Source organism: Bacillus sp. Root131, from assembly GCF_001429475.1.
Classification (GTDB): Bacteria; Bacillota; Bacilli; order Bacillales; family Bacillaceae_G; genus Bacillus_A; species Bacillus_A thuringiensis_S.
Window position 1 is genome coordinate 60307 of the sequence record NZ_LMJQ01000008.1, and the last position, 47067, is coordinate 107373.

Sequence of the window (47067 nt, forward strand, 5' to 3'; positions counted from 1 at the left end):
TGAGAGTGTAGCTCGTTTCGCAGGATTTGCAAATATTCATCCACTGCAAGATGAAAAGACAGTACAAGGTGCAATGGAATTAATGTACGACTTACAAGAGCATTTAATCGAAATTACAGGTATGGATACTGTTACTTTACAACCAGCAGCTGGTGCACACGGAGAATGGACAGGTTTAATGTTAATTCGTGCATACCATGAAGCAAATGGTGATTTTAACCGTACGAAAGTAATTGTGCCTGACTCTGCTCACGGAACGAATCCAGCATCTGCAACTGTAGCTGGTTTTGAAACAATTACAGTAAAATCAAATGAAAATGGCCTTGTTGATTTAGAAGACTTAAAACGTGTTGTCAATGAAGAAACAGCAGCACTTATGTTAACAAATCCTAATACATTAGGTCTATTTGAAGAAAATATTTTAGAAATGGCAGAAATTGTCCATAATGCAGGCGGTAAATTATACTATGATGGTGCAAACTTAAATGCGGTATTAAGCCAAGCGCGCCCAGGAGATATGGGATTTGACGTTGTGCATTTAAACCTTCATAAAACATTTACAGGTCCTCACGGCGGTGGTGGCCCAGGTTCTGGTCCAGTAGGTGTGAAAGCTGATTTAATTCCGTACTTACCAAAACCGATTTTAGAAAAAACGGAAAATGGTTATCACTTCAACTACGACCGTCCAGAAGCAATTGGTCGTGTGAAGCCATTCTATGGTAACTTCGGAATTAACGTTCGTGCATACACGTATATTCGCTCTATGGGTCCAGATGGCTTGCGTGCAGTAACTGAGTATGCTGTATTAAATGCGAACTATATGATGAGAAGATTAGCGCCATTCTACGATCTTCCATTCGATAGACATTGTAAGCATGAATTTGTATTATCAGGTCGTCGTCAAAAGAAACTTGGCGTACGTACATTAGATATTGCAAAACGTCTGCTTGATTTCGGTTACCATCCACCAACAATTTACTTCCCATTAAATGTGGAAGAATGTATTATGATTGAGCCGACAGAAACAGAATCAAAAGAAACATTAGATGGTTTCATTGATAAGATGATTCAAATCGCTAAAGAAGTAGAAGAAAATCCAGAAGTTGTACAAGAAGCACCGCATACGACAGTCATTAAACGTTTAGACGAAACGATGGCTGCACGTAAACCAGTTTTACGTTATGCAAAGCCAGCTCCTGTACAAGTTTGATTAGAATAACAAAAAAAGAACTCGCTGCGGCGGGTTCTTTTTTTGTATGGAGAATTTGTGCAGAAATAGTGAAGAAAATGTTAAAAAATTATATTTTTTGTTTCCTAATGGTGTAAAGGTGTAGTTTTATAGGTAGTTTTGTTGAAAAAGTCGGTTTGATAAAAGTATTTATTTTTGTTAGAATTTTATTGAAATTAAGAAGATGTGATGAGGCAAAAATTACTCATTTTTATGTATATGTGAAAAAACGAGCAAGACGGGGGTGAAAGTGTGGGATATCGATGTTATAGAATGGTATACCATTTAGAAAATGGAGAAACAATTAAAGATGTAAAAGAATTTTGCTATCGAGACCAAGGGAAAGTGTTAGAAAGAGTAGCAAATCGTGTAATGGATAATAGAGAAGTGACGGCAATTGATAAACAAGGAACAATCATTTCAATAGCATGTGAGGACATTGTAAAGGTGGAACTTGATTACATAACAGAAAGTTAACCTTGAGTCATATCGAATTATTCGATAAAATAAACTGTTGAATGGTGAAGTGAGAAGAGAGGAGTTTATCATGGGTAGTACAAGACACTTTTATATGTTTATCTTAGCGTTTGTTCTTGTTGTGGCATTAACGATTTACTTAATCGTTGACAGCAGCTGGTACAACACAGTTCATCCGGCATTTCTTCTGTTTATGTATATAGGAATTGCAGTAGTAAGTTTCGGAATGAGAGACGAGATGTTAGATCGCTTTGAAAAGTGATACATATACGAAAGACCAACAGGGAAATGTTGGTCTTTTTTTCTTGGGGAAATTTCAAAAGGCACGTTCTTCAATAACGACAATACGAGAGCAGTAGTTTATAAAAAGAAACGCTATTTGGCACATCTTTTGGAGTATGTAATATAAAGCTGAAAACGATGATGAGAATAAGAAATAGGAAAAATAAAAATAGGATTTGTTTATGTATAGAATTTGGCATATTATTCACTCCTTTTTTAGGTAGTCTGTCCAAAAGAAAGGAGTGTATGAAAAATTTTAGGAGGGGAGAATGATGAACAAAAGAAAATGGTTATATAGAATAGGGGTACTTTTCGTTTCAATCGGTCTCATATTAGCAAATTTTTATTCAGACATACCATCACCGTTTCCTAATTTGCATAAAGGGATTGGTATAAGTATTGTCATAGTTGGTCTGTTTTGTCTTATTGCATCTAACTTTTATAGAAAATCTGAATGAATACAAAAAAGGACAGTTACTCTTTTTTAGAAGTACTGTCCTTTTTAAATAACTTATTCCATAGCTTGGCGATACTCCATATAATGACGATTGCAATGGAGGCGATAATGGACCAAACAATCGATATAATTTCAAGTGTCATGTTAGGAAGGAATGTGAGAATGGATAATACTTTATGAAACAATGATTCTATTATATGAAAACTTATTTGTAATAGAATGACAATCCCGAGTGTAATCCATGCTAACAGTTGATTCCCTTTTTCTTTCCACATGACATTCACCTCACGTTAGCTTAATAGTTTTAAGCCAACAGCGCCGCATAAAATGCAGCTTAAGAAAGCAAGACGACGCCAATCCGCTGATTCTCGGAAAATGAGAATGCCTAGAAGTGCACTTCCAGCAGTTCCGATTCCAGTCCAAATCGCGTAAGCAGTTCCCATCGGTAACGTGTTCATCGCAAGAGATAAGAAGAAGAAGCTTACGCCGAAGTTAGCGATTAAAATAACTTTTGGTGCCCAGCCTTTCTTTTCAGTGGCTACTTTCATAAAGAGTACACCAATAATTTCACAAATACCAGCTAGAATTAAAAATACCCAAGCCATTTTATGCAGCCTCCTTCGTTTCTTTTTCTTCTGTTACTCGTTTTAGACCAATTACTCCGAAGAAGATTAAACCGATTAATAAAACTTTTACAATAGAGAAAGGTTCTCCGAAGATGAAAATCTCTGTAAGAACGATTCCGCCAGCTCCGATTCCTGTGAAGACTGCATATACAGTGCCGACAGGTAAATCTTTATAAGCTCTAAATAATAAGACGAAACTAATTGTAATTAATAGAGCAACACCAGCCCACTCAAGTGGTGCCTCCGCTTTTTTTAGTCCAATCACCCAAAAGATTTCAATAATACCAGCGATGATTACATAAATCCATGCCATATGTCATTTCTCCTTCCTACCAGTCGTTAGGTAAAGTGCTTAAAAACGACGCATTGCAAAGGAGCAATCCGTCAGTTTGAAAGTCCGCGCCAAAATACTTTCCAAGAAGCGTCTAAACGTGTCTCAAAACGATTTAAACCTGCGTATAATAGTTCAACCATAAGACCATCGAGTAAGCATAGAAAAGCCTCTAAGGCGTCTTTTACTTCAATGTTATGCAGCTCATCTTGTTCGCTTGCTCTTTTAAATACAGGGAATAAAAGTTTTCCGACGTTTTCAATGTGTACATTTGCTTTATCAATAATTTGTTCGCGAAATGCATCAGGCGGAAAATAAGAAGTTCGTAACCAAAACATTGATTCTTCACTTTCACCAAATCGTTTTGCATAGCCTTTTAATAATTTTAAAAGCAATTCTTCAGTGGACGAATTGGAAAAGCTTTCGATATCGCCTGTGAAGCTCTGCAAATCTTTTTGAAGAGCAGATTCTAAGCATATGAAATATAGCTCTTCTTTTCCTTTAAAGTGTGCGTAAATCGATGGTTTTTTAATCCCAACTTCTTGAGCAATATTTGCCAATGAAGTTCCTTCATAGCCGTAGCGTGCGAAATGAGAAAGTGCTACAGCTTTAATGCGGTTTGCTGTCATTTTCATCCCCTACCTACCGTTCGTTAGGTTAATTATATGAGATGAAAAATATAATGTCAATAGGTGAAGAGCTGAAAAAGAGCGTTATAGGTAACGCTCTTTTTAGACAGTCTCTCGCTTAATTAAATGGAATGAAAGCTCTTTTGGACTGCCGACAATTTGCTCGCTTTGAATCTGCTTATGGAATAAAGAAAAAGCATGTGAGCCCATTGCGAGACCGGGATGTTCAATTGTGGAAATTTCTAATGCCTTTGAAATTTCATGATTATCAAATCCAAGGATAGCAAGGTCTTCAGGTACTCGGATGCCATGTTTTCGAGCCTCTGTTAATAAACCAGCTGCAACTTGATCGTTCGCTGTGAAAATAGCAGTTGGACGATTTTTCATATTTAAAATACGATGGAGTATTTGTGCTCCGTCCTGCATTGTATAGCATTGGTGGAAAATCCATTCAGGATGCAACGTCTTCCCTTCATTACAAAGTGTATCGGCGAACGCCTTTTCACGCTCCATGGAATTTACACTTGTTTTTCTCGCTAAACAAATTCCGATCTTTTCATGGCCTTTACTTAGTAAATAGGTAGTACCGAGACGAAAGCCTTCATAATGATCTACGTAGATGGATGAAATGAGGGGATGGTTCATTTTTTCACATGAAATAATAGGGGCAAATTTTGCGAAAGGTTCGATTTGTTCCCAAGAGCTCGTCCGGGAGCAAATAATCATCCCATCAAATTGTTTCATTTTCATCATTTCAAGAACACGAATTTCTTCAAGGCTATCGTAATTTGTTTGGCATAAATTAATGTGATACCCAGCTAATAATGCTTCGTTACCAATTCCTTCAATAATGGTACTGAAGTAGGGGAGGTTAATGAAAGGGAGCATAACGCCAATTGTATATGTTTTCCCTCTTATTAAATGGACAGCATTTATATTTTTTGCGTAGTTTAATTCTTCAACAGCATCTAGAACACGCTTACGCTTTTCTTCTTTTACGTAAGGGTGATTATTCAGGACACGAGAAACAGTTGATATCGATACACCAGCAGTTTTAGCAATTTGTTTTATATTGGCCATATGTATCACCTCTTTCTCTTATTATAAAGGGAAAATAATAAGAAAGAAAAAATCTTGACCTGAAAAGCTTTTCACAAACTATGGTATTAATAAGACTTCTTTTTATTCGCGTAACCTTTTCACTTGGGCGTAAGAATGATAGGGGTCTTTTTTGTTTGCAAAAAGTGTTGTCAAAATGTGTGAGAATAACGTGGAAAGTTTTCAAAGGTGTAGTTTGGTGACAAAGCGAATATGAAGAGCATATAAAGTGAAACTTTAATCAGTGGGCGCCATCCCCCACTGATTATTAGCCGGCACTAATCGGGCCGTTAGTGCGGGATCAACGCTTCGTTCGTTAAGAGAGCGGTATGAAAGGGCGGAAACAAATTGAAAAAAAGAATCATTTGTTTCGTGTTTTCTAGTTTTGTACTTAGTTCGTGTTCGTTTCAGCAAACGATGCAAGAAGAAAAACACTTTGTGGGAACAACAGGAGGAGCTATGGATCGTGTTACGGATCCTATTCCGCTAAAGGAAATTCCAAAATATTTTCCGGTGAAGTTTAAAGTTCCAACGTTTTTACCGTACGACATTATAAGTGATGTAAAGGGTGAAGTAAGAACGCTTGGGAAAAAGAAGGCTGTCTTAACGATTAAATATAAACAGCAGGAGCAAGGTAGAAATGAGTATATTGAGTTAAATGTCGCGAACTTTCCTTATAGTTTTCCGGATTTCGTGGAAGAGAAGCGATTTCAAGAACAAATGAAACTAAATAATGGAACGTCTGCTTATTTTAAAAATAAAGATGATTATGAACGTGGTGACGAATTTGCTACGCTTCTATGGAAAGAGAAAGGAATTGAATATCAGCTATTGTATCGGAATGTAGAAGAGAGCGATAAAGACACGATTAAGCAAAATTTATTATACATTGCGAATAAGATGAAATGAAAAAACTAGCTGATTTATTCAGCTAGTTTTTTGTATGTTATTATTTCTTTTTAATTTTGCCTGTCCAAGATTTAAATCCACCTTGTAATTGGTAGAAATCTTTGTAGCCTTGTTTTTTTAAGTATTGCGCTGCACGACCTGTACGGAATCCGCTTTGGCAATATAAGTAAACAGGTTGATCTTGACGAAGTTCTTTATGGCGAAGGCGAATTTGTGATAACGGAATGTTACGTGCACCTAAAATGTGCCCTGCGTTATATTCATCTGTTTCACGAATATCGATAAGCTGTGCTTTACGGTAGCCAGCGCGAAATTCTTCTTCTGTAAGAGTTTTAATTAATTTTTTCTGATAGAAGTACATCCATACAGTGTAGCCGATGAATGCTACGATTACGGCTAATAAAATAATCCAAGTTGTTGACACGATTCTATCGCTCCCTTTTTTCTTATCCTACTTTCAATATTATAATGCCCATATGTATTTATGCAACAGATTCATTTGCATATAAGAAGAAATTTCGTATTCTTTCACAAATTTTGTCGAATTTGGTAGACTAGAGAATGTGAAAAATACTTGGTTATATGAGGTGCAGGATGGGAAAAGAAAAATGGTGTTATATTAACTCTGGTCAATGTTCACCGGCATTTAATATGGCGTTAGATGAATGTTTATTAAATTGGCAAAGTGAAAAGAAAATGCCACCAACAATTCGTTTTTATGAATGGGAAGTACCAACATTAACAGTTGGATATTTTCAACGTGTTGAAAAAGATATTAATATGGATGTAGTTAACGAAAAGAAATATGGATTCGTTCGTCGTCAAACAGGCGGCAGGGGTGTACTACATGACAAAGAGTTAACGTATAGTGTTATTGTGTCTGAAGATCATCCGAATATGCCGAAAACAGTTACAGAAGCGTATCGTGTTATTTCGCAAGGCTTATTAGATGGTTTTAAGGCATTAGGGCTAGAAGCATATTATGCAGTTCCAAAAACAGAAGCAGATCGTGAAAATTTAAAAAATCCACGTTCAGGCGTATGTTTTGATGCACCATCTTGGTATGAAATTGTAGTGGAAGGAAGAAAAATTGCTGGTAGTGCTCAAACACGTCAAAAAGGTGTTATTTTACAGCATGGATCGATTCCATTAGAAATTGATTTAGATGAACTATATGATCTATTTTTATTCCCAAATGAACGTGTGAAGGAACGTATGAAAAGTATGTTTTCTTCTAAAGCGGTAGCAATTAATGAATTAACAGACCGTACATTTACGATAGAACAGTTAATTAAAGCGTTTGAAATTGGGTTTGAAAAAGGATTGGATGTAGAACTTGTTCCATATGAATTAACAGAAGAACAGTTACATGAAGTTCAAACGTTAGCGAAAGAGAAGTATGAAAGTAATGAGTGGAATTATAAAAAATAAGAGATGGCAATTGCCACCTCTTATTTTTTTATAGTAAATTAAGTACTTTTTCTACTTTGATTCCTTTATCTTGTAAAGAACGAAGGCGACTTACAACGTCCATAATTTCTTTGTCAAATGTAACGCTAATACCTTGGCTTTGTAGTTCTTCTTTTAAGCTTTCAATAGAATCATCTATGTCGATGCCAAGCTCGTAATCTTGACAAACTTCAATTGTCTTTTTCACGAGTTTAACATAATTTTCTTGTAGTTTTGAATTTGTTTCAGTCAAAGCAGGCTGCTTCGGTTTTGCAGGAGCAACCGGTGCTGTTTCTTGCTTTGTAACTGGAGTAGGGACTACTTTTTTCACAGGTGCTGGAGTAGTTAGTTCTACAGCCGCTTCTACACTTACTGGCTTCGGTGTCGGTACCGGAGTAGGCTTAGGTGCCATAGCAGGTGTTTCCACACGCGTAACAGGCTTAGGAGCGGGTGGAATTGCTTTTGGAGCTTCTACAACTACTTCTTTTTTCGGCGCTGCTTCTACCTGTGTTTCTTCTTGCTCGGCAGCGTCTTTATTTTCTTTACTCCACATAACGCGTTCAATTTCTAGAGAAACATTGTTTTTGTTCATCGCTGTTAATGTAACTTTACCAACTTCAGCGTTTCCAGTGAAATCAACAATTTTATAAATAACACTCTTGTTCCAATCCACGTTTCCGCTCAAAAATAATTCTTCGTTACATTTCGGCGTTAAGCCCTCGATTTTAATTTCTGCGTTTACACCGTTTTCACTATATACCATAATTAGCGAAGCATTTACATCTTCGTCTGCTAACATTAGTTCACGTACCATTTTGCCGGTGCGTACTTGCGTTTTCTTCTTAACTGACATCTAATTTCTCCTCTCAAAAATTCAGTAATAATAAAAAAATCGTATAACGAAAAATAATTGCTCACGAAGATTTATGATACCGATAATAAAAGCATCACGTCAACAATTAACTTTAATTATTTTGCATTTTTCTTATTTTCTTTATGAAATTTTTCAATTTGTAAAATTAGACAGAAGAAAAACAGCCTTTTGAAGGGCTGTTAAAAATTTGATTTTTTGTATAGTAATTTATATAAAATAAAAAATAAGATAGCAATTAAGGCACTTTGCCAAAAGTTTAGATGGTAAATGAGATAAGGTTGCTTTTGGAAATAAATATTTAAGAATACAGCGGAACAAAATGGAGTAGCAAATGCGAATCCAAATAGAATTCTTCTTTTCCAATTCATTTTCTGATCAAAGGAGTAACGCTTTAATAAATATAAAATAAATAGTATACCTAGTATAATTATTGAAACAGACAAAGTAGTTCCAAGGATGCTAAAAGGCGGACTTGATAATGTATTGTTTTTTTCAAAGAGAAACATAAAAAATGAAATAATTGCATTTATGCCAAACTGTATAGCAAGAAGTAAGCTAATAGAAAATCCAATTAAAGAAGTTTTTTCTAACTTTGTTTGAGTTGGTAAAGCTGATATAAGTTCATCGCAATAAGATTGTAAATTATCTCCAAAGATGTCATAAGCGTTTTTATTTTCTGCTTGTGCTTCGATGAGGTGATCTAATATTTCTAGTAACAGTTCCTCCATTTGTTGCTCGGGTACGTTTGATATTCGAAGATATACTAACATATCACCATAAGCAGCCTCGTTTTCGGAAGTTAGAAGCTCACGTTTTTTATTATTCAATTCAATCATGTCTTGTGCATTCATCCCTATCACTCCCCCTGTAATAAGTTATTTACCGTAGTAGAAACCATTCCCCAGCTTTGTTTAAATTCTTCAAGTTGTTCTAACCCTTTATCGGTTACGTGATAATATTTTCGCTTTGGACCGAGTGAGGAAGCTTTTAATGTTCCTTCAATCAATTTTTGTTTTTGCATACGTAACAATAACGGATATATGCTTCCTTCGCTTACGAATGTAAAGCCGTGCTTATTTAATTTTGTACTCAGTTCATATCCGTACACTTCTTCTTGTGAAATAATGTATAGGATGCAACCTTCGAGCACACCTTTTAACATTTGGCTGTGCATGATTTCACCACCTTTTATTTAGGTAACTTGCGTTGCAAGGTAGCTGTTATCCAAATTATAACATTCAGTAACTTGCAAAGCAAGTTACTGAAGTGGAAAACTTTAATGCGTGTTAATTTTTCAATGCTTCCCATACTAACGAGAGGAGGGAAGCATATGAAACCATTTATGCCAAAACTCGTTTACTTTGAACCAAAGGCACTTGAATATCCACTTGGAAAAGAGCTTTATGAGAAGTTTACGAAGATGGGATTAGAAATTCGTGAAACGACATCACATAATCAAATTAGAAATTTGCCAGGAGAAAATGATTTGCAAAAGTATCGTAATGCAAAGGCTACACTTGTCGTTGGAGTGAGGAAGACGCTAAAGTTTGATACGTCAAAACCGTCAGCTGAATATGCAATTCCGCTCGCAACAGGGTGTATGGGACATTGTCATTATTGCTATTTGCAAACGACACTTGGGAGTAAGCCTTACGTTCGTGTGTATGTCAATCTTGATGAAATATTTGAGAAGGCAAAGCAATATATGGATGAAAGGGCACCTGAAATAACAAGATTTGAAGCAGCGTGTACATCAGACATTGTTGGAATTGATCATTTAACACATGCATTAAAGCGGGCGATTGAATTCATTGGAGAAAGTGAATATGGGCGCTTACGTTTCGTCACGAAATATTCGCACGTTGATCATTTATTAGATGCAAAGCATAATGGGAAAACTCGTTTTCGATTTAGTATAAATTCACGATCTGTAATTAAAAATTTTGAACCAGGGACATCGCCGTTTGAGGAGCGAATAGAGGCTGCACGTAAAGTAGCAGGTGCGGGTTATCCACTTGGATTTATAGTTGCGCCGCTTTATATGCATGAAGGGTGGGAAGAAGGATACCGTGAACTATTTGAGCGACTGTACAATGCACTAAAAGATTTGTCGATACCAAATTTAACATTTGAATTAATTCAACATCGCTTTACAAAACCGGCAAAAAAGGTCATTCAAGAGCGTTATCCGAAGACGAAACTTGAAATGGATGAGGAGAAGCGTAAATATAAATGGGGACGATACGGCATCGGAAAATACGTATATAAAAAAGATGAAGCAGCAGTATTGGAAGAAACGATAAGAGGTTATATAAATGAGTTTTTTCCTAATGCAGAAATACAATACTTTACTTAAGGGGAGTCTGTATGCAAATACAGATTCTTTTTTGTTTTATATATTTAGGCTCGTTTCCACCTTGTCACGTTATTCTTTCTGGTGTATCATTTTATTGATTGCTTCGTACGGAATAAGCAAAATGAACTTGGATGGAGGAAACCGATGCCTACCCCTAGTATGGAAGATTATATTGAACAAATTTATTTGTTGATTGATGAAAAGGGTTATGCCCGCGTATCTGATATTGCTGAAGCGCTTAGTGTACATCCATCCTCTGTAACAAAAATGGTGCAAAAATTAGACAAAGATGAATATCTAATTTATGAAAAATATAGAGGGCTTGTATTAACAACAAAAGGTAAAAAAATCGGAGAACGTCTCGTATATCGTCATGACTTGCTAGAGCAATTTATGCGTATTATCGGTGTGGATGAAGGTAAAATTTACAATGATGTAGAAGGAATTGAGCATCATTTAAGTTGGGAAGCGATTGATCGCATTGGTGATTTAGTGGAATACTTTGAACAAGATGCAGTCCGAGTGGAAACACTTCGCGGTGTTCAAAGAGCAAATGAAGAGAAAAGTAATTAAGGGGAACGTATGGCGTTTCCTTTTTTATTTCAATTCGAAAAGGATGGGAGAATTATGAAAGCAATTATTTTTGATTTTGATGGATTAATTGTGGACACAGAAACGATATGGTTTCACTCTTTCAGAGATGCTGTTCGTGAATACGGCGAAGAACTACCTTTAGAGGAATTTGCGAAATGCATTGGAACAACAGATGAGGTACTTTATGCATATTTAAATGATCAATTAAAAGAGAAGTTTAACAAAAGTGCATTAAAAGAAAAAGTGGCAACTTTACATAAAGAGAAAATGAAAATACCAAAAGCTCGTGACGGGGTAAAAGAATATTTAGAAGAAGCGAAAGAAATGGGATTAAAAATCGCACTAGCTTCTAGTTCGTCTAGAGAATGGGTTATTCATTTTTTAGAAGAGCTACAGATTCGAGATTATTTTGAAGTTATTAAAACGAGAGAAGATGTTGAGAAGGTAAAACCAGATCCAGCTCTTTATCGAATTGCAATAGAAGAATTAGGAATTAAGCCGTCTGAAGCTGTTGTGTTTGAAGATTCATTAAATGGATTGAGAGCAGCAATTGCAGCGGGATTAACGTGCGTTGTGGTACCTAATGATGTGACACGGAATTTACCATTTGAAAATCATCATCTTCGAATTGAAAGTATGAGAGAGAAAAGTTTAAAAGAAGTGCTTCAAAGTATAAAAAAAGACCGTATTTCCTAAAAGGAAGCACGGTCTTTCTTTTTGCTTTTTTTGCCTTCAATGACAGTTAAATGAGACTGTTTTCTTTTTCGTTTCAAAGTGGAAGAATTCCCTTTTTTACTTTTGTCATTAGAAGTATTTGACTTAAAGAAAGAATTGCCTAGGGGTGCTACATTTTGTTTCCCATGTTTGCGGTTCGATTGTTTTGCCGCACGCTTATATGAGCTTTGCGAATTTGCAGAACCACTGGAATTTGTAAACATCTTGTATAGCAAGTAAAAGATACCGACAACAAGTAACATGTACCCGATATTTCTTAATACACCCATGGGATTTGTAATAACAGATGAAACAAGGCCGAATATTGCCAATCCGATAATAAGCACAAATATAGCGAAAGTAAACGAACGACCGTTCATAAGGGACACCTCCTAAAAACGTATATTAAAATTAGTATATTAACGATGAGGAAAGGAGTTGAACACCATTTTTAAATAATTATTGTTTGTTCTCTAAACGTAATAATTCTTCAAACGATGCAATTGCTACTTCCACTTGATCATCTGTTGGTTCTTTCGTTGTTAATAGTTGTAGCCATAATCCAGGATATCCAAGTACGCGTAATACGGGAATATCTCGTAATCGATTTGTAAATTGCAATACTTCAAAAGAAATACCAAGTACAACTGGAATTAATAAAATTCTGTTTATAACTCGTGCCCAAAGAGGATCTGTAGGGACTAGGAAATAAACGAACATTCCAATAATGACTGTAAATATAATAAAGCTACTGCCGCATCTATAATGGAGACGAGTTTGCTTTTGAACGTTTTCTACAGTCAGAGGAAGGTCATTCTCATAAGCATTGATTACCTTATGCTCTGCACCGTGATACTGAAATACCCGCTTAATAAGTGGGGTTAAAGAAATAAAGTATATATAGCTCAATAATAGCATGAGCTTAATGACACTTTCGACAATGATTTGCCCAGTATGAGATGGGAAAATCGGTCTTGTTAATTCAGCTAATAGTGCAGGAACTGCTGTGAAAATGACTTTACCGAATATGAAAGATAAAACGCCAACAGCTGCAACTCCTAATACCATCGTTAATTTTGATTGTTCTTCTTTTTTATTAGCAATTTGTTCATCATCTTCTGGGTGGACGTCAAATCGTTCAGAAGCGAAGTTTAAATGCTTTGCTCCATTCGCACTTGCATCCACAATAGCGGCAATCCCTCGTAAAAATGGAATTTTTTTTAGGATAGATAATACTTTATTACGAACGCGTGGTAATCGATAAAATTCAATCGATTTATCTTTACGACGAACCGCTGTAACAGTATATTCTCTACCGCCAAACATAACTCCTTCTATGACCGCTTGCCCGCCATATATTTGTTTTGACTCTTCTGCCATGTTAACACCAACCTGTATTTGTTTCTCTCTTATGTAGAAAAAGAGGCAATTGTCATACTGGGTTCTGTCGTTTTGAAATAAGACAATCACCGAGTTTCCTTTATTTTATCGGCAAATACAAGTAGATGACAAGGGAAAATATTATGAGAGTCGGACATTTCTTATTCTTTTTATAGACAAATTTCGCAGGATTTAAACATGCTTCAAAATAGTTTCGGGCATACTATTGAGCGGAGGTGTCGATGTGAGTCAAGAACAATTAGGAACAAGGAATTTTGTGCAGATCGGTTTGTTTGGTGGAATCTTTTGGGGCGGGATATGGTATTTCCTTCATATATTTTCATTCACGGAGGCGGGACCGAATTATTTCCTTTTACCATTTGCGTTTGGAAGTTGGAAAGAGGGGGTATGGGGCAATGTGTCCGGAATAGTGTGTATGGGACTTCTTTCAATTTTGATTGCCTTTTTATATAAAGCATTTTTTGCAAAGTTTGAAGGGATTATTGCGGGAATTATTTATGGGCTATTTTGGTGGGCATTACTGTTTTTTGGGATGGGTTTAATGGCTCCTGTTATTAAAAGTGCGCTCCATTTGCCAAAAGAGACAATTGTAACGACAATATGTATTTTTATATTATATGGTGTGTTTATAGCATATTCTGTTTCTTATGCAGTAAATAGCAATAAAGTAGAACAAGAAGGGCAAGAGAAGACGAACTATTCAAATAAGTAACTCCTATGTTAAAATATTGTATAGATATTAATATTAAGGAGTTTTAAGAATATGAAAAAGTTACTCCTCGTAAACGGTCCTAACCTAAATCGCCTCGGTGTTCGTGAGGTAAATGTATATGGAAAGGGCACGCTAGCGACACTTGAAGCAGATATGAAGCAAGAAGCAGAAACAATGGGAGTGGAGTTAGAATGTTTCCAATCGAATCATGAAGGTGCCATTATCGACATTATTCATGAAGCGGAAGATATATATGAAGGGATCATTTTAAATCCGGGAGCATTTACGCATTATAGCTATGCGATTCGTGATGCCATTGCGAGCATTTCGATTCCTGTTATTGAAGTACATATTTCTAACATTCATCAGCGTGAATCATTCCGTCATGAATCTGTGACGGCAGCTGTTTGTGCAGGTCAAATTGTAGGATTTGGTTTTTATGGCTATAAGTTAGCGTTATTTGCATTAATGGAGAAATTGAGGGGGGCATAGAGTAATGGAGAAAATTGAAGGATTACGAAGTGCATTTGATGAGGCTGGCATTGACGGTATTTTGTTAACAAATGAACATAGTCGTAGATATATGGCTAACTTCACAGGAACAGCAGGCGTTGTTCTTATTTCAAAAGATCGTGCTCAATTTATTACAGATTTCCGTTACGTCGAGCAGGCAAGTAAACAAGCGGTTGGATATGAGGTTGTACAGCACGCAGGATTGATCATTGATGAAGTGGCAAAGCAAGTGAAAGAGCTTGGAATTCAAAAACTTGGTTTTGAGCAAGATACTCTTACATATAGTTCTTATTCAGTGCATAAGGAAGCGATTGATGCTGAATTTATCCCGACTTCTGGACTTGTAGAAAAGTTACGCTTGATAAAGACTGATTCAGAGATTAAGATATTAAAGGAAGCTGCACAGATTGCAGATGCTGCCTTTGAGCATATTCTATCATTCATTCGCCCGGGAGTATCTGAAATTGAAGTGTCAAATGAACTTGAATTTTTCATGAGAAAACAAGGAGCAACATCTTCTTCGTTTGATATTATCGTTGCTTCAGGTCTTCGTTCGGCATTACCGCACGGCGTGGCATCTGAAAAAGTGATAGAAACAGGAGATTTCGTTACATTAGACTTCGGCGCTTATTACAAAGGATATTGCTCTGATATTACTCGTACGATTGCAGTCGGTGAACCATCTGATAAATTAAAAGAAATTTATAATATCGTTTTAGAAGCACAACTACGTGGTGTGAACGGTATTAAAGCTGGTTTAACAGGTCGCGAGGCTGATGCGCTAACGCGTGACTACATAACGGAAAAAGGATATGGTGAATACTTTGGACACACTACTGGTCATGGAATAGGTCTTGAACTCCATGAAGCACCAGGTTTAGCGTTCCGTTCTGATACAGTACTTGAACCAGGTATGGCTGTAACAGTAGAGCCAGGTATTTATATTCCAGGTATTGGCGGCGTACGTATTGAAGATGATATCATTGTGACAAGTGAAGGTAATGAAGTAATTACGAAATCACCAAAAGAACTTATTATTTTGTAATACACAGGAGGATTTTTTTACATGATTTCAGTAAACGATTTTCGTACAGGTTTAACAATTTCAGTGGACAATGCCCTTTGGCAAGTACTTGATTTCCAACACGTAAAGCCAGGTAAAGGTGCTGCATTCGTTCGTTCTAAACTACGTAACATTCGCACAGGTTCTGTTCAAGAGAAAACATTCCGTGCAGGTGAGAAAGTAGAAAAAGCACACATCGAAAACCGTCGTATGCAATACTTATACGCAAGCGGTGAGGCTCACGTATTTATGGATAACGGAACTTATGAGCAAATCGAACTTGGTGAAAAACAAATCGAGCGCGAGCTTAAATTCCTAAAAGAAAACATGGAAGTAGCAATTATGACTTACCAAGGCGAAGTACTTGGTGTTGAACTTCCAAACACAGTTGAATTACAAGTTACAGAAACAGAGCCTGGTATTAAAGGTGATACTGCTTCTAACGTAACAAAACCAGCTACATTAGAAACTGGTCTTGTTGTACAAGTACCAATCTTCATTAACGAAGGCGAAATGCTTATCATCAACACTGGTGAAGGTAAATACGTTTCTCGTGCATAGTAAAAAAGCACTCGTGATAATTCACGAGTGCTTTTTTTATAGGAAATAGGGTAGATAGTAAATAACTGTTATTATAAAACTGACTAAAACAAGTGAAAGAGTACCCATAATAGATGGAGTCAAAACAATTTGAAATGGCTTTATTTCGCCAGTCTCAACGCCAGTTAATGTTTTACTTATTGCGTGATCTGTAATGTTATTTCTATGGTTACTCATAATAATTAACCACATAATTGCAAATATTGCTAAACTACCAAGGAAAAAGGTCTCTATAAATGACCAACCGACCAATAATGAAAAAAGATAAATAAGAGCTAATTCTACTACAACGGTTAAACTAACTTTCAATACCTTCATATTTTGCCTCCTCATTCTGTAATTTCAACCAGTTTAAAAAATTTTCACGTGACACGACATGCAGAGAGCAAGGTGACTTTACTTCTTTCTCTAGTGCAGCGTGTTCGTCTGGAAACTTGTTTTCCACATGCAATGAAATATAAGGTAGTTTTTCTTGTGCTTTTAAAGAGCGGATATTATTCGTTTTAGCACCAGCAAATACGTAGGAAAGTTGTAAGTCTAAAAAGGCGATTTTAAAGATTTCTTTTTTAGCAGCCTCGTTATAGCCTTTTCCCCAGTACGGATAGCCGAGCCAACTACCAATGTGAGATTGCTTTTTCTCATTATTAATATGTTTAAGTGTGGTGAGGCCAATTATTTCATTTTCTTCATTCACAATCATTCTCGATAAGGATTTCTTTTGACGCTCTTCTTCTATTGCGAAAAGAAGAAATGTTTTCGTGTCTTCGATGTTTTCTACCGTTATCCCCAATGCATTTTTTATATGTGGATCACTTGATAGCTCGAAAATCACATTTGTATAGCATAAATCTAGTGGTAATAAAGTGACGTGCTGCATGGTTTAAACCCCTTTTAAACTAAATATACCATAATATACCATGAAATAATATGAATATTCAGATTGTAATTCAGACTTTAGAGAAAAATTATGTTTTTACTTCTGAAATAGACAACCTCTGCATATGGTTGTACAAATATATTCTTTTTTAGAATACGAAGTTAGTAACTGTTACGGGAGAAGGTGGAAGAATGAAACAGTGGCTAGCGGCAATGGAAACATCCGTGCTTGTTATGGGGGCACTTCGATTATTTTCAGGTAGTGCGGAGATATTTGCTGCTTTGCTTATGCTTTATGTGAATGATGCGAAGAAAGCGTTGTTTATAAATGGTATGTTGGCGTTTGTTGGACCTACCGTATTAATTTTAACAATGACAATTGGGATAGCGAGTGTAGCAAGTGAAATTTCTTTCTTGAAGCTCTTTTTTCTAGCGCTTGGAATTTGCTGTATTTTTATCGCATTACTGAAATAGTAAGTCGAGTATAGTGGGGAGAAGCCGATGAAAGAGGTATTAGAAGTTTTACCAAAAACGATGAAGTACTTAATTGAAGAATGTGAGCAATACGATGCTTTAGAGGAAATTCGTGTTCGAATTGGAAGACCGCTAGAGTGTATTGCACACGGAAAGGTGTTTTTTTATGACTATATCACTACTGCAGAGGATGCTATTTACTTATTGAATAAGTTAAGTCAATTCTCAATTTATACGATGGAAGAGGAATTAAAACGTGGGTATGTGACGCTTCGCGGGGGGCATAGAATCGGGTTAGCGGGAAAAGTCATTACAGAAAAAAGCGCAGTGAAAATGATTCGTGATGTCTCTTCCTTTAATATTCGTATTGCTCGTCAAAAAATAGGGATTGCTGAACCGCTTTTGCCATATTTGTATGAAAAAAGATGGTTAAACACGATGGTAATTGGCCCTCCGCAAACGGGAAAAACGACGCTTTTAAGAGATGTAGCACGTTGCATGAGTCAAGGGGTAAGTGCTTCGGAAATTCCTTCCTGTAAAGTGGGGATCGTTGATGAACGGTCAGAAATTGCCGGCTGTGTGAAAGGGATCCCGCAATATGATTTTGGTACCCGAGTCGATGTGTTAGACGCATGTCCAAAGGCAGAAGGAATGATGATGATGATTCGTTCTATGAGTCCTGATATTTTGATCGTAGATGAAATTGGTCGTAAAGAAGATAGTGAAGCAATTATGGAGGCAGTGCATGCAGGTGTTCAGCTTTTTATAAGCGCACACGGATTTTCCTATGAGGATGTTGTGAGACGTCCATCGCTCAAGGCAGTGCTAGAGCTTCGTATATTTGATAGGTTTGTGGAGTTGTCAAAAGCGAGGGGTCCAGGAACGGTTATGCAGGTGAAAGATAAATATGGAAAACCAGTGTTATCAAATAGAAAGGCTGAGGGCGTATGGTGAAAATATTTGGTGCAGTGTTAATCGTTGCGGTCAGCACCTTTTTCGGGTTTTCATACGCTAAAAGATACAGTGAAAGGCCGAGGCAACTTAGATTATTAAAATCAGCACTTCAATCATTAGAGGCAGAAATTATGTATGGACACACACCTTTATCAGAGGCTGCCGAGCGATTAGTTAAACAAATGCCGAAGCCATTAAATTGGATATTTCAAAGTTTCGCTAAAAAACTAGAAAGTGGAGAACAAACAGTAAGGGAAGCTTGGATAGATAGTTTGAAAGAGAATTGGAAGTTGACGGCGTTTCAACAAACCGAGTTTGAAATACTGCAGCAATTTGGTGAAACGCTCGGGCAACATGATCGTGAATCACAACAAAAACATATTCGCTTATGTATTACACATTTGGAGAGAGAAGAAGAGGAAGCAAAAGCTTTACAACTGCAATACGAGAAAATGATCAAGAGCTTAGGGGTACTAGCAGGGCTACTTATTGTAATTTTACTGCTATAGGGGGGAGAAAGGCGATGTCCATTGATGTTGGATTAATATTTCAAATCGCCGGAATCGGCATTGTTTTAGCTTTCATTCATACTGTACTAAAAGAATTGAAGCGTGAGGATATTGCAAATTGGGTTATCCTTGTCGGTTTTGTCGTCATTTTATTTCATGTCGCATTTTTAATTAATACGCTATTCGACAAGATTAAAAGTGTCTTTCTCTTCCAGTAAAGGAGGCGGTTCGAATCGAAATTATACAAATTGTCGGATTAGGCCTCGTTGCTACGTTTTTAGCTGCTGTTTTGAACCAGCATAAATCTAGCATTACATCTTTATTTATTGTGTTCGTAGGTAGCGTGATGTTTCTTATTTTAATTGATCAAATTCATGCTATTTTACAAATGATTGAGAGAGTAGCGAGTGAAGCGAAAGTTAGTAACGTCTATGTGGAAACGTTACTAAAGATTATTGGAATTGCTTATATTGCTGAGTTTGGAGCCCAAATTACAAAAGATGCTGGTCAAGGTGCCATCGCTTCGAAAATTGAACTTGCTGGGAAAATCCTCATTCTCGTTATGGCAATTCCTATTTTGACGGTTGTAATTGAAACTATTCTCGGATTTTTACCGACGGGATAAGGGGGAGTGAATGTTGAGGAGGTTTGGAGCTAAGCTGCTATTTGCTTGCTTCCTTTTCTTTTCTTTACCGGTTGTTGTACAAGCTTCTCCTGTAGAAACAAACGTCGTTGATCAACAATTGGATAAGCTCGGAATTGAAGATGTGAAGCAATTTTGGGACGGGCTTGTTACAAAATATGGAGGCTATTTGCCAGAGAGTCAAAAAGGGAGTTTTATGGAGTTTGTAAAGGGAGAAAAAGAATTCTCTCTAAAAGAGTGGATGATAGGGTTATTAAAATATTTATTTCATGAGCTTGCAGCTAATGGAAAACTGCTTGGCACACTTATTATGCTCACAATCTTTAGTGCATTGTTGCAATCACTGCAATCCGCTTTTTCAAAAAGTAGCGTAAGTAAAATTGCTGATGCTGTTGTATATATGGTACTTATTATTTTTGCTTTAAATAGTTTTTATGTCGTTATGACATATGCAAGAGAAACGATACAAACAATGGTAGATTTTATATTAGCATTATTGCCAATTTTGCTGGCGCTTATAGCAACTGGCGGGGGGGTTGTATCTGTATCGTTTTTTCATCCGGTTATCATTTTCTTAATGAATACGAGTGGGCTTCTTATGAATTATATCGTTCTACCACTTTTATTACTGGCAACGATATTAAGTATTGTAAGTACAATGAGTGATCAATATAAAGTGACGAAATTGTCCAAGCTTCTGCAAAATGTTAGCGTTGGGATTATCGGTATTTTTTTAACGATTTTTTTAGGAGTATTATCTGTACAAGGAACAGCAACAGCTGTTGCTGATGGAATAGCTGTGAAAACTGCTAAATTTGTAACAGGAAACTTCATTCCAGTAGTTGGAAGGATGTTTACAGAAGCGGCAGATACTGTTATTAGCGCATCAGGATTATTGAAAAACACAGTCGGAATTATTGGGCTCGTCATTTTATGCTTAATTGTTGCCTTTCCAGCGATTCAAATTTTCTGTATCGCATTTATTTATAAATTCGCAGCAGCAGTATTGCAACCGGTTGGCAGCGGAGCAATTATTCAATGCTTAGACATTATTGGACGAAGCATCATTTACGTATTTGCTTGCTTAGCTATCGTATCATTTATGTTCTTTTTAAGTATTACAATTATTATTGCTGCGGGGAATATTACACTTATGATGCGGTAGGAGGTGAAGAGTATGCAATTTGTTACAGAGTGGATTAGAAATATTATCGTTTTTTTGCTCTTAGCGACAATGCTTCATCTTATTCTTCCAAATTCGAATTTGCAAAAATACGTTAAATTTGTTGTAAGTCTTTTGTTAGTTGTATTAATTTTAACGCCTCTTTTTAAATTATTGCAGACAGATGTAAATGAAGTAATTGCAAATTTTAATGAAGAAAAGTACGTAGCAGAAGGATCTGTAAAAAATTCAATAGATTCGAAGAAAAAAGAAATACAAGCTCTAACACGTGCATATAGTTTAGAAGAGATGGCTACCAAAATGAAAAAAGAAGTAGGAAAAGAGTTTGAGAAAAAGTATGGTATGACTGTCTCTGAAATACAAATAGTCGCAGCAGAAAATACAGAAGAAGTAAAGTCGGCGAAAGATATTCAATCTGTTGTTGTGACGTTGAAAGAAAAAGAACGCAGTAAAAATGATGCAATCGAAACAGTAAAGCCAATTGAAATTAATACGAAAGAGCCTCCAAAAAAAGTGGAAGAAACGAATGTGGAAATGAAAGATTTCTTTTCAAGCAGGTGGCAACTAGAGGGTAAACAAATCCAAGTTCAAATGGAAGGGAGGACAGGTAGAGTAAATGGACAATAAAGATAAAAATTCGAAGTTCTCATTTTTTCGAAACTTATTGAATGGGGATCAAAAAGAAAGCAACGAGAAGGGTAAAAAGGTAACACCTAAGTTTTTACTTGTCCTACTCATACTTGGAATTTTGCTTATGTTTTCTAGTAGTCTATTTTCAAGTAAAAAAGAAGAAGTACCTGTATTTAAAGAACAAAAAACTCAAAACCAAGAAAAAGACTTACCAACTTTCGGACAAAAAAATAATGATAGTATGTCAAATGTAGAAAAATATGAAAAAGCGTATGAACAAGAATTAAAAGCTGCTTTAGAAGAAATAGCAGGAGTAAAAGACGTAACGATTAAAGTGAATTTAGATTCATCTGAAGAAAAAATTTTAGAAAAAAATACAGTGAAACGCTCACAAACAACAGGTGAAACAGATAAAACAGGCGGTAAGAGAGAAGTAGAGGACGAGTCTCTTGATGAAAAGACTGTCATTATACGTGAAGGGGATAAAGAAACTCCTGTTGTTTTACGAACAGAGAAGCCGAAAGTACGTGGTGTTCTTGTCGTAGCAAAGGGAGTGGATAATATACAAGTTAAAGCAATGGTAAAAGAAGCTGTGATAAGGCTGCTAGATGTACCAGCCCATCGCGTTTCAGTTTCACCGAAAAATTGATAGGGAGGAAATAAAGTGTTAAAAAAACAAACAGTTTGGCTATTAACGATGTTAAGTTTAGTTGTTGTACTATCTGTGTATTACGTGACAACTCCTGACAAAATGAATACAGCATCGCCGGCAACAGGTGAAAAGATTGGACAAGAAAAACAAGGTACTGATAAAGCAGTAACAAACGAAGCACCTAAAGAAACCCCGAAAAAAGAAAATACAAGCAAGGAAACAACAAATAAAGAAACAGACAAAAAAGAAAATACTAAAAAAGAAACAAGTAAAAAAGAGGGTAATGTATCAGTTCAATCAAGTGATGAGAATTTCACAGCCTTACGTATGCAAATGGAAGATCAACGTAGTGAAGCGAAAGCAAAATTACAAGAAGTGATGAATTCTTCGAAATCTTCAGCAACAGAAAAGAGTAAAGCGAAAGATAACTTTGATGCAATCACTACAATGGAAACGAAGCAAGAATTACTTGAGACAGTAATTAAATCTCAAGGAGGATATCCAGATGCTCTTGTAAGAGCTGATGGTACAGATATTAGAGTAACGGTTAAAGCGGCAAAACATTCACAGAAAGAAGCAAATAAAATTATTCAACTTGTAAGAAGTGAAGGCGGATCAAAAGATGTAGGTGTGAAATTTGATCCACCAGCGAAATAAGTGAAACTTTAATCCGTAGGGGGTTTCCCTGCGGATTATTACCTTTTACTAAGCAAAGGGTATGCAAATAGTGGAATAGAGTATGTAAGTACGTGTGAATAGAAAAAAGCTATCATTTTCGATAGCTTTTTTCTATTTTGTCTTTGTAGTTATTTTTACTATGTTCAACTCGGAATGGAGAAACACGTTGTGAGTAAAAGATTAATGGTTCATGGTACTGATGATTACTTTTTCCGGATTTGACGTGGATGCAAAGAACACATGCCCAAACGATTACGGCAGGTAAAAAGAGGATGAGCCATATCATATTTCCACACCTCAGCACAATATATTTTCTACACTTTGAACATACTATTCTTATATGAAGGAATGATGAACGGCGTGTAAACAAAAATTAATATTTGGTAAAAATATGTTATTGACTATAGATGTGGTGAAGAGTGGAGAGGGAATGGCGTGTTTGCTATGTAACGTTTTGCAAAAGTAGTCAATGTTTTTTTTTGAAGTGGTCTTGCCAATTTCGTGTGAAACTTGGTATTATTACTAGGTAATAATTTTTTATTGGAATAATATTTTTTACAGGAGTTTCGATTTATTATAAAGAAATATAAATTGGAATGTTTAAAAAATTTATCGTAAGATGGAAATAGTAAATATTTCTATTAGTTAATGAAATATATTTTCTAATAGAATACATCGTATTTTTACAGTCAATCTAGTTTTGTGACGAGAATCTGTAAAAACGGGACAAACAAGAGTATGGGAGTGGATTTTACATGTTTAAAATTCAAGAAGTTCGTGAATTAATTAAATTAATTGATAGCTCTAATATTGATGAATTTGAATACAAAAAAGACGGTACAACAATCAAAATGAAAAAGCGTGGTAATGAAGTTGTTGCTGTGCAAGCACCTGCAGCAAAACAAGCTATGCAACCAGTAGCGCCTGTTGAAGTTGAAACGACAGTAGCAGCAGCGCAAGCAGAAGCACCGAAGCAAGAAGAGAAGAAAACTGTTCAAGATGAAAACCTACATAAGATTACCTCACCAATGGTAGGTACATTCTATTCTTCATCTTCACCTGATACACCTCCATATGTAAGTATTGGGGATAGAGTATCGAAAGATTCTATCGTATGTATTGTCGAGGCTATGAAGTTATTTAACGAAATTGATGCTGATGTAGAGGGCGAAATTGTTGAAATTCTTGTTAATAACGGACAGCTTGTTGAGTATGGACAACCGCTATTTCTTGTAAAAGCGTAATAAGGGAGTCTTTGTGATGATAAAAAAAGTATTAATAGCCAATCGTGGGGAAATTGCTGTACGAATTATTCGTGCTTGTAAAGAAATGGACATTGAAACAGTTGCAATTTATTCAGAAGCAGATAAAGAGTCACTTCACGTACAGATTGCAGATGAGGCGTATTGTGTAGGACCAACGATTTCGAAAGAAAGCTATTTAAATTTGACGAATATTATTAGCGTTGCGAAGTTAACAGGCTGCGATGCTATTCATCCGGGATACGGATTTTTAGCAGAGAATGCAGATTTCGCAGAGTTATGCCGTGAATGTAACTTGATTTTTATCGGTCCAAGTCCAGAAGCTATTTCAAAGATGGGCACAAAAGACGTTGCTCGTGATACAATGAAAGAAGCAGGGGTTCCGATTGTACCAGGTTCACAAGGGATTATTAAAAATACCGAAGAAGCGATCGAGCTTGCTAATCAAATTGGATATCCAGTCATTATTAAAGCGACTGCAGGTGGCGGCGGAAAAGGTATTCGTGTTGCACGCCATGAAGAAGAGCTTATAAAAGGAATTCAAATTACACAGCAAGAAGCTAGTACCGCTTTTGGGAACCCTGGTGTATACTTAGAAAAGTACGTTGAAGATTTCCGCCATGTTGAGATTCAAATAATGGCAGATACACACGGAAATGCCATTCATTTAGGAGAGCGTGATTGTACAATTCAGCGCCGTTTGCAAAAACTATTAGAAGAAAGTCCATCACCTGCACTTGATGAAGATATTCGCAAGCAGATGGGTGAAGCGGCAGTTAAAGCGGCGGTAGCGGTTGATTATACAGGTGCTGGTACGGTTGAGTTTATTTATGAATATAAAACGAAAACCTTTTATTTCATGGAGATGAATACGAGAATTCAGGTTGAGCATCCAGTTACTGAAATGGTAACGGGAATGGACTTAATTAAAGAACAAATTCTTGTTGCTTCAGGAGAAAAGTTATCGTTACAGCAAGAAGAAGTACAATTTAATGGTTGGGCAATTGAATGTCGAATTAATGCGGAAAACCCTGCCAAAAAATTCATGCCATCTCCAGGTAAAGTAGAAATGTACTTACCACCAGGAGGATTTGGTATTCGCGTCGATTCAGCTGTATATCCGGGATATTCAATCCCACCTTTCTATGATTCGATGGTTGCTAAATTAATTGTTCACGGAAAAACACGTGAAGAGGCAATTGCAAAAATGAAGCGCGCACTTAGTGAATTTGTCATTGAAGGCGTACATACAACAATCCCGTTCCATTTGCAATTGCTAGATCATCCTGATTTTGTAAAAGGTGAGTTTAATACGAAATTTTTGGAAGAGCATGAACTTGTGACGCAGTGATACATTAAAGGAGGTTTTTTTCATGGCTGAACATATGTTAGATATGGGTCAAGATACAACTCTTGGTAAAGTAGAAATTGCACCAGAAGTAATTGAAGTAATTGCAGGTATTGCAGCTGCTGAAGTAGAAGGTGTAGCGGCAATGCGCGGTAATTTTGCTACAGATGTTGTTGAGAAGTTAGGTAAGAAAAATCATGGTAAAGGTGTAAAGGTTGAATTAGCAAACGAAGATATTATCGTTGACCTTTATGTTGTAATGTATTTTGGTGTAGCAATTCCAGTTGTTGCTCAAAAGATTCAAGACAATATTCGCCAAGCGCTCTTTACAATGACAGGACTTGAGCCAAAAGAAGTGAATGTTCACATCGTTGGCGTAACATTCGAAACACAAAAAACAGAAATCGAACCAGTGTAAGAATGAAAAGGTGCCTAGTAACATAGGCATCTTTTTTATCGTTTCATTTCTTCACAAATTACAATCCTCTAATTATTATACTATTTCAAAAAATAAGAAATAAAAAAGAAAATGTGTCGTTTTTCCAAAAAACGTACATTGTGATAAGATATGGAACTTGAAGTTAATCTTTTTATTATTTTTCAGCCTTGTAACCCGTGTGTGAAACGATAAATTGTGTTATTATCATTGTATTATAAGGTTGGAAAATCAATGAAAACTGTAAGAGTAAGTGAATTGACGGCTTATAAATTATAATAATATAACAAAGTATAAGGAAAGACTTGAAGCATAAAGGAGAGTTACAATGAAACGTAGGACGGCTAGAGAAAGAGCAATGCAAGCATTATACCAAATGGATATTACAGGTGAATTAGAACCGAAAGTAGCAGTGGAAAACACGCTAGATGAAGGCGAAGAAACAAATGAGTTTCTAGAGTCACTTGTAGTGGGTTTTGTAGAAAATAAAGAAGCAATCGATGAAGCGATTCGTCAAAACTTAAAAAAGTGGAAGCTTGAGCGTATTAGTATTGTTGATCGCAGTATTTTACGTGTAGCTGTGTATGAAATGAAATACATGGAAGAAATTCCACACAACGTAACAATTAACGAAGCAATTGAAATTGCTAAAACATTTGGGGATGAGGAATCTCGTCGTTTTATTAACGGCGTTTTATCTAATATAAAAGATACACTGTAAATTCTTTAAGGGGGAATCTTAAAATGGTAGCAGTAATCATCAAAGGAAATGAAGTTGCGGAGAAAAAACGAGCACAATTAACAGAAGAAGTTGTGAAGTTGAAAGAGCAAGGGATTGTACCAGGATTAGCAGTTATTTTAGTTGGAGAAGATCCAGCATCTCGTTCTTATGTAAAAGGAAAAGAAAAAGGCTGTGAACAAGTAGGGATTTACTCAGAGCTAATTGAACTTCCTGAAACAATTACTGAGGAACGCTTGCTTGCTGAAATCGATCGCTTAAATGGCGATGACCGTATTAATGGCATATTAGTGCAATTACCTTTACCGAAACATATTGAAGAAAAAGCTATCATTGAAAGAATTTCACCAGAAAAGGATGTAGATGGATTTCACCCAATTAGCGTGGGACGTATGATGACGGGACAAGATACATTCCTTCCATGTACACCGCACGGTATTGTAGAATTAGTAAAAGAAACGAATCTTGATATTTCTGGAAAACATGTAGTAGTAATTGGAAGAAGTAATATTGTCGGTAAACCAGTGGGACAATTGTTCTTAAATGAAAATGCAACTGTCACATATTGTCATTCTAAGACGCAAAATATGAAAGAGTTATCGAAGTTAGCGGATATTTTAATCGTAGCTGTTGGACGACCTAAAATGATAACAGCGGATTATATTAAAGAAGGAGCGGTTGTAATTGACGTTGGTGTAAACCGTTTAGAAACAGGGAAACTTTGTGGTGATGTTGATTTTGACAACGTGTTAAATGTTGCGGGTTACATTACACCTGTGCCAAAGGGTGTTGGTCCAATGACAATCACAATGCTTCTTCATAATACTGTTGAATCTGCCAAACGTGCAGGTGTCGTTTGTAAATAATTTGAGTCGGCTATGAGGAGAGAGAAATGGAGAAGCAATATTTAACCGTTACAGCGTTAACACGCTATATAAAAACAAAAATAGAATATGATCCGCATTTGCAGTCTGTTTGGTTAAAAGGTGAAATTTCCAACTTTAAAAATCATAGCCGTGGCCACATGTATTTTACATTGAAAGATGAAAATGCAAGAATCGCAGCGGTTATGTTTGCGGGTCATAATCGTAATATTAAATTCAAACCTGAAAATGGGATGAAGGTACTCGTGAAAGGGAAAATCTCTGTTTACGAGGCGAGTGGTTCTTATCAAATTTATATTCAAGACATGCAGCCTGACGGAGTCGGAAATTTACATTTAGCGTACGAACAGTTAAAAGTTCGTTTAGAAGAAGAAGGACTTTTTTCTCAAGTTTATAAAAAAGCAATTCCTCCTTACGCTAAAACAATAGGTGTGATTACGTCGCCAACAGGAGCAGCGATTCGTGATATTATAACAACGATTAAACGTCGTTATCCAATTGGGAATGTTATTGTATTTCCGGTACTTGTACAAGGGGAGTCAGCGGCTCCCTCGATTGTACAAGCGATTCGTACAGCGAATGAAATGGGAGAGATAGATGTACTAATCGTTGGCCGTGGTGGAGGTTCTATTGAGGAATTATGGGCTTTCAATGAGGAAATGGTTGCAAGAGCAATCTTTAAGAGTGAAATTCCTATTATTTCGGCAGTAGGCCATGAAACGGATTTTACAATCGCAGATTTTGTTGCAGATTTACGCGCGCCAACACCGACTGCAGCAGCTGAGCTGGCAGCACCTAACATTATAGAGTTACAAGAAAAGGTATTGCAAAGAACTCTGAGATTGCAAAGAGCGATGAGAGAGTTAGTACATAAAAAAGACGAAAAACTACAAGTGTTGCAAAAATCGTATGCGTTCCGTTATCCAAGACAAGTATATGAGCAAAAGGAAGAGCAATTAGATAGAGCGCTAGAACAGCTTGTTTTAGCGAAAGAGCGCTATATTGATAAAAAGGTGAATCAGTTAAAGCAACTTTCATTTTATTTAGAGAAGCACCACCCATCTCAAAAAATTATGCAAACAAAGGTAGCTGTTGAAACGTTGCAAAAGCAATTACAACGTGAAATGCAAACGTTACTTCAAACGAAAGAATTTGCCTTTGTAAGAGCTGCTCAAAAACTTGAAGCGTTAAGTCCGCTTAAAGTAATGATGAGAGGGTACGGGCTTGTATATGATGAAGAGAAGCAAGTGTTAAAAAGTGTGAAAGATGTAAGCCTTGGAGATGCTGTTTCAGTTCAATTACAAGATGGAATACTAGATTGTAGCGTATCAGGCATAGAGGAGCGTGAATTGAATAATGGAAAATAAATTAAGCTTTGAAGAGGCAATTTCGCAACTTGAGCATCTTGTTTCTAAGCTAGAACAAGGTGACGTACCGTTAGAAGAAGCGATTTCTTATTTTAAAGAGGGCATGGAATTATCTAAGCTTTGTGATGAGAAGTTGAAGAATGTACAAGAACAAATGGCAGTTATTCTTGGGGAAGATGGAGAGCTTGAACCGTTTACTGCTGTAGGAGATGAAGCATAGTGACGATTGCTTTTGATACTTTTTTGAAAGAAAGTAAAACTTTCGTAGAAGAGAAACTTGTAAGCTATGCAAATGAATTACAATGTCCAAATGTACTTCGTGAAGCGATGGCATATTCTTTGGAAGCGGGTGGAAAACGTCTCCGCCCGTTACTTTTGTTTGCAACATTACAAGCGTTTGGGAAAGAAAGAAATCTTGGAGTAGGTGCAGCTTGTGCTCTTGAAATGATTCATACATATTCTTTAGTTCATGATGATTTACCTTGTATGGATGATGATGATTTAAGAAGAGGAAAACCCACAAATCACAAAGTATTTGGTGAAGCGATGGCAGTTTTAGCAGGAGATGGCTTATTGACGTATGCTTTTCAAGTAATTATGGCATATGAGCAAAAAGAAATTTCTGCCGAAAAAAAAGTAAGACTTGTACTTGAACTTGCAAAAGCAGCAGGACCAGAAGGAATGGTTGGCGGACAAGTGGCAGATATGGAAGCTGAAGGGAAACGCCTTACGATTGATGAATTGGAGTACATCCATAAACATAAGACGGGAAAACTGCTTGAATTTGCTGTGCTTGCGGGTGCGATACTTTCTGATGCGACAGAAGAGCAAGAAGAAAAGTTGCTTACGTTTGCCAAATATATCGGTCTAGCTTTCCAAATTCGAGATGATATTTTAGATGTCGAAGGAACCGAAGAAGAGATTGGGAAACCGATTGGTAGTGATCTTTCTAACGAAAAGAGTACATATACGACGTTGTTTACTGTAGATAGAGCAAAGGATATTTTAGAAGAAACAATTGCAGAAGCAAAAGGTGCGATTAGCTCCTTGCAATTACAAGATGAATATTTACTATCTATTTGCGATTTAATTGCAAAACGTAATAACTAATATAACAGCGTTTTCATTTGTTGAGTCATTTATCATTTTATGATATAACTGTAGGAAAAGGTTTTTCTTTTCTTGTTATTGGCAAAAATATATGTAGATTACATTGCCGTTATCACTTCGTGTTAGCGGCTATTTTTTTCATCGCCTAAAGAAATATGGTTTATAATAGGATTAGGGCGCAATAGACTGGTTAATAGCGGGACAAGACGAAAAATAGAAAAGAGAATTTCTTGTTTTGTGTAAATGTTTTTTATAATATTTGACATGTTGACAGATTATGAAATGAAAGTGAGTGATCCGTGTGGATCTAACGCAAATTCAAAACCCTAGTTTTTTGAAAGATATGTCTATCAGTGAACTAGAGGGATTGAGTGAGGATATTCGTAAGTTTTTAATTGAAGAGCTCTCTCAAACAGGTGGACATATTGCGCCTAATTTAGGTGTAGTAGAACTCACAATTGCTCTGCATAAATTATTTGATAGCCCGCAAGATAAATTTTTATGGGATGTAGGACATCAATCCTATGTACATAAAATTTTAACTGGACGCGCGAAAGAGTTTGGTACATTAAGGCAATATCAAGGCCTATGTGGTTTTCCGAAACGTTGTGAGAGTGAGCACGACGTATGGGAAACTGGTCATAGCTCGACATCGTTATCGGCTGCAATGGGAATGGCTCTGGCACGTGATTTAAAGAAAACGAAAGAATATGTTATACCAATTATTGGAGATGGTGCTTTAACAGGCGGAATGGCTTTAGAGGCATTGAACCATATTGGACATGAAAAGACAGATATGATTGTTATTTTGAATGATAATGAAATGTCAATTGCACCAAACGTTGGTGCGCTCCATAATGTACTTGGTCGTTTACGTACCGCAGGAAAATATCACTGGGTAAAAGATGAATTAGAGTATATATTAAAGAAAATCCCAGCAGTTGGCGGGAAAGTGGCTGCGACAGCAGAGAAAATAAAAGATAGTCTTAAATATTTACTAGTATCTGGTGTCTTTTTCGAAGAGTTAGGCTTTACATATTTAGGTCCAGTCGATGGGCATGATTATGAAAAGCTATTCGAAACGTTGCAATATGCAAAGAAAACAAAAGGCCCAGTGCTTGTTCACGTTATTACGAAAAAAGGAAAAGGTTATAAACCGGCCGAGAGTGACGTTATTGGAACTTGGCATGGAACAGGACCTTATAAAATTGAATCAGGTGACTTTGTTAAGCCGAAAGAAGTTGCACCAGCATGGAGTGCTGTTGTTAGTGAAACAGTACTTAAGCTAGCGAGAGCGGATGAGCGTATCGTAGCAATTACACCTGCAATGCCTGTTGGATCAAAACTTGAGAAATTCCAAAAAGAATTCCCAAATCGTATGATTGATGTAGGTATTGCAGAACAGCATGCTACAACGATGGCAGCAGGTATGGCAACGCAAGGAATGAAGCCATTCTTAGCAATTTATTCGACATTTCTACAAAGAGCATATGACCAAGTTGTTCATGATATATGCCGCCAAAATTTAAATGTTTTCATTGGAATAGATCGCTCAGGATTAGTAGGAGCAGATGGTGAAACGCATCAAGGCGTATTTGATATCTCATTCTTACGTCACTTGCCAAATATGGTGCTTATGATGCCGAAAGATGAAAATGAAGGGCAACATTTAGTTTATACGGCGATGCAATATGAAGATGGACCAATCGCATTGCGTTATGCGCGCGGTAATGGACTTGGCGTTCATATGGATGAAGAATTAAAGGCGATTCCGATCGGTACGTGGGAGACGTTAAAAGAGGGTACACAAGCAGCTATTTTAACGTTTGGTACGACAATACCAATGGCGATGGAAGCCGCTGAGCGTCTTGAAAAAGCTGGAGTTTCAGTGAAAGTAGTGAATGCTCGCTTTATTAAACCAATGGATGAAGCATATTTACATGATCTTCTAGGAAAGAATATACCGATTTTAACGATTGAAGAAGCTTGTTTAATTGGTGGTTTTGGAACAGGAGTAGTTGAATTTGCATCTGAAAATGGTTACCATAGTGCATTAGTTGAACGAATGGGTATTCCAGACCGCTTCATAGAGCACGGAAGTGTAACAAAATTATTAGAAGAAATTGGTTTAACGACAGATGCTGTCGTAGACCGTATTCATACAATGATTCCATCAAAACAAAAAAGGGCGTAACAAATGAGCGTAAAAAAAGAAAGAGTAGATGTACTATTAGTAGAGCGAGGACTTATAGAAACGCGTGAGAAAGCAAAGCGCGCCATTATGGCGGGACTCGTATATGCAAATGAAATGAGACTTGATAAGCCAGGAGAGAAAATCTCGCAAGATACTGAGATTACGGTGAAGGGACAAGTTATGCCGTATGTAAGTCGTGGTGGTTATAAACTTGAAAAGGCATTAGAGACATTTCATCTTGATTTACAAGATAAAGTTATGATAGATATTGGTTCATCAACTGGTGGCTTTACAGATTGTGCGCTTCAAAATGGAGCGAAATTATCTTATGCATTAGATGTAGGATACAATCAACTAGCGTGGAAATTACGTCAAGATGAGCGTGTTGTTGTAATGGAACGAACAAATTTCCGTTACGTGACACCAGCAGACTTAGAACGTGGTTTACCTCAATTTGCAAGTATTGATGTTTCATTTATATCATTAAAGCTTATACTGCCAGTTTTAAAAACAATGCTTATGCCTAACGGAGATGTAGCGGCGTTAATTAAACCACAGTTTGAAGCTGGAAGAGAGCAAGTTGGGAAAAAAGGTATCGTTCGTGATAGAAAAGTACATGAAGCTGTTGTAGAAATGATTGTCGAGTTTGCTTTAAAAGAAGGCTATGATGTGGAAGGTTTAACATTTTCACCAATTACGGGTGGAGACGGTAATATTGAATTTTTAATTCATCTGAAATGGCATGGTGAACGTGAGAATGGCGAAAATCATTCTCCGATTTCTATAGAGCAAGTTGTTACAGAAGCGCATGACGTTCTAAAACAAAAAGGGAAAGGGGAATAACATATGTTGTTCCTCTTTTTGCTGTAATTGTATAATGATTGTAAAAACAATTGTGTACAAGAAACGAATTATAAGTTAACATAAATAAGTGAAGTATACCAATGTTTAAACTATGGTAAGAGATAGTGTGAGGTGCAAATGTATGAATAAAGGTCAGCGCCATATTAAAATCAGGGAAATTATTGCAAACAAAGAAATTGAAACACAAGATGAATTAGTTGATATTTTACGTAATGAGGGATTTAATGTAACGCAAGCAACAGTATCGCGCGATATTAAAGAACTGCACTTAGTGAAGGTGCCATTACATGATGGGCGCTATAAATATAGCTTGCCAGCAGATCAACGATTTAACCCGTTACAAAAATTAAAACGAAATCTAGTGGATTCATTTGTAAAATTAGACACGGCAGGACATATGCTTGTGCTAAAAACATTGCCTGGTAACGCTCATTCACTTGGAGCACTTATTGATCATTTAGAGTGGGATGAGATCATCGGAACCATCTGTGGTGATGATACTTGCTTAATTATTTGCCGTACACCTGACGATACAGGTGTTGTCTCTGATCGTTTCTTAAATATGTTGTAACAAAAAATCTTGTTTGCTTTCCATCGTAAAGTGGAAAGTGAACAAGATATTTTTATTGGTTAAAAATATGAATTTTCAATTGTAATATAATATTTTGTTTGCATAAAGTTAGAAAATAGATGGATTGACCCGTAAAACAAATGTTTGGTACAATGAAGCGGGTTAGAAGAGTATATACATACAAATATATAACATGATTATTTGAATGAAGAACTGAGAAAATCCTTTAGTAAGGGATTATTTTATAACGAGGTGAATGGGGCATTGTTATCGGAATTATCGATTAGAAACTTTGCTATTATTGAAGCATTAAATATTTCTTTTCAAAAAGGTTTAACGGTTTTAAGCGGTGAAACAGGGGCCGGAAAATCGATTATTATTGATGCGATTAGTTTACTTGTAGGTGGCCGTGGATCAGCAGAATTTGTTCGATATGGAACAGAAAAGGCTGAGATTGAAGGGCTATTTTATGTTGAAGATGAGAAGCATCCATGTATTGAAAAGGCAGAAGAGTTAGATATAGAAATAGAAGATGGCATGATTATTTTAAAGCGTGATATTGCTGCGAACGGAAAGAGTGTATGTCGTGTAAATGGGAAGCTTGTTACACTTAGCATATTAAAAGAAATTGGGAAATCACTTGTTGATATTCATGGACAGCACGAAACACAAGATTTAATGAATGAAGAACGACATCTGTTTATGCTTGATCACTTTGATGGGGATCGAATCGTTAAACAATTAGACATATATCAAAATGTATACGCTGACTATGAAAAATTAAAAAAACAATTGAAATCGTTAAGTGAAAATGAACAACAAATGGCACATCGCTTAGATTTAATTCAATTTCAGCATGAAGAAATTCGCAAGGCAGATTTAAAGATGGATGAAGAAAATGAATTAACTGAGGAACGATTGCAAATTTCTAATTTTGAAAAGATTTATAAAGCGTTAGGTGATGCATATCGTTCGTTAAGTGCCGACGGACAAGGGTTAGATAATGTAAGAAGTGCAATGGGACAAATGGAAAGTATTACACATTTAGATGAAATGTATCAAGAGAATTATGATTCAATTGCAAATAGCTATTACTTATTAGAAGAGGTTGCCTATCAACTGAGAGAAAAGCTCGATATGATGGAATATGATCCAAATCGTTTAGATGAAATCGAAACACGTTTGAATGAAATTCGTATGCTAAAGAGAAAATATGGAAATACTGTAGAAGAGATTTTAGCGTATGCAGATAAAATTGAACAGGAAATTTTTACAATTGAAAATAAAGACGTTCATATTGAAACGACGAAGAAACAGTTGAAGGAATTAGAGAGTGTTATTCTGAAAGAAGCAACGTTGTTAAGTAATATGCGTCATGAGCTTGCAGAACATCTTACAAATGCAATTCATCAGGAATTAAAAGAATTATATATGGAAAAAACGAAATTTGAAGTGCGAATTATGAAGAGAGCAGGAAATGCAGAAGAACCCCTTGTGGAAGGTGCACCGGTAAGACTTACGGTGGATGGTTACGATCATGTGGAATTTTATATTTCAACGAACCCAGGAGAGCCGCTAAAACCACTTTCAAAGGTTGCTTCTGGCGGAGAGTTATCTCGTATTATTTTAGCTTTAAAAAGCATTTTTTCTAAGCATCAAGGGGTTGCATCTGTTATTTTTGATGAAGTGGATACGGGTGTAAGTGGCCGAGTCGCACAGGCTATTGCGGAAAAAATTTATCGAGTATCAGTAAACTCGCAAGTACTTTGTATTACGCACTTACCTCAAGTAGCTTCAATGGCGGATTCACATTTATTTATTCGAAAACAAGTAGCGAATGATCGGACAATTACATCAGTTACTGTTTTAACTATGGAGGATAAAGTAACAGAAATAGCTCGAATGATTTCTGGTGTAGAAATCACAGATTTAACGACAGAGCATGCGAAAGAATTACTTACGCAAGCGCATCATTTTAAACAGACAGCAGAGGCTATCCAGTAATGGATAGCTTTTTTTCTCAAATGACGATTTCTTAATTCTTCCGGTTATAAATAATGCACTGCAAGGAGAGATTAAAAAGTGAAGCCAAGAGGCTGAATGTGGGGTAGGAGCGAGGAGAGTGAACAAGTTGAAATTAGAAAAATTTCGAAAAATAATAGGTCTTTGTCTCCTTGTTTCTTTAGTTTTTATTGGATGTTTTAAACCGCTTCGAACGTTTATTTCATCACCGAAACAACTTGTTGTTTTTGAAGGACAACAATCAGAAATATCATCATTACCAGTTTTCAAAGCTTCATCCACAAATCGTCATGTATTTACAGTGAGTTCGAATGAACAAAAACAAGAACTTATGGTAAATTCTCATCAAAATGGTGAAGCTGATATGGTATTTCAGCTTGCTGGTTTTCCAGTGAAAAAAGTAAATGTGAAAGTGTTAAAAGATTTTAAAGTAATTCCAGGTGGACAATCAATTGGTGTGAAATTAAATACAAAAGGTGTACTTGTTGTAGGCCATCATTTAATTCAAACTGAAAAGGGTAAAATATCTCCTGGTGAAACAGCAGGTGTACAAATTGGAGATATGATTACTGAAATTAATGGTAAAACAATTGAAAGAATGAGTGATGTAGCACCGTTTATTCATAATAGTGGAGAAACAGGTGAACCGCTTAATCTTGTATTGTTAAGAGATGGAAAATATATTCGTACGAAGCTAACTCCACAAAAAGACAACGGTGAATCGTCTTATCGAATTGGCTTGTATATCCGTGATTCGGCAGCTGGAATTGGAACGATGACATTTGTTCATCCAGATTCTATGAAATACGGGGCACTTGGTCATGTTATTTCTGATAATGATACGAAAAAGCCGATTCAAGTCGAAGATGGACAAATTATGCGCTCGACAGTCACATCAATTGAAAGAGGTAGTCATGGGAATCCAGGGGAGAAATTAGCAAGATTCTCACCAGATCGTGAAGTGATTGGCAATATTACAATTAATAGTCCATATGGTATTTTTGGCAAATTAAATACGAATATGAAAAACGGTATAATGGATAAAGCGATGCCTATCGCATTATCTCATCAAGTAAAAGAAGGACCGGCAAAAATATTAACAGTTATTGATCAAGATAAAGTAGAAGCGTTTGATATTGAAGTTGTTAGTACAGTGCAACAAAAATTCCCAGCCACAAAGGGTATGGTAATAAAAGTAACAGATAAACGTCTATTAGCGAAAACGGGCGGTATCGTACAAGGGATGAGCGGAAGTCCAATTGTACAAAATGGAAAAGTAATTGGTGCTGTTACGCATGTATTTGTAAATGATCCAACATCAGGATATGGTGTTCATATTGAATGGATGTTACATCAAGCTGGAATTAATATTTATGATCAAGAGAAAAAAGCGAGCTAATATATATATTAGCTCGCTTTTTCTGTTGAAAAATTCGTTGAAATTTTGTAAAAGCTCCGCAAGAGGTGTTTTTTGTTGTAAAATAAAAGAAAAGGGTTGAACGTTTCGTTGTATTTCTATGATGGAATGTGTTGCGAAAGGGAATAAATGAACGATAAACATATTTTTTTGTGATTTTATCGGAAAGTAAGAAACTTTAAAAGGGAATTTTCACACAATTGTCGAACAATTCATGTAGCCTAGAAGGATACACATGTCGGAGAATCGATTCGGTAAGGGAGGAAAAGCTGTGGAGAAAATTAAAGTATGTCTTGTGGATGATAATAAAGAACTAGTATCAATGTTAGAGAGCTATGTAGCTGCTCAAGATGATATGGAAGTAATCGGTACTGCTTATAATGGTCAAGAGTGTTTAAACTTATTAGCAGATAAGCAACCTGATGTACTCGTTTTAGACATTATTATGCCACACTTAGATGGTTTAGCTGTATTGGAAAAAATGCGACATATTGAAAGGTTAAAACAGCCTAGCGTAATTATGTTGACAGCATTCGGGCAAGAAGATGTGACGAAAAAAGCAGTTGACTTAGGTGCCTCATATTTCATATTAAAACCATTTGATATGGAGAATTTAACGAGTCATATTCGTCAAGTGAGTGGTAAAGCAAACGCTATGATTAAACGTCCACTACCATCATTCCGATCAGCAACAACAGTAGATGGAAAACCGAAAAACTTAGATGCGAGTATTACGAGTATCATTCATGAAATTGGTGTACCCGCTCATATTAAAGGATATATGTATTTACGAGAAGCAATCTCCATGGTATACAACGATATCGAATTATTAGGATCGATTACGAAAGTATTGTATCCAGATATCGCAAAGAAATATAATACAACAGCAAGCCGTGTGGAGCGCGCAATTCGTCACGCGATTGAAGTAGCGTGGAGCCGTGGGAATATTGATTCTATTTCGTCCTTATTCGGTTATACAGTATCCATGTCAAAAGCAAAACCTACGAATTCTGAGTTTATCGCAATGGTTGCGGATAAGTTGAGACTTGAACATAAAGCTTCTTAAACGCTGTAGTATCAAGGTGTTAAGTGTATTTCATAATAAAATTTAAAAACCAACGAATTACGTATGTAGGCAATAAAGTACATAGGTAATTGGCGGTTAATTTAAAAACCTTCTATTTATTGGATTGAAATTTTAATTCCAATAGCTAGGAGGTTTTTTTGTTGTATGAATAACTTTCAGATGAACGTTGAAAACTTTTTGCTTCATTGTGATGCAAAGCATCTAAGTAGGAAAACAATTCGGTCATATGACCAAACGTTGAAGTTATTTACTTCATATTTAGAAAGGGAATTAAAGATTACGGATGTTGATAAGGTAAAACCTCTTCATATTCGGACGTATATTAAATATTTAAGGGAACGGGGTAAATACACATTTACATCTAATACAGCTAGTGAACAAATTAATTATCCAACACGTAGAACTGATTATGGAAAGACCATTAGTGAAACAACAATTGCTAATTACCTTCGTAATATTAAGGTTTTTTTCAACTTTTTAGAAGCTGAAGAGGATATTGCTAAGAATCCAATATCTAATATTGAATCAATAAAGCCGCAACGGAAACAAAAGATATTGTTATCAGTAGATGAAATAAAGAAAGTGTTGTATTCAATAGATATAAGTACATTCCATGGGTTTAGAAGTTACGTCATGATTAAACTTATTTTAGATACAGGCATACGTGCAGGAGAATGTTGTAGTATGCAAGCCGAAGACCTAGATATAAAAAATAAAAGTATCTTAATTACGAATCCGAAAAATAAGAAACAACGATATGTTTATTTTTCTAATATCATGGCTAACGATTTAAAGCGTTGGTTGAAGTATAGGGATAGATTTAGTGATGCAGAGTATTTGTTTCCTACGATAAGAGGGACAATGTTGAACGTCAATAATTTTGAGGCGAGTATTAGAAGTATTGGTAAAAAGGTAGGTGTACATTTCACACCTCACCAATTAAGAAATAACTTTGCAAAGTATTACATTCTTAATGGTGGTGATTGGTTTAGCTTGTCTAGGGTATTAGGTCATTCATCGGTAGAAGTAACTCAAAGGGCGTATTTAGACTTTACTGATGATGAGATAAAAAATAAATATCAACGTCATTCACCACTAGCAAGTATGAAATTCTAAGTAAAAGAAAAAAGCCACGTGTTACCAGCACGTGACCAAAATTTAAACAATCAAATTAAAACTAAATAACGGATATTCCGCACATTCAGCACCTCCATTATAGATTTTTAAAAAATATAATGCAAGAGGTCTAGTTTCTTATTGCCTTTTTTAGGTGATTCGTGGCGTTGGTGTGCGGTAATTCCGAACGTGGATACCGTGACCACGAAGGAATGCTGTGAAGTGTACCTTAAAATAAACGGGGTTTAATGTAGCCAACGCAGAAAATACATTCGGATATCGGTTCATTGACGCATTTATAACCGTATAACGTAAGCGAGGTAAAGGACACAAGCCTTGTATACCGAAGCCTAAGGGACGTAAGTTCTAACCGCGATGATACCCAAGACGTGGATGGTAAAGAGTGTCTGGGGGGTCAAATAAGACGTAATTGTACGGCTGTAGTTAGCCATTTACTATTAAGCGGCGATTACGACACTGATTCACGGCTGTTTTCGTAATTTATTGCGAGGATATCGGGTTTTGTAACGAATTTCCTGAAAGGGAACGGTGTAGGGCGTGGACACGCACCGTACGGCGAAACAACATTTTGTACTAATAGTCGATAAGTTACAAGCAAACAGTATAGTGTTTCGATAGCTATAGCTGATTGCAGTCAATGCGTCTTTCATACAATACGGATACCTCGTCGGCATGACGATAGTATTGTGGTTAGGCTTTAACCTTATATATTTTCGCAAGGGAGAAGTCTATCCACCAAGCCGTTTTCCTCGTAACAATCCGATAGTATAAGACCTTCAAAACCAAAAGCCAACATGCCTAATGAAGAAAGTTGAAAAAAATTAGGTTTTCCGCTGGCTAAGATAAAACCACTATACTGAAGCATAGTAAAGATATAGAGAATGATTACTGTATAAAGAGTAGATATAGATGACCATATAAAAAGATTAATTGAAGAGGTGAAATATATATGATTGGATTTAGGAAACTTTGTTCTTTGCTTAAAGAAAATTGTAAGTTTATGTAGATTTTTTAGTCGGAAAATTATAAAATTTTAATTGGTTTATAAAATTCTGTCAAATGAAAGGTGAAGAAGGAATGATAAATGAATTTAGGCATTTGGATGAAGGGTATACAGTAATATATTGCCCAGATGCAGAAACGCAACAAATGAAAGAGGTATATATTGAAACAGAAGATTTTTCAAAGATTGATATTGCCATAAAAGGGGCATGGAAAAGTTGGAAAAGGGATAAGAAAAAATTTATAGGCGGAGTTGATGGACGAAAAGCAATTAATTTAGCACGACTCATTATGGGTATTGATAATAAGTTAAAACACGTTCTAAATTTAACAGATAATCCTTATGATTTGAGAAAATGTAATTTAATTGTTATTAATTGTGGAGATAACCAAAAATCAGACGTAAGAAGTAAAATAGAAGAATTGAAAAGAAAGGTGCCACCTATATTAAAAATTCAAAAGGAAAAACCTCAAGCATCAATGCAACAGCAGTTAGTACTGCACAATGATGAAGGTGGAAAGTATTTAAACCGTGCTGAAGCAGCTGAAAATCTAGGGATTGCAAAGAGTACTATTAATTATTGGAATAAACGAAATAATCTTTCTGTAAAAAGGGATGAAATGGGGAAGGTTATATATGATGATGAGTTAATGGGAAAACTGAAAGAAATAAAAGATACAGCAAAGCTAATAAGAAAAGAAAAAGTAAAAAAAGAGGATTCAGCAAAACAACAGAATCCCCAAAAACAAGATATCCGAATTCTGAAAGATTACAAAACCAATGACTATTTGTTAGTGGAAATAGAGAGTGCTGGCACACTTTCTGTAATAAAAAAATTTAATAAGAAACAAATAGAACAATTGAGAGAATCTTTTTCGAATATACTTTTATAATAAGGTCGTAGGTTTCTTTGTCAATATCATGGATAAAATTTAGGTAAACTTAAAGAAGCTGAGAAACTCACAAAGGCTGCTAAATGTTTTTAGTAGTGATAGGGATACGTATTAATAACAAGCTGTAACGAGAAATATAACAAGCAAGTATTATTTAGCAGGGGCGAATTTGTGTCCTTGCTTTTTGGGTATTTAGATAAAAATACAAAAAATATAAATTTCTTGTGACAAAATAACGAAAAAGATTGTATTTATTAATGTATAAGAAGGGAAAGAAGTTAATAATACGCAACAATAGATTATGAAACCTTACGTAATACTACCTATTAACATTCGGTATCTTCTCAGATGAATAAATCAATAAACCTTGCATAACCTATGGGACGTAAGTACTAATAACGATGGTAACCAAGATGTTAGCGGCGATCATGACACTGATTCACGGCTATTCTTGTATAAGCTTTATTGCAAGGATATACGGGTTATATAGCGAATCACCCGAGAGGAAAATATAAGTAGCTACCACTAGCTACAATAGGGTAATATAGAGTGTAAACGATGTGTAGATTAAAAACAAAAGTAAGAAGGTGGAGAAGTGAACAGAAAGACAGAAGGAGTAAGCATCAAGCCATTAAGACAAGATAGTGAATTCATTGTTCTAACGTTGTTTCTTATCTTGGTGACATCGACAACAAGTTTTAAAAACCCCGGATTATCGGATTATGTTGGAATTGCATCAACAATCGTACTGATCGCAGCCATCGGACTTAAACTAATAGCAAATTGGTATAACAAAAAGGACTAGAAGACGATTAGTAATAAACCATACATAAAAGCGAAGATAATCAGCTAGAAATCGCAATCTCGGTAATTTGCAACGTTCTAATGTTTGATGTAAGTTTTATTTGACATACGTTCTACTTGATGGAGTCCCTTATAGGGGATTCTTTTTTTATGAAGCACTTACGTTTCCTCCTTTATTATCAATTTCATATTTCTCTCGAAGCTAGCGATCTATTTCGCTAGCTTTTCTTTTTTGAAAATAAATATCCCAATTTGTCTAATTCGTCTTGTACCGAAGGGCTTTAGAAGGATATAAGGGTAGGGAAAGCTTAACGGCTTCCCGACCAATGCCAATCATTTCAGTTATAACTATCGGGTTATATTCCTACCTAAAACGGGGCGTCGATTATTCGGCGTCCTATTTCTAATTCAAACAATCAAAATTCTACATATAAAACGGAGGTCATTTCGTGGAAAACAATAAAGCATTAGACATCATGTTACACGGGAAAACAATTCGATTCTTTCGTTCCTTAAAAGGTGTATCTTGTCGAGAACTAGCGGAGATAAGCGGCGTTAAACAATCATTACTTCATAAGTTCGAAACGGGGCGTCGCAACATAACTCAATTATCGAACTATCGTATCACACGGGCATTACAAAGTATGGGACTGGATTTAGACGAAATACTTGTAATCAACTTGTATGTAATCCAAAAACACGGGGGTATCACATCAAATGAGTAAGAAGCTAACACCAACACAAAGGGATTTTGTAACAGAAGCTTTTTATAGAAAACGAAATGGAGAAAGTTACATCAGTATTGCGGAGTCATTCGGTATCGACCGTAGGACCTTGTTCGGATACAGAAATTGCGAAGAAGGTCAGCAAATTGAAAAGGAATTGCGTCAGAATCTCATATCACAATCCTTTGAGAGTATTATGGAAACCGTGATTGATAAAGCCCGTCTAGGGTCGTTCCAACATGCGAAATTGTTTATGCAGGTTACTGGAAAGTTGAAAAATGAGGAAGTGAACGTGAAGCAAGAAATGAATGTTACGAAAGAAACGACGCCAGAATTGCTAGCACAAATTGACGAGTTACTCAAACAATAGGGGGATATAAATTTATGGGACTATTATTTAAAAATAGTGTAGAAAAAGCGGATAAAATCATTGCGAAGTACGAAGCGAAACGCACGGAACTACAAGGGAAGATTGTTCAATTAAATGACGATGCACGTTTCTTGCAAAGTGCGGTAGAAGACGATTTTCAGCGTGCAATCATGGAAGATGGCACACCAAACGAGAAGTTGAAAACGGACTTGAATAAAGTTCATGCGGAACGTGAACAAGTTCAGAAGATGCTAGGTAATATGGACAATCTTTTGCGGAAAGCACTTGAAGGAATACGTTCAGAAGTCGAAGCAGATCGCGAGAAGATTTTCAAAAAAACAATGCAAGAACAAGAAGTTATGACGACGAGGTTAAAGGATGCGAAGCTAGCTTATTTGAAGTTACTTGTTGAGTACAGCGACGTAGCGGGTAACGTTGACCGTGAATTAGCTAAGTTTGGTCAGATTGAACAACGATTAGGATTAGAACCAATTCCGCATTATAAACGTCGTGCGTTTGAATTTAATGTGAACCGTAACTATGACAATACTTTTCATCCAATTATAATAACCGAAGATTCCAAAGGGGCGTTTGGTGGGCTTTTAGGCTACTACGCGATCCAATACGAAGGGCAAACGAAATAGGAGGAAATAATTATGGCAAACCAAGAACTAACACCATTACAATTGATAATGGTTGGATATGAAGAATTGAAGAAGGAAGCAACAAAAGAAGAAGACGCGGCGGCGACGCTTGCAAAGGAACAAGAAAAGGTTGCTGAAGGCGTTGCATTGAAACAATCGGGGAAGACGTTTTTTGAAATGTTCAATGAGGGTAATCCATTCAAAAAAGCCGTGCCGGCACACTTGCTTGTTAAAGCGGGCTACGACATTAATAATCGTCCCGAAGATGCAGGAACAACAGAATAATAATTATAAAGGGCTAGTGACGTTGTAGGAGGCGTCGCTAGTCCTTCTTTTGTTTTCTGTGAATCTATATATTAGGGTATTGATACGTGGACGCTAGGTGATTTAAAACGAACGCTGTAAATGTTCATGATTCGTCCCAAACGTGTACTAAAATAAAAATCATGTTTGTGCACGAAGTTCAAGTAAACCCGCGTCATTGCTGGCTTTATTCATTATTCAGCTATCAATGAAAATATAGCGTTGGGAATATATTCTAGTGAAGTATGGTGTCACAAAGTCATTACAAATTGGACAAAAAAAGGAATCCTGTTTTACAGAATCTCCTTTTCCTTCGCAATTGCATATAGTGATGATCGCGTTACGTTGTATTCTTCGCATATCTGTTTAACCGTGTATCCGTTTGATTTACGATTTGCTAACATTTCCAAAGCGGTATTTAAAGCTTTATTGTTATCATGGTACTTCTTCGGCTTCGTCTTGTACTTGCCGTTTGCCTTTGCGATTGCAATGCCCTCACGTTGACGTTCTAGCATTATCTCACGTTCGAATTCAGCAACGGATAGTAAAACATTCATGATTAGTTTAGACGTAGGAGAACCGTCGAATAAGCCCATATTAAGAATGTGTAATTTGATTCCTTTCGAAGTTAATTCTTCGATTAATTCAATGCCACCTTTAATTGTTCTAGCGATTCTATCAATCTTTGTAATGACCAAAGTGTCCCCCGCTTTTAACGTAGAAAGCATTTCTTGTAATCCTTCACGGTGCATATCTTTTCCTGACTTCTTATCTTGGTATATTTTCGTAGCCCCTGCTTCTTCCAGTGCTTTTAATTGTGCGTCCAAATTCTGTTCTACCGTACTAACCCTTGCGTATCCAATAATCATATGTAATGTCCTCCCGATGTCCTTTATTCTGTCCTAATTGTATAACGAGAAAATGGACGTGTCAAACGGACGTTATGAACTGCATGAAATCAAAGAAGAATAAAATGTCCGAAATCCCCTGCCATAATGGACGTTTGGTAAATTTAAAGGGGCGGTGCATTATGGATTCGCAAGGATTAAAAAGGACTTCGCACATAGACGGGGGCTATCTAAATCAAAAGGCGGTACACTTCAAGCGGGGCTATGTATTTAAACGCCCCCGTACATCGTTTGTAATCCTGCCATTCCAAAGGGGATGGTTATTGTTATGCACGAATACTACCCGCACGGCAGGACGGTTACATCTGTATTCCATTACTATCTATTGCTATCAATCGTAGCGTAAGTAATACGTCATAGCGTTGGGCAGATTGCGTCTCGTAATACTATCCCGTATCTTATCCCACATTAGAACTATTACTATCTAATACTATTAACCTGTTCCATAACTCCATCGTTTATGAAACATTATTTGTCACTGCTACTGAATCCCTTTAAATCAACATTGATTTTGTTTCATAACTTCGTATCAAAACCTTTTCTTGTTTTCATATCATTTTTCTACTTGAATTGATTCATTTTGATTATTAATATTCAATTCTTCTTTCATTACTTCTTTATCTACAAACCTTCCTGAAGAAGCCGTTCCATACAAAATATATATGTAAATTTAATCGAATAAAGGTAAAGACCTCCCGCCATGCGGGAGGGGGTACTTAGTTTGCCATGTAGGGCGTTTCAATAATACACACTATATTTTTCAGTTGAAGACGAGAATCCCAGCAATCAGTAAACGTTAAATAAATTTTATAATAAAAAATTAATTGAGTTTGGGAATTTTCATGTTAGTAATAGTTCTTCGTATTTTTAGGAGTTGCCTTCATAGTATGCAAAGAAAAGTTAGAGAAATTGAGGAAGAATGAATAATCTTCCTTTCTATTAATCAAAAAATAAGTGTCACGAAACTTATGACTACGGAAGAACAGAAAGTATAAGAACAAGAAATACTTTCGGAGGAATTTTATTATGACAAAATTAATTACAAGTCAAGAAACATTTATTATTGACGCTAACGTTCGTGAATCTCACATGAACCGTGTAGAGGTACTGGAAAAGGTGAAAGGCTTGCTACTATTACCTAACTTAGAAATGGCAACTACGAAACAAGTTGCGGATTTTTACGAAGTAAACCAAAATACGCTACGCCAACTAATCAAAGAACATCGTGACGAACTAGAACAGGACGGGCTACATTATAAGAAATATGCTGAAATTAAGGCGTTAGGTAATCTCACGCCTAAACTGAATGAACTAAATGCATTAGGTATTAGCCGTGCGGGGGGAAACGTATTCCCACGCCGTGCAATCTTACGCGTTGGTATGTTACTTCGCGATTCAGAAATTGCAAAAGAAGTTCGAACTCAATTGTTACACATCGAAGAGAAAGCAACAAGTGAAGCTAAAGTCGCGGATATTGATGAAGAGATACAATTACAAATGGCGATAGGACAAGCATTTATGTCGGGCGATATCAACGCACTGGCACATGCTTCTGAAAAATTAATAGATTTTAAAAGTCGTCATATTACTAAAATTGAAAACAAGTTACAAGAACAAAAAACGGTAATTAAAACGTTAGCAAAAGAAGAAATGCGGTATAAAACTCCTGAAAAGATTCTTCGCAAGCTTGTTAATCGTTATTCTGTAGTTATTCACGGTACTATTGGGACAAATAAAGGTTGGCAAGACCTTTGCAGTCATCTTGTAAATAAGTTGGAGAAAGGAATTAATCTGAAGTCTCGAAGAACTAACGCGAGAAGAGGTAACCCTAGGGCGTCGTATATAAGTGTCATCCGTCCTGAAGAATTTGAAATCATTATTCCTGCAATGGTGGGAATATGTATGAGTAGTGGAGTGGATGTTTCCGATATCCTGAAAGATGCTTAAAGACAAAAAAACCGCGATCTGTGAAGTGAACCCGAATAGTGGTACATGAAAAAAACACCTCCTGAATTCGCATACTAAGTATGCAAATTCATTGGAGGTGTTTTTCGTTTGAAGACAAGA

At 36.2% G+C, this 47067-nt stretch carries 58 protein-coding genes (1 of these 58 only partly in view); 43 read left to right on the top strand and 15 right to left on the bottom strand.

All coding sequences use genetic code 11. The features are described from left to right. From gcvPB to ASE54_RS19425, 4 genes are all read left to right on the top strand, one after another. A protein-coding gene (gene gcvPB / locus ASE54_RS19410; protein WP_000795712.1) for an aminomethyl-transferring glycine dehydrogenase subunit 2 crosses the window boundary here: on the top strand, positions 1-1210 show its 3' portion. Its footprint begins 266 nt before the window's first position; the window shows 1210 of its 1476 coding nt (coding positions 267-1476); its start codon lies off the left edge, out of view; its stop codon occupies positions 1208-1210. 291 nt (positions 1211-1501) lie between these two features. Next, positions 1502-1705, top strand: a complete 204-nt coding sequence (locus tag ASE54_RS19415) for a DUF3929 family protein (protein WP_000262496.1) — start codon at positions 1502-1504, stop codon at positions 1703-1705. 70 nt (positions 1706-1775) lie between these two features. Continuing rightward, a complete protein-coding gene (locus ASE54_RS19420; RefSeq protein ID WP_000535933.1) occupies positions 1776-1967 on the top strand; it encodes a hypothetical protein in 192 nt (63 codons plus the stop codon). A 289-nt stretch (positions 1968-2256) separates the two neighbouring features. Then, positions 2257-2445 (top strand): hypothetical protein, encoded by a 189-nt coding sequence (locus ASE54_RS19425; protein ID WP_002082175.1) that lies wholly within the window; start codon positions 2257-2259, stop codon positions 2443-2445. Between the two features lie 16 nt (positions 2446-2461). Here the strand turns inward: ASE54_RS19425 and ASE54_RS19430 are convergent, their stop codons facing one another. The 5 genes from ASE54_RS19430 to ASE54_RS19450 all read right to left on the bottom strand — a co-directional run bounded on the left by ASE54_RS19430 (position 2462) and on the right by ASE54_RS19450 (position 5110). Beyond that, complete coding sequence (locus ASE54_RS19430; RefSeq protein ID WP_000265402.1) at positions 2462-2719, bottom strand: DUF3975 family protein; 258 nt, start codon at positions 2717-2719, stop codon at positions 2462-2464. A 15-nt stretch (positions 2720-2734) separates the two neighbouring features. Continuing rightward, positions 2735-3049 carry a multidrug efflux SMR transporter gene (locus ASE54_RS19435; RefSeq protein WP_000312623.1) on the bottom strand — a complete coding sequence of 105 codons (315 nt, stop codon included), beginning with the start codon at positions 3047-3049 and terminating at the stop codon, positions 2735-2737. Between the two features lies 1 nt (position 3050). Then, positions 3051-3383, bottom strand: coding sequence for a multidrug efflux SMR transporter (locus tag ASE54_RS19440; RefSeq protein ID WP_000312340.1), 333 nt, complete (start codon positions 3381-3383; stop codon positions 3051-3053). A gap of 71 nt (positions 3384-3454) precedes the next feature. Next, positions 3455-4036 (bottom strand): TetR/AcrR family transcriptional regulator, encoded by a 582-nt coding sequence (locus ASE54_RS19445; RefSeq protein ID WP_002082177.1) that lies wholly within the window; start codon positions 4034-4036, stop codon positions 3455-3457. A 96-nt stretch (positions 4037-4132) separates the two neighbouring features. Next, a complete protein-coding gene (locus ASE54_RS19450; protein WP_001273991.1) occupies positions 4133-5110 on the bottom strand; it encodes a LacI family DNA-binding transcriptional regulator in 978 nt (325 codons plus the stop codon). 390 nt (positions 5111-5500) lie between these two features. Here ASE54_RS19450 and ASE54_RS19455 point away from each other — a divergent pair, with 390 nt between their 5' ends. Then, positions 5501-6037 (top strand): hypothetical protein, encoded by a 537-nt coding sequence (locus tag ASE54_RS19455; protein WP_033668925.1) that lies wholly within the window; start codon positions 5501-5503, stop codon positions 6035-6037. A 40-nt stretch (positions 6038-6077) separates the two neighbouring features. Here ASE54_RS19455 and ASE54_RS19460 read toward each other — a convergent pair whose 3' ends face one another. After that, positions 6078-6461: a rhodanese-like domain-containing protein gene (locus ASE54_RS19460; protein ID WP_000108654.1), complete on the bottom strand. Its 384-nt coding sequence runs from the start codon at positions 6459-6461 to the stop codon at positions 6078-6080. A 170-nt stretch (positions 6462-6631) separates the two neighbouring features. Between ASE54_RS19460 and ASE54_RS19465 the strand changes: the two genes are divergently transcribed. Further along, a complete protein-coding gene (locus tag ASE54_RS19465; RefSeq protein ID WP_000514076.1) occupies positions 6632-7468 on the top strand; it encodes a biotin/lipoate A/B protein ligase family protein in 837 nt (278 codons plus the stop codon). Between the two features lie 28 nt (positions 7469-7496). Here ASE54_RS19465 and ASE54_RS19470 read toward each other — a convergent pair whose 3' ends face one another. From ASE54_RS19470 to ASE54_RS19480, 3 genes are all read right to left on the bottom strand, one after another. After that, entirely contained in the window at positions 7497-8339 is an 843-nt protein-coding gene (locus tag ASE54_RS19470) for a hypothetical protein (protein ID WP_000111891.1), read from the bottom strand. A gap of 200 nt (positions 8340-8539) precedes the next feature. Further along, positions 8540-9211: a DUF1129 family protein gene (locus ASE54_RS19475; RefSeq protein ID WP_000993585.1), complete on the bottom strand. Its 672-nt coding sequence runs from the start codon at positions 9209-9211 to the stop codon at positions 8540-8542. A gap of 5 nt (positions 9212-9216) precedes the next feature. Beyond that, positions 9217-9534, bottom strand: coding sequence for a PadR family transcriptional regulator (locus tag ASE54_RS19480; protein WP_000556088.1), 318 nt, complete (start codon positions 9532-9534; stop codon positions 9217-9219). 156 nt (positions 9535-9690) lie between these two features. Here ASE54_RS19480 and splB point away from each other — a divergent pair, with 156 nt between their 5' ends. From splB to ASE54_RS19495, 3 genes are all read left to right on the top strand, one after another. Then, positions 9691-10716, top strand: coding sequence for a spore photoproduct lyase (gene splB, locus ASE54_RS19485; RefSeq protein WP_000802104.1), 1026 nt, complete (start codon positions 9691-9693; stop codon positions 10714-10716). 144 nt (positions 10717-10860) lie between these two features. Continuing rightward, complete coding sequence (mntR, locus tag ASE54_RS19490) at positions 10861-11289, top strand: transcriptional regulator MntR (protein ID WP_001143081.1); 429 nt, start codon at positions 10861-10863, stop codon at positions 11287-11289. 54 nt (positions 11290-11343) lie between these two features. Further along, positions 11344-12006, top strand: a complete 663-nt coding sequence (locus ASE54_RS19495; RefSeq protein WP_014894887.1) for an HAD family hydrolase — start codon at positions 11344-11346, stop codon at positions 12004-12006. Here the strand turns inward: ASE54_RS19495 and ASE54_RS19500 are convergent. Together ASE54_RS19500 and ASE54_RS19505 are read right to left on the bottom strand one after the other, a co-directional pair. Next, entirely contained in the window at positions 12003-12404 is a 402-nt protein-coding gene (locus ASE54_RS19500; protein WP_001014463.1) for an SA1362 family protein, read from the bottom strand. The two genes, ASE54_RS19495 and ASE54_RS19500, sit on opposite strands and share 4 nt — an antisense overlap. A gap of 79 nt (positions 12405-12483) precedes the next feature. Beyond that, positions 12484-13404: a DUF1385 domain-containing protein gene (locus tag ASE54_RS19505; RefSeq protein WP_000807119.1), complete on the bottom strand. Its 921-nt coding sequence runs from the start codon at positions 13402-13404 to the stop codon at positions 12484-12486. A gap of 244 nt (positions 13405-13648) precedes the next feature. Between ASE54_RS19505 and ASE54_RS19510 the strand changes: the two genes are divergently transcribed. The 4 genes from ASE54_RS19510 to efp are packed head-to-tail and all read left to right on the top strand — an operon-like array spanning position 13649 to position 16274. Continuing rightward, positions 13649-14137, top strand: coding sequence for a YqhR family membrane protein (locus tag ASE54_RS19510; RefSeq protein ID WP_000076883.1), 489 nt, complete (start codon positions 13649-13651; stop codon positions 14135-14137). Between the two features lie 51 nt (positions 14138-14188). Then, positions 14189-14629 (top strand): type II 3-dehydroquinate dehydratase, encoded by a 441-nt coding sequence (gene aroQ, locus ASE54_RS19515; protein ID WP_000735141.1) that lies wholly within the window; start codon positions 14189-14191, stop codon positions 14627-14629. Positions 14630-14633: 4 nt separating this feature from the next. After that, a complete protein-coding gene (gene pepQ / locus ASE54_RS19520) occupies positions 14634-15695 on the top strand; it encodes a Xaa-Pro dipeptidase (protein ID WP_000411021.1) in 1062 nt (353 codons plus the stop codon). Positions 15696-15716: 21 nt separating this feature from the next. Continuing rightward, a complete protein-coding gene (gene efp / locus ASE54_RS19525) occupies positions 15717-16274 on the top strand; it encodes an elongation factor P (protein WP_000626513.1) in 558 nt (185 codons plus the stop codon). A gap of 36 nt (positions 16275-16310) precedes the next feature. Here the strand turns inward: efp and ASE54_RS19530 are convergent, their stop codons facing one another. After that, the gene (locus tag ASE54_RS19530) at positions 16311-16631 is read right to left on the bottom strand and encodes a hypothetical protein (RefSeq protein ID WP_000866225.1); all 321 of its coding nucleotides are present in this window, start codon (positions 16629-16631) and stop codon (positions 16311-16313) included. Next, on the bottom strand, positions 16612-17190 hold the full coding sequence (locus ASE54_RS19535) for a GNAT family N-acetyltransferase (RefSeq protein WP_001164990.1): 579 nt from the start codon (positions 17188-17190) through the stop codon (positions 16612-16614). The genes ASE54_RS19530 and ASE54_RS19535 overlap by 20 nt, the downstream gene beginning before the upstream one ends. A 191-nt stretch (positions 17191-17381) precedes the next feature. On the opposite strand from ASE54_RS19535, the gene ASE54_RS19540 reads away from it, so the two are divergent. The 9 genes from ASE54_RS19540 to ASE54_RS19580 are packed head-to-tail and all read left to right on the top strand — an operon-like array spanning position 17382 to position 22891. Beyond that, positions 17382-17663 (top strand): YqhV family protein, encoded by a 282-nt coding sequence (locus ASE54_RS19540; RefSeq protein WP_000816050.1) that lies wholly within the window; start codon positions 17382-17384, stop codon positions 17661-17663. A 27-nt stretch (positions 17664-17690) separates the two neighbouring features. Further along, positions 17691-18617 carry a stage III sporulation protein AA gene (gene spoIIIAA / locus ASE54_RS19545; protein ID WP_000665903.1) on the top strand — a complete coding sequence of 309 codons (927 nt, stop codon included), beginning with the start codon at positions 17691-17693 and terminating at the stop codon, positions 18615-18617. Continuing rightward, entirely contained in the window at positions 18611-19126 is a 516-nt protein-coding gene (gene spoIIIAB / locus ASE54_RS19550) for a stage III sporulation protein SpoIIIAB (protein WP_000238701.1), read from the top strand. Before spoIIIAA ends, spoIIIAB begins: the two co-directional genes overlap by 7 nt. Before the next feature lie 14 nt (positions 19127-19140). Then, on the top strand, positions 19141-19344 hold the full coding sequence (gene spoIIIAC, locus ASE54_RS19555; RefSeq protein WP_000020914.1) for a stage III sporulation protein AC: 204 nt from the start codon (positions 19141-19143) through the stop codon (positions 19342-19344). Between the two features lie 23 nt (positions 19345-19367). Next, a complete protein-coding gene (gene spoIIIAD / locus ASE54_RS19560; RefSeq protein WP_079245909.1) occupies positions 19368-19751 on the top strand; it encodes a stage III sporulation protein AD in 384 nt (127 codons plus the stop codon). Positions 19752-19761: 10 nt separating this feature from the next. After that, the gene (gene spoIIIAE, locus ASE54_RS19565; protein WP_000946111.1) at positions 19762-20934 is read left to right on the top strand and encodes a stage III sporulation protein AE; all 1173 of its coding nucleotides are present in this window, start codon (positions 19762-19764) and stop codon (positions 20932-20934) included. A gap of 12 nt (positions 20935-20946) precedes the next feature. Continuing rightward, on the top strand, positions 20947-21579 hold the full coding sequence (gene spoIIIAF / locus ASE54_RS19570; protein WP_001161037.1) for a stage III sporulation protein AF: 633 nt from the start codon (positions 20947-20949) through the stop codon (positions 21577-21579). Then, positions 21569-22231 carry a stage III sporulation protein AG gene (gene spoIIIAG / locus ASE54_RS19575; protein WP_000368886.1) on the top strand — a complete coding sequence of 221 codons (663 nt, stop codon included), beginning with the start codon at positions 21569-21571 and terminating at the stop codon, positions 22229-22231. Before spoIIIAF ends, spoIIIAG begins: the two co-directional genes overlap by 11 nt. Positions 22232-22246: 15 nt before the next feature. Next, positions 22247-22891, top strand: a complete 645-nt coding sequence (locus ASE54_RS19580) for a SpoIIIAH-like family protein (protein ID WP_000914711.1) — start codon at positions 22247-22249, stop codon at positions 22889-22891. Positions 22892-23003: 112 nt separating this feature from the next. Here the strand turns inward: ASE54_RS19580 and ASE54_RS34895 are convergent, their stop codons facing one another. Further along, positions 23004-23198, bottom strand: coding sequence for a hypothetical protein (locus ASE54_RS34895; protein ID WP_003309905.1), 195 nt, complete (start codon positions 23196-23198; stop codon positions 23004-23006). Positions 23199-23667: 469 nt separating this feature from the next. Between ASE54_RS34895 and accB the strand changes: the two genes are divergently transcribed. The 20 genes from accB to ASE54_RS19685 all read left to right on the top strand — a co-directional run bounded on the left by accB (position 23668) and on the right by ASE54_RS19685 (position 44074). Next, complete coding sequence (accB, locus tag ASE54_RS19585) at positions 23668-24156, top strand: acetyl-CoA carboxylase biotin carboxyl carrier protein (protein ID WP_000472862.1); 489 nt, start codon at positions 23668-23670, stop codon at positions 24154-24156. Positions 24157-24172: 16 nt separating this feature from the next. After that, complete coding sequence (accC, locus tag ASE54_RS19590) at positions 24173-25525, top strand: acetyl-CoA carboxylase biotin carboxylase subunit (protein ID WP_000592870.1); 1353 nt, start codon at positions 24173-24175, stop codon at positions 25523-25525. 22 nt (positions 25526-25547) lie between these two features. Then, positions 25548-25940, top strand: coding sequence for an Asp23/Gls24 family envelope stress response protein (locus ASE54_RS19595; protein ID WP_000807630.1), 393 nt, complete (start codon positions 25548-25550; stop codon positions 25938-25940). 346 nt (positions 25941-26286) lie between these two features. After that, on the top strand, positions 26287-26679 hold the full coding sequence (gene nusB / locus ASE54_RS19600; RefSeq protein ID WP_000830247.1) for a N utilization substance protein NusB: 393 nt from the start codon (positions 26287-26289) through the stop codon (positions 26677-26679). A 23-nt stretch (positions 26680-26702) separates the two neighbouring features. Beyond that, on the top strand, positions 26703-27563 hold the full coding sequence (gene folD, locus ASE54_RS19605; RefSeq protein WP_000226733.1) for a bifunctional methylenetetrahydrofolate dehydrogenase/methenyltetrahydrofolate cyclohydrolase FolD: 861 nt from the start codon (positions 26703-26705) through the stop codon (positions 27561-27563). Between the two features lie 26 nt (positions 27564-27589). Continuing rightward, positions 27590-28948, top strand: a complete 1359-nt coding sequence (gene xseA, locus ASE54_RS19610) for an exodeoxyribonuclease VII large subunit (RefSeq protein ID WP_000415245.1) — start codon at positions 27590-27592, stop codon at positions 28946-28948. Continuing rightward, positions 28938-29168, top strand: a complete 231-nt coding sequence (xseB, locus tag ASE54_RS19615; protein ID WP_000428424.1) for an exodeoxyribonuclease VII small subunit — start codon at positions 28938-28940, stop codon at positions 29166-29168. The genes xseA and xseB overlap by 11 nt, the downstream gene beginning before the upstream one ends. Beyond that, on the top strand, positions 29168-30058 hold the full coding sequence (ispA, locus tag ASE54_RS19620) for a (2E,6E)-farnesyl diphosphate synthase (protein WP_000150374.1): 891 nt from the start codon (positions 29168-29170) through the stop codon (positions 30056-30058). The genes xseB and ispA overlap by 1 nt, the downstream gene beginning before the upstream one ends. A 301-nt stretch (positions 30059-30359) precedes the next feature. Next, complete coding sequence (gene dxs, locus ASE54_RS19625; RefSeq protein ID WP_000366457.1) at positions 30360-32252, top strand: 1-deoxy-D-xylulose-5-phosphate synthase; 1893 nt, start codon at positions 30360-30362, stop codon at positions 32250-32252. 3 nt (positions 32253-32255) lie between these two features. Next, on the top strand, positions 32256-33095 hold the full coding sequence (locus ASE54_RS19630; protein ID WP_000111874.1) for a TlyA family RNA methyltransferase: 840 nt from the start codon (positions 32256-32258) through the stop codon (positions 33093-33095). A 142-nt stretch (positions 33096-33237) separates the two neighbouring features. Then, a complete protein-coding gene (argR, locus tag ASE54_RS19635; RefSeq protein WP_001032580.1) occupies positions 33238-33687 on the top strand; it encodes an arginine repressor ArgR in 450 nt (149 codons plus the stop codon). Between the two features lie 264 nt (positions 33688-33951). Then, on the top strand, positions 33952-35691 hold the full coding sequence (gene recN, locus ASE54_RS19640) for a DNA repair protein RecN (protein WP_000947759.1): 1740 nt from the start codon (positions 33952-33954) through the stop codon (positions 35689-35691). 118 nt (positions 35692-35809) lie between these two features. Beyond that, entirely contained in the window at positions 35810-37108 is a 1299-nt protein-coding gene (gene spoIVB / locus ASE54_RS19645) for a SpoIVB peptidase (protein WP_057187529.1), read from the top strand. Between the two features lie 289 nt (positions 37109-37397). After that, entirely contained in the window at positions 37398-38192 is a 795-nt protein-coding gene (spo0A, locus tag ASE54_RS19650; protein WP_014894889.1) for a sporulation transcription factor Spo0A, read from the top strand. A gap of 165 nt (positions 38193-38357) precedes the next feature. Next, positions 38358-39329, top strand: coding sequence for a tyrosine-type recombinase/integrase (locus ASE54_RS19655; RefSeq protein ID WP_001058889.1), 972 nt, complete (start codon positions 38358-38360; stop codon positions 39327-39329). A gap of 1098 nt (positions 39330-40427) precedes the next feature. Continuing rightward, a complete protein-coding gene (locus tag ASE54_RS19660; RefSeq protein ID WP_000606604.1) occupies positions 40428-41246 on the top strand; it encodes a MerR family transcriptional regulator in 819 nt (272 codons plus the stop codon). Positions 41247-42499: 1253 nt separating this feature from the next. Then, entirely contained in the window at positions 42500-42775 is a 276-nt protein-coding gene (locus ASE54_RS19670) for a helix-turn-helix transcriptional regulator (RefSeq protein WP_000429761.1), read from the top strand. Continuing rightward, on the top strand, positions 42768-43145 hold the full coding sequence (locus tag ASE54_RS19675) for a hypothetical protein (RefSeq protein ID WP_000038769.1): 378 nt from the start codon (positions 42768-42770) through the stop codon (positions 43143-43145). Before ASE54_RS19670 ends, ASE54_RS19675 begins: the two co-directional genes overlap by 8 nt. 14 nt (positions 43146-43159) lie before the next feature. Next, positions 43160-43789, top strand: a complete 630-nt coding sequence (locus tag ASE54_RS19680; protein WP_000523720.1) for a hypothetical protein — start codon at positions 43160-43162, stop codon at positions 43787-43789. Positions 43790-43801: 12 nt separating this feature from the next. Then, entirely contained in the window at positions 43802-44074 is a 273-nt protein-coding gene (locus tag ASE54_RS19685; RefSeq protein WP_000013207.1) for a hypothetical protein, read from the top strand. Positions 44075-44385: 311 nt separating this feature from the next. On the opposite strand, the gene ASE54_RS19690 is transcribed toward ASE54_RS19685, so the two are convergent. Continuing rightward, on the bottom strand, positions 44386-44961 hold the full coding sequence (locus ASE54_RS19690; RefSeq protein WP_000583555.1) for a recombinase family protein: 576 nt from the start codon (positions 44959-44961) through the stop codon (positions 44386-44388). Between the two features lie 1065 nt (positions 44962-46026). Between ASE54_RS19690 and ASE54_RS19695 the strand changes: the two genes are divergently transcribed. Continuing rightward, on the top strand, positions 46027-46947 hold the full coding sequence (locus ASE54_RS19695) for a hypothetical protein (protein ID WP_000163731.1): 921 nt from the start codon (positions 46027-46029) through the stop codon (positions 46945-46947). Positions 46948-47067: the final 120 nt, after the last annotated feature.

Excerpts from the sequence above, each read along its gene's own strand:
- ASE54_RS19415 (WP_000262496.1), top strand. The coding sequence starts at position 1,502 with ATGGTATACCATTTAGAAAATGGAGAAACAATTAAAGATGTAAAAGAA.
- ASE54_RS19420 (WP_000535933.1), top strand. The coding sequence starts at position 1,776 with ATGGGTAGTACAAGACACTTTTATATGTTTATCTTAGCGTTTGTTCTT.
- ASE54_RS19425 (WP_002082175.1), top strand. The coding sequence starts at position 2,257 with ATGATGAACAAAAGAAAATGGTTATATAGAATAGGGGTACTTTTCGTT.
- ASE54_RS19430 (WP_000265402.1), bottom strand. The coding sequence starts at position 2,719 with ATGTGGAAAGAAAAAGGGAATCAACTGTTAGCATGGATTACACTCGGG.
- ASE54_RS19435 (WP_000312623.1), bottom strand. The coding sequence starts at position 3,049 with ATGGCTTGGGTATTTTTAATTCTAGCTGGTATTTGTGAAATTATTGGT.
- ASE54_RS19440 (WP_000312340.1), bottom strand. The coding sequence starts at position 3,383 with ATGGCATGGATTTATGTAATCATCGCTGGTATTATTGAAATCTTTTGG.
- ASE54_RS19445 (WP_002082177.1), bottom strand. The coding sequence starts at position 4,036 with ATGAAAATGACAGCAAACCGCATTAAAGCTGTAGCACTTTCTCATTTC.
- ASE54_RS19450 (WP_001273991.1), bottom strand. The coding sequence starts at position 5,110 with ATGGCCAATATAAAACAAATTGCTAAAACTGCTGGTGTATCGATATCA.
- ASE54_RS19465 (WP_000514076.1), top strand. The coding sequence starts at position 6,632 with ATGGGAAAAGAAAAATGGTGTTATATTAACTCTGGTCAATGTTCACCG.
- ASE54_RS19470 (WP_000111891.1), bottom strand. The coding sequence starts at position 8,339 with ATGTCAGTTAAGAAGAAAACGCAAGTACGCACCGGCAAAATGGTACGT.
- ASE54_RS19475 (WP_000993585.1), bottom strand. The coding sequence starts at position 9,211 with ATGAATGCACAAGACATGATTGAATTGAATAATAAAAAACGTGAGCTT.
- ASE54_RS19480 (WP_000556088.1), bottom strand. The coding sequence starts at position 9,534 with ATGCACAGCCAAATGTTAAAAGGTGTGCTCGAAGGTTGCATCCTATAC.
- splB (WP_000802104.1), top strand. The coding sequence starts at position 9,691 with ATGAAACCATTTATGCCAAAACTCGTTTACTTTGAACCAAAGGCACTT.
- mntR (WP_001143081.1), top strand. The coding sequence starts at position 10,861 with ATGCCTACCCCTAGTATGGAAGATTATATTGAACAAATTTATTTGTTG.
- ASE54_RS19495 (WP_014894887.1), top strand. The coding sequence starts at position 11,344 with ATGAAAGCAATTATTTTTGATTTTGATGGATTAATTGTGGACACAGAA.
- ASE54_RS19500 (WP_001014463.1), bottom strand. The coding sequence starts at position 12,404 with ATGAACGGTCGTTCGTTTACTTTCGCTATATTTGTGCTTATTATCGGA.
- ASE54_RS19505 (WP_000807119.1), bottom strand. The coding sequence starts at position 13,404 with ATGGCAGAAGAGTCAAAACAAATATATGGCGGGCAAGCGGTCATAGAA.
- aroQ (WP_000735141.1), top strand. The coding sequence starts at position 14,189 with ATGAAAAAGTTACTCCTCGTAAACGGTCCTAACCTAAATCGCCTCGGT.
- pepQ (WP_000411021.1), top strand. The coding sequence starts at position 14,634 with ATGGAGAAAATTGAAGGATTACGAAGTGCATTTGATGAGGCTGGCATT.
- efp (WP_000626513.1), top strand. The coding sequence starts at position 15,717 with ATGATTTCAGTAAACGATTTTCGTACAGGTTTAACAATTTCAGTGGAC.
- ASE54_RS19530 (WP_000866225.1), bottom strand. The coding sequence starts at position 16,631 with ATGAAGGTATTGAAAGTTAGTTTAACCGTTGTAGTAGAATTAGCTCTT.
- ASE54_RS19535 (WP_001164990.1), bottom strand. The coding sequence starts at position 17,190 with ATGCAGCACGTCACTTTATTACCACTAGATTTATGCTATACAAATGTG.
- ASE54_RS19540 (WP_000816050.1), top strand. The coding sequence starts at position 17,382 with ATGAAACAGTGGCTAGCGGCAATGGAAACATCCGTGCTTGTTATGGGG.
- spoIIIAA (WP_000665903.1), top strand. The coding sequence starts at position 17,691 with ATGAAAGAGGTATTAGAAGTTTTACCAAAAACGATGAAGTACTTAATT.
- spoIIIAB (WP_000238701.1), top strand. The coding sequence starts at position 18,611 with ATGGTGAAAATATTTGGTGCAGTGTTAATCGTTGCGGTCAGCACCTTT.
- spoIIIAC (WP_000020914.1), top strand. The coding sequence starts at position 19,141 with ATGTCCATTGATGTTGGATTAATATTTCAAATCGCCGGAATCGGCATT.
- spoIIIAE (WP_000946111.1), top strand. The coding sequence starts at position 19,762 with ATGTTGAGGAGGTTTGGAGCTAAGCTGCTATTTGCTTGCTTCCTTTTC.
- spoIIIAF (WP_001161037.1), top strand. The coding sequence starts at position 20,947 with ATGCAATTTGTTACAGAGTGGATTAGAAATATTATCGTTTTTTTGCTC.
- spoIIIAG (WP_000368886.1), top strand. The coding sequence starts at position 21,569 with ATGGACAATAAAGATAAAAATTCGAAGTTCTCATTTTTTCGAAACTTA.
- ASE54_RS34895 (WP_003309905.1), bottom strand. The coding sequence starts at position 23,198 with ATGATATGGCTCATCCTCTTTTTACCTGCCGTAATCGTTTGGGCATGT.
- accB (WP_000472862.1), top strand. The coding sequence starts at position 23,668 with ATGTTTAAAATTCAAGAAGTTCGTGAATTAATTAAATTAATTGATAGC.
- accC (WP_000592870.1), top strand. The coding sequence starts at position 24,173 with ATGATAAAAAAAGTATTAATAGCCAATCGTGGGGAAATTGCTGTACGA.
- ASE54_RS19595 (WP_000807630.1), top strand. The coding sequence starts at position 25,548 with ATGGCTGAACATATGTTAGATATGGGTCAAGATACAACTCTTGGTAAA.
- nusB (WP_000830247.1), top strand. The coding sequence starts at position 26,287 with ATGAAACGTAGGACGGCTAGAGAAAGAGCAATGCAAGCATTATACCAA.
- folD (WP_000226733.1), top strand. The coding sequence starts at position 26,703 with ATGGTAGCAGTAATCATCAAAGGAAATGAAGTTGCGGAGAAAAAACGA.
- xseA (WP_000415245.1), top strand. The coding sequence starts at position 27,590 with ATGGAGAAGCAATATTTAACCGTTACAGCGTTAACACGCTATATAAAA.
- xseB (WP_000428424.1), top strand. The coding sequence starts at position 28,938 with ATGGAAAATAAATTAAGCTTTGAAGAGGCAATTTCGCAACTTGAGCAT.
- ASE54_RS19630 (WP_000111874.1), top strand. The coding sequence starts at position 32,256 with ATGAGCGTAAAAAAAGAAAGAGTAGATGTACTATTAGTAGAGCGAGGA.
- argR (WP_001032580.1), top strand. The coding sequence starts at position 33,238 with ATGAATAAAGGTCAGCGCCATATTAAAATCAGGGAAATTATTGCAAAC.
- ASE54_RS19655 (WP_001058889.1), top strand. The coding sequence starts at position 38,358 with ATGAATAACTTTCAGATGAACGTTGAAAACTTTTTGCTTCATTGTGAT.
- ASE54_RS19660 (WP_000606604.1), top strand. The coding sequence starts at position 40,428 with ATGATAAATGAATTTAGGCATTTGGATGAAGGGTATACAGTAATATAT.
- ASE54_RS19675 (WP_000038769.1), top strand. The coding sequence starts at position 42,768 with ATGAGTAAGAAGCTAACACCAACACAAAGGGATTTTGTAACAGAAGCT.
- ASE54_RS19680 (WP_000523720.1), top strand. The coding sequence starts at position 43,160 with ATGGGACTATTATTTAAAAATAGTGTAGAAAAAGCGGATAAAATCATT.
- ASE54_RS19685 (WP_000013207.1), top strand. The coding sequence starts at position 43,802 with ATGGCAAACCAAGAACTAACACCATTACAATTGATAATGGTTGGATAT.
- ASE54_RS19690 (WP_000583555.1), bottom strand. The coding sequence starts at position 44,961 with ATGATTATTGGATACGCAAGGGTTAGTACGGTAGAACAGAATTTGGAC.
- ASE54_RS19695 (WP_000163731.1), top strand. The coding sequence starts at position 46,027 with ATGACAAAATTAATTACAAGTCAAGAAACATTTATTATTGACGCTAAC.